This is a genomic window from Bacillus sp. N3378-2at (assembly GCF_033412715.1).
GTDB lineage: Bacteria > Bacillota > Bacilli > Bacillales > Bacillaceae > Bacillus > Bacillus subtilis.
In genome coordinates, this window is sequence record NZ_CP117986.1 from 1429774 (window position 1) to 1487245 (window position 57472).

57 protein-coding genes and 7 pseudogenes (2 of these 64 running past the window's edge) are annotated in these 57472 nt (G+C 43.5%); 25 read left to right on the plus strand and 39 right to left on the minus strand.

The genetic code is table 11. The features are described 5' to 3' along the window. Positions 1-590, minus strand: the 5' portion of a protein-coding gene (locus tag PUN35_RS07840) for a hypothetical protein (protein WP_003232710.1). It extends 247 nt beyond the left edge of the window; 590 of the gene's 837 nt are visible here — the first part of the coding sequence; it begins with the start codon at positions 588-590; the stop codon falls past the left edge of the window. After that, the gene (locus PUN35_RS07845) at positions 577-756 is read right to left on the minus strand and encodes a hypothetical protein (protein ID WP_003232712.1); all 180 of its coding nucleotides are present in this window, start codon (positions 754-756) and stop codon (positions 577-579) included. Before PUN35_RS07845 ends, PUN35_RS07840 begins: the two co-directional genes overlap by 14 nt. Positions 757-934: 178 nt before the next feature. Here PUN35_RS07845 and xre point away from each other — a divergent pair, with 178 nt between their 5' ends. Both xre and PUN35_RS07855 read left to right on the plus strand, forming a co-directional pair. Further along, positions 935-1276, plus strand: a complete 342-nt coding sequence (xre, locus tag PUN35_RS07850; RefSeq protein ID WP_003232719.1) for an HTH-type transcriptional regulator Xre — start codon at positions 935-937, stop codon at positions 1274-1276. A gap of 162 nt (positions 1277-1438) precedes the next feature. Beyond that, entirely contained in the window at positions 1439-2035 is a 597-nt protein-coding gene (locus tag PUN35_RS07855) for an ImmA/IrrE family metallo-endopeptidase (RefSeq protein ID WP_003232721.1), read from the plus strand. Between the two features lie 43 nt (positions 2036-2078). Here the strand turns inward: PUN35_RS07855 and PUN35_RS07860 are convergent, their stop codons facing one another. Together PUN35_RS07860 and PUN35_RS07865 are read right to left on the minus strand one after the other, a co-directional pair. Further along, the gene (locus PUN35_RS07860) at positions 2079-2915 is read right to left on the minus strand and encodes a manganese catalase (protein ID WP_003245071.1); all 837 of its coding nucleotides are present in this window, start codon (positions 2913-2915) and stop codon (positions 2079-2081) included. Between the two features lie 76 nt (positions 2916-2991). After that, on the minus strand, positions 2992-3594 hold the full coding sequence (locus PUN35_RS07865) for a poly-gamma-glutamate hydrolase family protein (RefSeq protein WP_014479547.1): 603 nt from the start codon (positions 3592-3594) through the stop codon (positions 2992-2994). 104 nt (positions 3595-3698) lie between these two features. Between PUN35_RS07865 and PUN35_RS07870 the strand changes: the two genes are divergently transcribed. Further along, entirely contained in the window at positions 3699-4076 is a 378-nt protein-coding gene (locus PUN35_RS07870; RefSeq protein WP_014479546.1) for a PH domain-containing protein, read from the plus strand. Positions 4077-4115: 39 nt separating this feature from the next. Here PUN35_RS07870 and PUN35_RS07875 read toward each other — a convergent pair whose 3' ends face one another. Beyond that, complete coding sequence (locus PUN35_RS07875) at positions 4116-5069, minus strand: N-acetylmuramoyl-L-alanine amidase (protein ID WP_014479545.1); 954 nt, start codon at positions 5067-5069, stop codon at positions 4116-4118. Between the two features lie 120 nt (positions 5070-5189). Between PUN35_RS07875 and PUN35_RS07880 the strand changes: the two are divergent. Further along, positions 5190-5436 (plus strand): annotated as a pseudogene (locus PUN35_RS07880) (YciI family protein). A gap of 30 nt (positions 5437-5466) precedes the next feature. Here the strand turns inward: PUN35_RS07880 and phrA are convergent. The 3 genes and pseudogenes from phrA to PUN35_RS07895 form a co-directional block, all read right to left on the minus strand. Then, positions 5467-5601 (minus strand): phosphatase RapA inhibitor PhrA, encoded by a 135-nt coding sequence (phrA, locus tag PUN35_RS07885; protein WP_003245487.1) that lies wholly within the window; start codon positions 5599-5601, stop codon positions 5467-5469. Continuing rightward, complete coding sequence (gene rapA / locus PUN35_RS07890; protein ID WP_015252291.1) at positions 5591-6727, minus strand: response regulator aspartate phosphatase RapA; 1137 nt, start codon at positions 6725-6727, stop codon at positions 5591-5593. Before rapA ends, phrA begins: the two co-directional genes overlap by 11 nt. Before the next feature lie 144 nt (positions 6728-6871). Then, positions 6872-7045, minus strand: a pseudogene (locus PUN35_RS07895) (ATPase); the annotation flags it as partial. A 94-nt stretch (positions 7046-7139) separates the two neighbouring features. Between PUN35_RS07895 and PUN35_RS07900 the strand changes: the two are divergent. After that, a protein-coding gene (locus tag PUN35_RS07900) for an IS3 family transposase (RefSeq protein WP_087614160.1) occupies positions 7140-8290 on the plus strand; the annotation gives its coding sequence in 2 pieces (ribosomal slippage) (positions 7140-7413 and positions 7413-8290; 1152 coding nt in all). 41 nt (positions 8291-8331) lie between these two features. Here PUN35_RS07900 and yjoB read toward each other — a convergent pair. Continuing rightward, a pseudogene (gene yjoB / locus PUN35_RS07905) lies at positions 8332-9432 on the minus strand (ATPase YjoB); the annotation flags it as partial. Positions 9433-9580: 148 nt separating this feature from the next. Here yjoB and PUN35_RS07910 point away from each other — a divergent pair. Beyond that, positions 9581-10045, plus strand: coding sequence for a DinB family protein (locus tag PUN35_RS07910; RefSeq protein WP_014479541.1), 465 nt, complete (start codon positions 9581-9583; stop codon positions 10043-10045). Positions 10046-10263: 218 nt separating this feature from the next. After that, a complete protein-coding gene (locus tag PUN35_RS07915) occupies positions 10264-11028 on the plus strand; it encodes a sulfite exporter TauE/SafE family protein (RefSeq protein ID WP_014476525.1) in 765 nt (254 codons plus the stop codon). 38 nt (positions 11029-11066) lie between these two features. Here PUN35_RS07915 and PUN35_RS07920 read toward each other — a convergent pair whose 3' ends face one another. The 13 genes and pseudogenes from PUN35_RS07920 to PUN35_RS07980 all read right to left on the minus strand — a co-directional run bounded on the left by PUN35_RS07920 (position 11067) and on the right by PUN35_RS07980 (position 26149). Beyond that, entirely contained in the window at positions 11067-12560 is a 1494-nt protein-coding gene (locus PUN35_RS07920) for a UxaA family hydrolase (protein ID WP_014479540.1), read from the minus strand. After that, positions 12557-13999, minus strand: coding sequence for a tagaturonate reductase (locus tag PUN35_RS07925; RefSeq protein ID WP_014479539.1), 1443 nt, complete (start codon positions 13997-13999; stop codon positions 12557-12559). Before PUN35_RS07925 ends, PUN35_RS07920 begins: the two co-directional genes overlap by 4 nt. Before the next feature lie 74 nt (positions 14000-14073). Then, positions 14074-15075, minus strand: coding sequence for a LacI family DNA-binding transcriptional regulator (locus PUN35_RS07930; protein WP_003232748.1), 1002 nt, complete (start codon positions 15073-15075; stop codon positions 14074-14076). An 87-nt stretch (positions 15076-15162) separates the two neighbouring features. Then, a complete protein-coding gene (locus tag PUN35_RS07935; protein WP_003245531.1) occupies positions 15163-16431 on the minus strand; it encodes an MFS transporter in 1269 nt (422 codons plus the stop codon). 47 nt (positions 16432-16478) lie between these two features. Then, the gene (locus PUN35_RS07940) at positions 16479-17315 is read right to left on the minus strand and encodes an SDR family oxidoreductase (protein ID WP_003232752.1); all 837 of its coding nucleotides are present in this window, start codon (positions 17313-17315) and stop codon (positions 16479-16481) included. After that, the gene (gene uxuA / locus PUN35_RS07945; RefSeq protein ID WP_014479538.1) at positions 17312-18391 is read right to left on the minus strand and encodes a mannonate dehydratase; all 1080 of its coding nucleotides are present in this window, start codon (positions 18389-18391) and stop codon (positions 17312-17314) included. The genes PUN35_RS07940 and uxuA overlap by 4 nt, the downstream gene beginning before the upstream one ends. A gap of 24 nt (positions 18392-18415) precedes the next feature. Next, entirely contained in the window at positions 18416-19435 is a 1020-nt protein-coding gene (locus PUN35_RS07950; protein ID WP_014479537.1) for a zinc-binding alcohol dehydrogenase family protein, read from the minus strand. Between the two features lie 5 nt (positions 19436-19440). After that, positions 19441-20454 carry an ureidoglycolate dehydrogenase gene (allD, locus tag PUN35_RS07955; RefSeq protein ID WP_014479536.1) on the minus strand — a complete coding sequence of 338 codons (1014 nt, stop codon included), beginning with the start codon at positions 20452-20454 and terminating at the stop codon, positions 19441-19443. A 104-nt stretch (positions 20455-20558) separates the two neighbouring features. After that, on the minus strand, positions 20559-21938 hold the full coding sequence (locus PUN35_RS07960; protein WP_014479535.1) for an MFS transporter: 1380 nt from the start codon (positions 21936-21938) through the stop codon (positions 20559-20561). Positions 21939-22005: 67 nt separating this feature from the next. Continuing rightward, positions 22006-23427 (minus strand): glucuronate isomerase, encoded by a 1422-nt coding sequence (gene uxaC, locus PUN35_RS07965; RefSeq protein WP_033881516.1) that lies wholly within the window; start codon positions 23425-23427, stop codon positions 22006-22008. A 197-nt stretch (positions 23428-23624) separates the two neighbouring features. Continuing rightward, on the minus strand, positions 23625-24803 hold the full coding sequence (locus PUN35_RS07970; protein ID WP_003232765.1) for an NAD(P)/FAD-dependent oxidoreductase: 1179 nt from the start codon (positions 24801-24803) through the stop codon (positions 23625-23627). A gap of 39 nt (positions 24804-24842) precedes the next feature. Then, entirely contained in the window at positions 24843-25265 is a 423-nt protein-coding gene (locus PUN35_RS07975) for a helical membrane plugin domain-containing protein (protein WP_003220510.1), read from the minus strand. A gap of 388 nt (positions 25266-25653) precedes the next feature. After that, positions 25654-26149: pseudogene (locus PUN35_RS07980) on the minus strand (cupin domain-containing protein). Between the two features lie 131 nt (positions 26150-26280). Here PUN35_RS07980 and PUN35_RS07985 point away from each other — a divergent pair. The 3 genes from PUN35_RS07985 to PUN35_RS07995 all read left to right on the plus strand — a co-directional run bounded on the left by PUN35_RS07985 (position 26281) and on the right by PUN35_RS07995 (position 28879). Beyond that, positions 26281-27255, plus strand: a complete 975-nt coding sequence (locus PUN35_RS07985) for a DMT family transporter (RefSeq protein WP_014479530.1) — start codon at positions 26281-26283, stop codon at positions 27253-27255. A gap of 119 nt (positions 27256-27374) precedes the next feature. Further along, the gene (locus PUN35_RS07990) at positions 27375-28127 is read left to right on the plus strand and encodes an ABC transporter ATP-binding protein (RefSeq protein WP_003232774.1); all 753 of its coding nucleotides are present in this window, start codon (positions 27375-27377) and stop codon (positions 28125-28127) included. Then, complete coding sequence (locus tag PUN35_RS07995; RefSeq protein WP_003232776.1) at positions 28127-28879, plus strand: ABC transporter permease; 753 nt, start codon at positions 28127-28129, stop codon at positions 28877-28879. The genes PUN35_RS07990 and PUN35_RS07995 overlap by 1 nt, the downstream gene beginning before the upstream one ends. A 45-nt stretch (positions 28880-28924) precedes the next feature. Here the strand turns inward: PUN35_RS07995 and PUN35_RS08000 are convergent, their stop codons facing one another. Continuing rightward, a complete protein-coding gene (locus PUN35_RS08000; RefSeq protein ID WP_014479529.1) occupies positions 28925-29737 on the minus strand; it encodes a uroporphyrinogen-III synthase in 813 nt (270 codons plus the stop codon). Between the two features lie 173 nt (positions 29738-29910). Between PUN35_RS08000 and PUN35_RS08005 the strand changes: the two genes are divergently transcribed. Then, the gene (locus PUN35_RS08005) at positions 29911-30099 is read left to right on the plus strand and encodes a DUF8096 family protein (protein ID WP_003232781.1); all 189 of its coding nucleotides are present in this window, start codon (positions 29911-29913) and stop codon (positions 30097-30099) included. 40 nt (positions 30100-30139) lie between these two features. On the opposite strand, the gene PUN35_RS08010 is transcribed toward PUN35_RS08005, so the two are convergent. After that, positions 30140-31318, minus strand: coding sequence for a glycosyltransferase (locus PUN35_RS08010; RefSeq protein WP_014479528.1), 1179 nt, complete (start codon positions 31316-31318; stop codon positions 30140-30142). 22 nt (positions 31319-31340) lie between these two features. Then, positions 31341-32531: a monooxygenase YjiB gene (gene yjiB, locus PUN35_RS08015; RefSeq protein WP_014479527.1), complete on the minus strand. Its 1191-nt coding sequence runs from the start codon at positions 32529-32531 to the stop codon at positions 31341-31343. Positions 32532-32921: 390 nt separating this feature from the next. Between yjiB and PUN35_RS08020 the strand changes: the two genes are divergently transcribed. Next, positions 32922-33200, plus strand: a complete 279-nt coding sequence (locus PUN35_RS08020; protein ID WP_003232791.1) for a hypothetical protein — start codon at positions 32922-32924, stop codon at positions 33198-33200. Between the two features lie 30 nt (positions 33201-33230). Here the strand turns inward: PUN35_RS08020 and PUN35_RS08025 are convergent, their stop codons facing one another. The 4 genes and pseudogenes from PUN35_RS08025 to fdhF all read right to left on the minus strand — a co-directional run bounded on the left by PUN35_RS08025 (position 33231) and on the right by fdhF (position 38283). After that, positions 33231-33857 (minus strand): NUDIX hydrolase, encoded by a 627-nt coding sequence (locus PUN35_RS08025; RefSeq protein ID WP_072592527.1) that lies wholly within the window; start codon positions 33855-33857, stop codon positions 33231-33233. Between the two features lie 74 nt (positions 33858-33931). After that, positions 33932-34576 (minus strand): DUF4352 domain-containing protein, encoded by a 645-nt coding sequence (locus tag PUN35_RS08030; RefSeq protein ID WP_014479525.1) that lies wholly within the window; start codon positions 34574-34576, stop codon positions 33932-33934. Between the two features lie 196 nt (positions 34577-34772). Next, positions 34773-35333 (minus strand): helical membrane plugin domain-containing protein, encoded by a 561-nt coding sequence (locus PUN35_RS08035; RefSeq protein ID WP_014479524.1) that lies wholly within the window; start codon positions 35331-35333, stop codon positions 34773-34775. Further along, positions 35326-38283 (minus strand): annotated as a pseudogene (gene fdhF / locus PUN35_RS08040) (formate dehydrogenase subunit alpha). Before fdhF ends, PUN35_RS08035 begins: the two are co-directional and overlap by 8 nt. A 145-nt stretch (positions 38284-38428) precedes the next feature. Between fdhF and PUN35_RS08045 the strand changes: the two are divergent. Both PUN35_RS08045 and PUN35_RS08050 read left to right on the plus strand, forming a co-directional pair. Next, a complete protein-coding gene (locus tag PUN35_RS08045) occupies positions 38429-39004 on the plus strand; it encodes a YjgB family protein (protein ID WP_014479521.1) in 576 nt (191 codons plus the stop codon). Positions 39005-39104: 100 nt separating this feature from the next. Then, complete coding sequence (locus PUN35_RS08050) at positions 39105-39503, plus strand: ribosomal maturation YjgA family protein (RefSeq protein WP_033881521.1); 399 nt, start codon at positions 39105-39107, stop codon at positions 39501-39503. 9 nt (positions 39504-39512) lie between these two features. On the opposite strand, the gene PUN35_RS08055 is transcribed toward PUN35_RS08050, so the two are convergent. After that, a complete protein-coding gene (locus tag PUN35_RS08055; RefSeq protein WP_014479519.1) occupies positions 39513-40412 on the minus strand; it encodes a DUF2268 domain-containing putative Zn-dependent protease in 900 nt (299 codons plus the stop codon). Positions 40413-40538: 126 nt separating this feature from the next. Between PUN35_RS08055 and PUN35_RS08060 the strand changes: the two genes are divergently transcribed. After that, on the plus strand, positions 40539-40706 hold the full coding sequence (locus PUN35_RS08060) for a YjfB family protein (RefSeq protein ID WP_014476499.1): 168 nt from the start codon (positions 40539-40541) through the stop codon (positions 40704-40706). 123 nt (positions 40707-40829) lie between these two features. After that, complete coding sequence (locus PUN35_RS08065; RefSeq protein WP_014479517.1) at positions 40830-41303, plus strand: YjfA family protein; 474 nt, start codon at positions 40830-40832, stop codon at positions 41301-41303. 39 nt (positions 41304-41342) lie between these two features. Here the strand turns inward: PUN35_RS08065 and pdaC are convergent, their stop codons facing one another. Continuing rightward, on the minus strand, positions 41343-42746 hold the full coding sequence (pdaC, locus tag PUN35_RS08070; protein WP_014479516.1) for a peptidoglycan-N-acetylmuramic acid deacetylase PdaC: 1404 nt from the start codon (positions 42744-42746) through the stop codon (positions 41343-41345). A 253-nt stretch (positions 42747-42999) separates the two neighbouring features. On the opposite strand from pdaC, the gene cotT reads away from it, so the two are divergent. The 4 genes from cotT (at position 43000) to PUN35_RS08090 (ending at position 45550) form a co-directional block, all read left to right on the plus strand. Beyond that, positions 43000-43233 (plus strand): spore coat protein CotT, encoded by a 234-nt coding sequence (gene cotT, locus PUN35_RS08075; RefSeq protein ID WP_014479515.1) that lies wholly within the window; start codon positions 43000-43002, stop codon positions 43231-43233. A 132-nt stretch (positions 43234-43365) separates the two neighbouring features. Then, the gene (cyoE, locus tag PUN35_RS08080) at positions 43366-44346 is read left to right on the plus strand and encodes a heme o synthase (protein WP_031600393.1); all 981 of its coding nucleotides are present in this window, start codon (positions 43366-43368) and stop codon (positions 44344-44346) included. Positions 44347-44894: 548 nt separating this feature from the next. Then, on the plus strand, positions 44895-45224 hold the full coding sequence (locus tag PUN35_RS08085; protein WP_014479512.1) for a YjdJ family protein: 330 nt from the start codon (positions 44895-44897) through the stop codon (positions 45222-45224). Between the two features lie 131 nt (positions 45225-45355). Beyond that, positions 45356-45550 carry a DUF4177 domain-containing protein gene (locus PUN35_RS08090; RefSeq protein ID WP_003232825.1) on the plus strand — a complete coding sequence of 65 codons (195 nt, stop codon included), beginning with the start codon at positions 45356-45358 and terminating at the stop codon, positions 45548-45550. A 39-nt stretch (positions 45551-45589) separates the two neighbouring features. Here the strand turns inward: PUN35_RS08090 and ybaK are convergent, their stop codons facing one another. Then, positions 45590-46069 (minus strand): Cys-tRNA(Pro) deacylase, encoded by a 480-nt coding sequence (gene ybaK / locus PUN35_RS08095; RefSeq protein ID WP_014479511.1) that lies wholly within the window; start codon positions 46067-46069, stop codon positions 45590-45592. Between the two features lie 228 nt (positions 46070-46297). Here ybaK and PUN35_RS08100 point away from each other — a divergent pair, with 228 nt between their 5' ends. Continuing rightward, complete coding sequence (locus PUN35_RS08100; RefSeq protein ID WP_009967031.1) at positions 46298-46693, plus strand: hypothetical protein; 396 nt, start codon at positions 46298-46300, stop codon at positions 46691-46693. Between the two features lie 218 nt (positions 46694-46911). Next, on the plus strand, positions 46912-47418 hold the full coding sequence (locus tag PUN35_RS08105; RefSeq protein WP_014479509.1) for a GNAT family N-acetyltransferase: 507 nt from the start codon (positions 46912-46914) through the stop codon (positions 47416-47418). Between the two features lie 93 nt (positions 47419-47511). Here PUN35_RS08105 and PUN35_RS08110 read toward each other — a convergent pair. The 7 genes and pseudogenes from PUN35_RS08110 to PUN35_RS08140 form a co-directional block, all read right to left on the minus strand. Next, positions 47512-48760: pseudogene (locus PUN35_RS08110) on the minus strand (IS256-like element ISBsu2 family transposase). Between the two features lie 72 nt (positions 48761-48832). Further along, on the minus strand, positions 48833-49324 hold the full coding sequence (locus PUN35_RS08115) for a YjdF family protein (RefSeq protein WP_072592525.1): 492 nt from the start codon (positions 49322-49324) through the stop codon (positions 48833-48835). 169 nt (positions 49325-49493) lie between these two features. Continuing rightward, complete coding sequence (gene manA / locus PUN35_RS08120; protein ID WP_014479507.1) at positions 49494-50441, minus strand: mannose-6-phosphate isomerase, class I; 948 nt, start codon at positions 50439-50441, stop codon at positions 49494-49496. 14 nt (positions 50442-50455) lie between these two features. Further along, positions 50456-52408 (minus strand): PTS mannose transporter subunit IIABC, encoded by a 1953-nt coding sequence (gene manP / locus PUN35_RS08125; protein WP_014479506.1) that lies wholly within the window; start codon positions 52406-52408, stop codon positions 50456-50458. Positions 52409-52556: 148 nt separating this feature from the next. Continuing rightward, positions 52557-54503 carry a mannose transport/utilization transcriptional regulator ManR gene (gene manR / locus PUN35_RS08130; RefSeq protein ID WP_014479505.1) on the minus strand — a complete coding sequence of 649 codons (1947 nt, stop codon included), beginning with the start codon at positions 54501-54503 and terminating at the stop codon, positions 52557-52559. Between the two features lie 307 nt (positions 54504-54810). Then, positions 54811-55128: a hypothetical protein gene (locus tag PUN35_RS08135; RefSeq protein ID WP_033881593.1), complete on the minus strand. Its 318-nt coding sequence runs from the start codon at positions 55126-55128 to the stop codon at positions 54811-54813. A gap of 114 nt (positions 55129-55242) precedes the next feature. After that, a complete protein-coding gene (locus tag PUN35_RS08140; RefSeq protein WP_031600388.1) occupies positions 55243-55560 on the minus strand; it encodes a putative quinol monooxygenase in 318 nt (105 codons plus the stop codon). A 432-nt stretch (positions 55561-55992) separates the two neighbouring features. Here PUN35_RS08140 and PUN35_RS08145 point away from each other — a divergent pair. The 3 genes and pseudogenes from PUN35_RS08145 to PUN35_RS08155 form a co-directional block, all read left to right on the plus strand. Next, positions 55993-56288: pseudogene (locus PUN35_RS08145) on the plus strand (contact-dependent growth inhibition system immunity protein). A 398-nt stretch (positions 56289-56686) separates the two neighbouring features. After that, positions 56687-56887 carry a hypothetical protein gene (locus tag PUN35_RS08150; RefSeq protein WP_033881592.1) on the plus strand — a complete coding sequence of 67 codons (201 nt, stop codon included), beginning with the start codon at positions 56687-56689 and terminating at the stop codon, positions 56885-56887. A 128-nt stretch (positions 56888-57015) separates the two neighbouring features. Then, positions 57016-57472: the 5' portion of a hypothetical protein gene (locus tag PUN35_RS08155; RefSeq protein ID WP_014476481.1), read on the plus strand. It continues 59 nt past the right edge of the window; 457 of the gene's 516 nt are visible here — the first part of the coding sequence; the start codon lies at positions 57016-57018; its stop codon lies off the right edge, out of view.

Below are 57472 nucleotides of genomic sequence, written 5' to 3' on the forward strand. Positions count from 1 at the left end.
TCTTCAAGCCATTTGATTGTTTGCATGACAGGAACGCCGATGGCAACAATGCGGGCGATGGCTTGATAATCTCTTGAGGAAGGATACACGGTGCGTCCTTCTTGAGCCGACCGTAATTGTGTAAACCGCTTCGCAATGTGATCCACTGCATCATCAGCAGCAGTATATTTGTTTGTTTTATCTATATCTGTACGGTCGTTTGTGTCCGGTGTCTGCGGCGAAAATGGCCGTTCTTTTAGACTCCCGTGTACAGTATTGTCCGATCTGAAGCTGAATTTTTTGGAATGCTTGACCGAAATCATCAGTCCGTATGGCGCACGGACGGCCTTTATGTAATCATGGTTTTCGAGAAGCTCCAGCCATCTTCTGACGGTTTTTTCACTTACGCCGAAGACTGCCGCCATTTCTCTCGCTTTTAACGGCTTATGGCCGAGTACGATGCCCCAGCTTACCCCGTCTTTTTCGATTTCTTTTGTTGTTGAGCTGATAAACCAGAGAAACAACCATAGCGCCGGGCCCATTTTGTCATAATGTTCTGAATTCAATAACCCTGAATACGTCGGAAAAGGATAGCTTTTATCGTTTTTCATTGTACGCCGCTTCTCCCTTTAACATCATGTATGCTTGAAACTGCTCTTGCGTTTCAAAGTGGAACACCGGAAGGCCGCATGCCGTAAACGAAATGGTGCCGCCGGATTGTCCGAGATGGCGCTGATCTATGGGATTTTCACTAAAAACAATTTGGATTGGATACATGTGATCACTCTCCTGGTTTGTTTTCGATACATTTCGTATCAACTGTTACCAAGTATAAACGATACGAACTGTATCATCAAGTTATTTTTGATACTTTTTTTATCATAACTTTATTTTGATACATATTGTATCTATAATCATAAGTAACGTAGGGAGTTTAAAAAAGAGAGGTCATAGTATGATAGGCGGCAGATTGAAGAGTCTCAGAGGGAAAAGGACACAGGAAGAAATCGCATCACACATCGGTGTGTCACGGGCACGATATTCCCACTATGAAAATGGGCGAAGCGAACCTGATTACGACACACTCCAAAAGCTGGCTGATTACTTTCAAGTAACGACTGATTACTTATTAACGGGAAAAGACAAAAAATCCGATGACGATATGTTCTCAGATCCGGACCTGCAGCTTGCATACCGCGATATGCAGGATTTTTCCCCAGAAAGCAAACAGCAGGCCATCGAATTTATCAACTATTTAAAAGAAAAAGAGAAAAACCGCAAACCGAAAAATAAATAAATCGTTCTCTGTTCTCTAAAACATATAAAAAGTAGACCGATATAAAGAAAAAAGTGTTTATTTTTTAAAGAAAAGGGAAAGATTTCTACACTACTTTCCAGTCCTATACGGGCTTTTCTTTCTCGTTAAAAACAGAACAAACGTTCGAAAGGGAGTATTCAATTGGGCGATTACTTATCACATCTGGAGGAATACGTTAAAAATTTATACGGCCGGCTGGGCATCACATCCCCTCATCACATTGACATGCTGAAAATCGCAAAGGATCTGGATATTTGGGTGCATTTTGAGGATATGGGGAGCATGATGGTGAAATACGACGGCATGTACAGTATCGTATTGAACCAAAAAAAGTCACGGGAAGAGCAATGGGAGGATTTTGGCCATGAGCTGTGCCACGTGTTAAAGCATGCAGGCAATCATTTTCAGATGAACAAGCTCTTCAGAGAGCTTCAAGAATTCCAGGCAAATCAATTTATGTACCACTTCTGTGTGCCAACCTTTATGCTGTTGCAGATGGAACTGCCGCAATGGAGAAGCCAGGCACTCGCCACAATTGCGGCGGTATTCCGGGTAACAAAGGAATTTGCTGATAAAAGGCTTGACATGTTTGAACGGCGTAAAGCAGGTATTCAATTTCAGAAGCGGCTCGCTTATTTATTATCTCACAAGCGGCCAAATGCGTACGAGGAAGGCGATCAGCAGCACTTGCAGGTCGCTGAGGAAAAAGCGTTATATCATATTGGCAAAAACATCTGATCAAATACGGGCTAAGGATATATTCCTCAGCCCAGAAGAGAACCTAACATTTCGACATTGGGGGAACTGTATTATGCAGCCACATGGGCGCCGGTTTAAGATGAGGCGCAGATGCGAACGCAATCGGAGCCGGGATATACCTGAATTCACCCCGGCCGTCAAAGGCTTCCCCATGTGCCCATCTTCCTTGCGAGCTTTCATCCCCCCTGGAAAAGTTAAACAAATCATAGGAGACTTCTTGCTTTTCGAGCTCACGCGGGAACGTCGTCGGGACGACAATATCCCGTTCTCTTTCCTCCAGTTCTTTAATGGCCGCGTACCACATATTTTGATGATAGGTATCCCTTGCAATCAAAAATGACAGCATATCTCTTACCCCTGGATCATCGGTCATGGCATAAAGCCGTGTCACCTGAAGGCGTCCTTGGGCCTCCGCATTTAAGTTAGCGCGAAAATCGGCCAGCAGGTTTCCGCTTGAGATAATGTATTTTGCATTCCACGGATAGCCCTCACTATCTGATGCCATCGCCCCCAATCCGGACACAATCGCGTGCTGAGGATTCATCCCGGACATGACTGCTGCGATAGCTGGATTGCTTTTATAAGCATCCTCCTGTACATCCGCGGGTGCATTGTCCAGAAGCCTGGAAATCATCGTTGCCAGCATTTCTACGTGCCCGATCTCTTCGGTCCCCACATCATATAACAAATCTTTATACTTAGCATCCGCCCTGCAGTTAAACCCTTGAAACAAATACTGCATCATGACGCTAATTTCACCGAATTGGCCGCCGAGCACCTCTTGAAGTTTTTTCGCATAAACCGGATCGGGATGAGCTGGCTTTGCTTGATATTGAAGCTCTTTTATATGATAAAACATGAATCATTCCTCCCTACACTTTCGCACAATCCCAGCGTATGAAGGAATAGGCTGACAGTGCAGGTCCCGTTTCGTTTTATGTATAAAAGCCAAGCTTGACGGCTTCCACATATCGATCAAACAAGTCGTTTTGTATGTAGCTTTTATCACGGCACCCAAAATTGCAGAACAGCGCGTTTCTTTGTGCCGTGCTCACCTCCAATTGCAGCCCCATTTCTCTTTTCGTCCGATTGACAATATTGCTTGGGTGTACACCTGCCAGGCGGTCTTTCTCATTAGTTAGCTCGGCGCTAAAACCCGCTTCATTCAGACGCTCACAAATGAGCTTGGCTTTTTTTCGATCAGCCCCGCCGACCAAAGTATGCGGGATGTTTGGATCATAATACCCGTGAAACGCTAATGCGTAATGGTGGGCATTCACTTTTTCTAAAGCCAGCGGCTCATCAAAACGAATGCTGGTGAGATGCAAGGAACGATTGTTTCGCTGTTTTACACCCTCAAACAAATAGATGGAGCATCGATCCGAAAATGCCCGCACCAATTCACTGACGCCAGGCTCAATTCTGCCGCCGTGGGGACCGAGGACGATAAGCTCACTTCCGTTTTTCTCCTCATAAATAATCCGGTACTCCGACTCAGAAGCAGAAAGGGCTGCAAAGCTGTCATACATATCTTTCATTTTGAACGCCCCCTTTACCAGTCAGCACCAGTTTACTCTACTCATCTATGAATGAAAACCTTTTTTATAGTATGATTTGATAGAATACGCAGAGGAGGTATATGATGGGGTTTATTGATGGATTACTCGGCAATGCGTCAACACTGTCAACGGCTGCTGTAAAAGAAGAGCTTGCTCATATTTTACTTGAGGGTGAGAAGGTTGAAGCCGCGTTTAAGCTGGTTCGCGATTTGATTGTCTTCACTGACAAGCGGCTTATTCTTGTGGACAAGCAGGGAATCACAGGCAAGAAAACGGAGTTTCAATCGATTCCGTACAAAAGCATTTCCAGATTCAGCGTGGAAACGGCCGGCCGCTTTGACCTCGATTCAGAGCTGAAAATTTGGATCTCCGGCGCAGAGCTTCCTGCCGTCTCAAAGCAGTTTAAAAAAGATGAGAGCATTTATGATATTCAAAAGGTGCTTGCCGCAGTTTGTATGTAAGATAAAAAGACGGAAGCTTCACAGCTTCCGTCTTTTCATTTACAGCTTTTCCTCCAGCTTCGCTTTCGTTTTCGGACCGTAAATCCCATCAGCCGTTAAACCGCTGACAGACTGAAAACGTTTCACTGCATTTGCTGTTTTCGGGCCATAAACGCCGTCAACGCCGTGATTTTTCGCTCCTTTATCAGGATAAAAATAAAGAGCGGCTAAAGCGGTCTGCACCTGCTTTACTTTTGTCCCTTTCGTCAGCGGGCTTGTCACTTTGATCACGCCGGATGGGAGCGGATATGAGGATGCGGCATGGCTTTTAGAAGCAGATGCCGTCTGAGGCAGTTTGATCACTTGTCCGACTTTAATGTAATTCGGGTCAGTAATATGATTGATGCTTTGCAGCGTTTTCACACTGACTCCGTGTGATGCGGCAATCCCTGACAATGTGTCGCCTTTTTTCACATGATATACAGACGCTGAAGAAGAGACTGCAGCTTTTTTAGCTGATAAGCCCCCGTTTAATTCCTTTTCAATTGCCGCCTTCACTTGATCCCAGCGCCCCTCTGATAAAATGCGGTGCGGGCAATACTTTCCGTTCCAGTCCTGGTGCTTTCTCACACGATCGATGCCCCAGCCGCGCTCCTTCAAAAGCTGTGCAACAAATGAAATCGCCAAGGCTTCAGCTGCCTCATACTTCGGGCCTCCCGATTTGCTGTAGCAAATCTCAACGCCGATTGATTTGCGGTTTCCCGGACCGTTTGTGCCGTCACCAGTGTGCCAAGCGTTTCGGTTAAGCGGCAGACCTTGAATTACCTCTTGATCATCGACCGCAAAATGAAAGCTTGTCGAGCTTGTGTTCCCGATCATATAGCTGATTTCATTGGCCGCGGACGCATCGTTTGCCGTGTTGTGAATGGTAATGTATTCAGCGGACATTGCATTAGGACACTTCAACGCGTATTTCGCCTCAGAAACCAAATTTTTCTTTACTGGAATGCTCACCTATCATCTCTCCTTTTCTTTTTTCATAAATAGGTGGCATTCGTAGGACGAAAAACTCATATCATCTATCACCGTAATATGGATAAATGTGTTAAACTGAAGTTCACGGAGGGTCTGAATATGTATACATATTTAATGCTGACAATGAGAACGGAGAAATTTAATCAGGAGCATGTGGCTGGGCACTATGAATTTCTGGATCGTTTACAAGCAGAAAAACGATTAAAAATGTTTGGGCCATTCAGCGACGCCACAGGCGGAGCGTATGTCATCGAAGCAGATTCACTGAAAGAGCGGCCATGCGGATCCGCTGGTGGCAAGTGGATCTTCTGAGCTGACGATAAAAGAATGGAAGCTGAAGAAATAAAAAAGACCCCTAAGGGTCTTTTTTTATGCATCATGTTTGATTGCGTGCCGCAATATGAAATGTTTTCCCTTCTGTGTTTGCTGTTTCACCTGCATGAACCATCACCTGAGTAAAGCTGAACCCGACCGCAACGAGCAACAAACCTGACATCCATTTAGATTTCATATAAACAATCTCCTCTCTGGATTTGTTTTTGTGCGTGCACCATTTTCTCATAAAATGAAAGTGCTTTTTCGGGCTGTCCGTTTTCTATATAGAATTGGGCAGCATCATGCGCCAGCTCTTCAATATAAGGATACAGCATATGTTCTTCAAGAAATTGAAAGGTGTGTGAGACCGATTCTGTGTCAATGTTTTTTCCGTATAACGCATGTAAAAATTGAAAAAGCTCCACGAATAATTCATCACTGTATTGACGGGCGATTTCCAATCCTTCACGATACTTTTTTTGCGCTTCGGCGTCATTTTTTTGTTTATACAGAACTTGTGTTAAAGAGTAGATAGAATGCGGAAGATTATCGAACTTTTCCGACTTGCAAATAGAAACAGATTTCTCAAAGTATTCGGCTGCCTTTTGCAGTTCACCCATTTTCTCATAGCAGTTTCCGAGATTATATAGGGCGGAACTGATCAGGCGGGGATTGCCTTCCTTCTTTGCAAGATCTAAAGCCAGTTCTAAGTGGGGCAATGCTCTTTCTGGATACTGCATATCATCATAATTACCTGCAATAACGAATTCACATTGGATTCTGCGGACGGTGTACGTTTCATACATTTGGTATGTTTCTAATGCCTGAACGGCGTAGCTCATCGAAACATAGGTTTGTTTTAAATTGTAAAAAATCTCAGCCATTTTAAAAGCAAACTCGGCTTTCTCAATATCATCCGAGACGAGGGCAAGATTCTTTTCTGCCCGTTTATAATACATCATGGCACTGACAAACATCTTCTGCTTAAATTCATACATTCCTCGAAAAAAATTAAAGTAATATTCGAGAAGCCCTGTCAGCTTGTACTGATTCCCTTCGATGTCTTCTAATAATTCTGAAAACTCTAGCTGCGACGTGTCCTCTCCAAAAGGCTTAATGTAATCCAGCATGACACGATGCCTGAACTCCATTAAAGAATAATACAGCAGCAAATCTTGGTCTTCTTCCATATCCTCAATTTCTCTTTCTACTTCGAGCTTGACCCGTTCGGCTTCAGCGACGTGGAACTGCCGGATATGAGTATACCATTCATTAATTTTAAGCCCGACATAAGAGGACGGAATCGTCTGCTTCATCCTCAATTAATCCCCCCTTTTGAATTACCCGAGATATGTCATATTTTATCATATTTACAAGAAAAAGAAGAACGCAAAATAACCGCAATTGTCGAATTTCGGCTAACCGCAACAAAAAAGCACGGGTTTTTCAAACACCCGTGCTTTCTTTTAGTGAAAACCGACTTTGTTTCTTTCCATCCAGCTTCCCCGCTGGCTTTTTCTTTGCTCTCCTGTCATGTCTTTCACCATGGTTTCAATATGGTGATTCCCTTCTTGGTGCCATTGAAGGGCTGAAGATACATATAATTCTCCCAGCTGTGCAAAGGAAAAGCCTTCTGTAAGGGGACTGACCCCATAAGATGAGACAAATAAAAACACCTTCAAGTTTGAATACGGATGATTGTTATCCGAAATTAGACTTGGAGGTGTTTTTTCTATGGGGACAAGAGTGAGTTATCCGGTTGAAGTGAAACAGAAGGCTGTAGAAATGAGATTGGCAGGCGTACCTATGAAAGAGATCATGCAGGAGTTGAATATCAAAAATAATACGCAGATTAAGACATGGGTCAGATGGTATAAGGCTGGTGATACACATCGATTTGAACAGCCTGTTGGTAAGCAATACACTTATGGAAAAGGTCCGGAGTATTCTTCCGAATTAGAGAAACTGCAGGCAGAGAATCGATATCTGAGACAACAGAATGAAGTGTTAAAAAAGTACAACGAATTGGAAAGGAAGTTGATAGCCAAACGTCAGTCGAACTTGTAGAAGAATTGCACAGCACAATGACCGTGCAGGATATCTGTATTCATTTAGGTATCTCTCGCTCGTCTTATTATCGTTGGAAGAAGAATCTGAAGAAAGATCATCCCAAGCGCCATTTAGAAAAACAAATCGGCACGTTGTGCCGAGAGCACCAGTATCGATATGGATATCGAAAAATCACAGCTATATTAAAAAAGAGAATGTGTATTAACCATAAAACGGTTCAGCGTATTATGCAGAAAAATCAGTGGCAGTGCCGGGTTAAGGTGAAAAAGCGCAAGAAGAATGGGCAGCCATATGCCGTGGTCGACAATATATTAGATAGGAACTTTCAGTCTGATCATCCTCTTGAAAAACTAGTAACAGACATCACGTATTTGCCTTATGGACAGAAACAATTGTACCTTTCCAGTATATTGGATGTATATAATGGAGAAGTGATTGCTTTTACGATTGGAGATAAGCAGGACACAGACTTTGTCTTACACACACTTGATCAACTGCCAACACTGCCTGAGAACTGCGTGTTACATAGTGACCAAGGATCTGTGTATACATCTTACGAGTATCAGAAAGCTGTTAAAACAAAAGGCATTACCATGAGCATGTCCCGCAAAGGGACACCCGCTGATAATGCCTCCATCGAATCGTTTCATTCCTCACTAAAGTCTGAAACGTTCTATCTTAACAGCATTGATCGAACCACGACCGCCATCGTAGAACGCACTGTCATAGAATACATTCATTATTATAACAATATTCGTATTCAAACGAAACTAAACAACCAATCACCGATAAATTATCGGCAATTGGCTGTTTAAAAGGTGTTTTGATCCCTGTCTCAAAAACGGGGGTCAGTCCCAAGTTTTGCGGCGTTTTTTATTTCTCCTTCACTCAAAAAGATGCCAAAGCCTCTCATTTTCATATATTCCAGCCGCAGCTCTTCATCCGGAAGCCCGATTTCATAGGCACGGTCAAATCGCCCTGCACGATTCATCAAACCTGGATCGATCTCTTCGGGATAGTTTGTCGTACCGATGAGAAATAGCCCCTCTTTTGATGTCGCGCCGTCCAGCGTATTGAGAAAAAAGGACCGCACATCTTCCGGCATCGAATCTATATCCTCGATGACCAGAACTGCAGGAGCGAGGCGTCTCGCTGCCTGAAAGACTTCTTCTATTGTCTCGCTCGACGTAAATTCAGTAATTTGCCAATAAGCAACAGGTGCATCGATACTGCCTGCGATCGACTTCACTAACGTCGTCTTTCCGTTTCCAGGAGGTCCATATAACAGAATGCCGCGCTTGTAAGGGATGTCATATGTTTGATAAAACGATTTATCACTATGAAAAAACTGATCAATTGATCTGTATATCTCCTTTTTCAATAGCGGATTCATGATGACTTGACTCCGCTGAACCTCTCTGACAATGGCTTCCTGCTCTCTTGAAGTCCCTCCATCTCCATCCGTAAACACGGTCACTTTCCGCTTGCTTTTTTCCCAAAGACGCGGTCTGACTCCCTCCAGAAATGCACGCATCTTTTCATCGTTAACCGCAAACAGACAATCAAAACTCATAATGCTCCCATCTTGAAAATATGGAATTCTGGCAAAAGCAACTCCCTTTTCAGGATACGCGTATACACTGTTTCTTATAGACTTATGGACGGTATAATCCGGTTCTTTCTCATCTTCATCGTAAGCAAAGGTTTTCTTTTCAAGCTTTTCAAATATATATGCCACATGCTCAGGCTCCAATGAACCGCTGCGGACATCTTCTACAAGAAGCTCCCAGTATTCCGTATTTGGATCATCACTGGCATAGAGCTCATAGAATACACCGTATTGATCATAAAGCGTTTCTTCAATCCGTGTGATAAGGTAACCGAAAGTGCCGTAGCCCGCCGCAGCTCTTTCATTCTCTTTTTCTTCGTACTGATAAATGAAAGGTATGTTAGTCATGTTTATACTCCATTTCATGTTTTGTGAACGTTATATATACGATTGACATAGCATTTTGTTTCATCCCACAGCATATTACTTGTGAATTCATAACCGTTGATATAGGATTTCATTGCACCATTTATTTTTACATATGGAGGAGATCATAATGAGCCAATCCAATCAAATTGTCAGCCATTTTTTATCCCATCGAAACGTGACCAATGAGCTTGCCGAAAAAATCAGCAAAGACCATTACAGCTACAAACCGGCAGAAACATCAATGTCAGCAGAAGAGCTGGTCAAACACATTCTTACGTCTTTCCACTTGTTCGCAAATGTCATTAAAGAAGGCAATGCCTCACCTTTTCAAAACAAGCAGGAAGAAACAGAAACAGATCTCAATGTTCTGGCAAAAACATATACAGAAAAAACGGCCGCTATCCTTGAACAGCTGACTGAAGAGCAGCTGGACAGAGAAATTGATCTGACATCCGCTTTCGGCAGAAAAGTCACAGGCCGCGCGCTGCTTCAGCTTGCAATGGAGCATGAAATTCACCATAAAGGCAACCTGTTCGTGTATGTGCGGGAAATGGGCCACACTGAGCTTCCTTTCTATCAGCAGCGCATGTAGCGTAAACAAGAAAAAAGATACCTGTTAAGAGGTATCTTTTTTTTGCGCCTTTAGTACTTCTCGTCCAGACACTCATTATAGGGCAAATGAATAGAGATATTGAGCATACCAAAATTTCAAGCAGCTAACGTACAAAAATTCAAAAAATTTAATTGATTAACGCGTCCTAATCATATATAATCTGATAAAAATAGTCGGGTTTTCAGGAGGCCTTTATCATGAGTGTAAGCATCATATTGATGGGTTTGTTTGTCGGAGCCTTAGTCGGATTGACGGGAGTGGGTGGAGCGGCCTTATTAACTCCCCTTTTAATTGTGCTTGGAATTAATCCTTCCATCGCGGTCGGTACAGATCTTGTATATAACTCGATCACAAAGCTGTTTGGCGTTGCCTCCCATTGGCGGCAGAAAACGATTAACTTTAAATTGGTAAAATACTTAGCCATCGGCAGTATTCCGAGTGCTTCGCTAGCCATTGGCATCTTGCATTTGTTCCCCGCCTTTCACCAGCATCAGGAAGAAATTATTAAGCACGCTCTAGGATATGTGTTAACGCTGGTTGCCATTTCAATCATCGTTCGTTTGTTTTTGGATAGAAAACTTCGTCCCAACCGCTGGCAGCTGATGCCGCTTGAAAATAAGCGGGCGCTGACGATTCTTATTGGTGTTGTGTTTGGGTTTATCGTCGGCTTAACATCAATCGGTTCTGGCTCATTATTTGCAATCGCCATGATTTACTTATTTAACATGAAAGCGTCACAGATTGTCGGAACCGATATCGCGCATGCATTTCTTCTTGTTACGGCAGCAGGCATTTTGAACGCTAGCTTCGGAAGCGTGGATTACATGCTGGCAGCTAATCTGCTCATTGGTTCAATTCCCGGCGTGCTGATCGGAAGCCATCTTTCGCCTCGATTCTCCCCGCGTCCGCTGCAATTTATTATGGCGTCCATTATTTTAGTCAGCGGTTTAAAATTGATTTAATGAAGAAGGCTATCCGCTTGAAGGATAGCCTTTTCTTATTATAGCGTCACACCCGATTTAAAAATGGCGAGTTCTCTGAAATCATTTTTTTCATGGTTCACAAGCTGGCCGCTTGCCACCTCAACCATATAGTGGATAAACTCACGCAGCACATATTCCTCATGAACATCATCCTCTGCTAAAAGGCCTGCGTTAAAATCAATCCAATGCGGCTTCGCTTCATACAGCTCGGTGTTTGTCGCTACTTTCACCGTCGGGACAAAGCTGCCAAACGGCGTGCCTCTCCCCGTTGTAAAGAGGACAATTTGGCAGCCGGCCGCCGCCAATGCGGAGGAGGCGATCAAATCATTGCCTGGCGCGCTCAAAAGCGTCAGCCCTCTTGTCTTGAGCACTTCCCCGTATTTCAAGACATCCGTGACAGGAGAAATCCCCGCTTTTTGCGTACAGCCCAGCGATTTATCCTCAAGTGTAGAAATGCCGCCCGCTTTGTTGCCCGGTGAGGGATTTTCGTACACCGGCTGATCATGTTTAATAAAGTATTGTTTGAAATCATTGATTAAATCGACTATCTTATGAAACACTTCTTCATTGGCAGCCCGCTGCATCAGGATGGTTTCTGCGCCGAACATTTCCGGTACTTCCGTCAGCACCGTGCTCCCTCCCTGTGCAATGAGATAATCTGAAAAACGTCCAAGCAGCGGGTTTGCGGTTATGCCGGAAAAACCGTCCGAACCTCCGCATTTCAGCCCGATCTTCAGTTCAGACAGCGGAATGTCTTCTCTCTTATCTCCTTTGGCCGCTTCATGAATTTCCTTCAGCAAAGCAACACCTGCCTCCATTTCGTCGGTCACCGACTGGGATTCCAGAAACTTCACCCGCTCCAGGTTCACATCTTGCAGTGCTTCCTTCATTCTTGCCAGCTCATTGTTTTCACAGCCAAGCCCTAACACCAAGACGCCGCCGGCATTTGGATGGCGAATGGCATTCAGCAGGATTTGCTTCGTATTTTCGTGATCATCGCCAAGCTGCGAGCATCCGTATTGATGCTTTAACACCAGTACGTTATCAAATGGAGCGATATCCCCTGTTTCTCTGACAAAACGCTGCAGCATTTTTTCTGCTATTCCATTGACACAGCCGACAGTTGGGACAATCCACAATTCATTCCGTACACCCGCATCTCCGTTTTCTCTTCTAAAACCTTTAAACGTCCGGTTCTCATTAGAATACGGATTTTCATCAAATCTCGGTGTATAGCTGTATGATTGGATATCAGACAGGTTTGTTTTCGTATTATGGACATGAATATGCTCTCCGATCGAGATATCTTGTGATGCATGACCGATTGGAAACCCGTACTTGATGATGCTGTCGTTTTCTTTGATAGACTGCAATGCAATCTTATGGCCTCTTTTTATATCATTCTTTACTTCAATCGACACGCCGTCCGCATGCAGCCTCTCTCCCTTTTGGATATCCCGCAGAGCAAGAAGGATATTATCTTGCTTATGAATCTTTATAAACGACTTCAACGTACCTCTCCCTCTTGTATGCAGTATTGTTCAAGAGCCCGCTGCATGCCCAGCTCATGAATAAGATTCAAGTAAACAGCGACTCTATCAGTCAGCTTCGGTATCTCATTGAGATCTGCCCCCCACAGCCGCTGTTCGCCTAACACTCTTGATGCAATCCGAAGCATGTCGTCATCCTCCTGACACCAAACCTCTTTGAAAAATTGAAGCACTGCCGGATCATCCTGCAATGTCTCATTATTATGATAAAAATACAGAAGAGCGCTGAAAGAAAACACCAAGCGTTCAGGAAGCTGTCCCTTTTGTTCAGCATATTCCTTAAGAGTCGGCAGGTTTCTCGTTTTGAATTTGGAAACGGAGCTCAATGCAATGCTTTCCAGGTAATGCTTAATATACGGGTTTTTAAAACGGTTCAGCACATCGTCAGCATACTGAGAAAGACCTTCCATTTTTAAAACAGGAAGAATTTCGTCGTCAATCAGCTCTCTTATAAATCGCCCAACTTCCGGATGCTCGACAGCATCCCTAACAGTTTTTAAGCCGTATAATAAAGCCACTGGCGTCATTGCTGTATGAGCGCCATTTAAAATCCTTACTTTTTTAGTCCGGTATGGGGTGAGGTCGCTGACGATCTTTGTATGGAGCCCTGCAGCCGCAAAGGGAAGTTCTTTTCCAATCCAATCAGGCCCCTCGATAACCCATAAATAATATTGCTCTCCCACAACTATCAAATCATCCTGATAGCCAAGATCCGCCGTGATCTCATCAATGCTGTCGACGGGAAAACCCGGAACAATCCGGTCTACTAAACTATTACAAAATGTATTGGCCTCATGAATCCACTGTGTAAATCCTTCCTCCAGCTTCCACAGACCTGCATAATGAAGAACCGTTTCCTTCAGCTTTTCGCCGTTGTTCTCAATCAGTTCACATGGGATTAGGACACACCCTTTTGTCTGATCTCCTTTAAAAGCCTGAAAGCGGAAGTAGAGAAATGCAGTTAATTTCCCAGGGAATGTTTTTTGCGGCCTATCCTCTAAACGATCTTTTTCATCACATACAATCCCAGCCTCAGTGGTGTTGGAGATAATAAACCGAAGCCTTTCGCTTGATGCCAATTCTTTGTATGCTTCATAATCAGAAAACAGGTCAATTCCCCGGCTGATTGAGTTGATAATCATATGCTCGTTTACGGCTTCTCCGTCTTTCATTCCTTGTAAAAAAAGCGTATATAATCCATCTTGCTGATTTAATCGTTTGATTTTTTCTGAGCCTCTTGGCTGGACAACTGCCACGCTCCCATTAAAATCAGTGTGTTGATTCAATTGATCAATCTGCCAATCAACAAATCCCCGAAGAAAGTTTCCTTCTCCGAATTGGAGAATTTTTTCTGGATACCGAGTATAGTGATCGTACACATTTTTATTCAGTTTCTGCATCTTATTGCCTCCCTCTTTTTATGCACACGTTAACATTTTTCTTTATAAAAGAATGCCCGCTGAAAAACGGGGCATCACGTCGTCAATCGTCTGACTGAATCACGCACCATGAATTTTGTGTTTTCCAAGATTTTTTCTGCTTTTGTTTCGGGCTCGCTGATCAGAGACAAGAGTTTTTGCGCACCGAGCACGCTGATTTTCTCCACTGGGCGCTTTACTGTTGTAAGTCTTGGCGTGATGTACTGTGAAAACCCAATATCATCAAACCCGATCACCGAAATATCATCAGGAACGCGCAGGCCCTTTGCGAATATCGCATTCATCGCTCCGATTGCCATGTCATCATTCGAACAAAAAACAGCGGTTGGAGGATTCGGCAGTGCCAGCAGCCTCTCCATCGCTTGAAAGCCGCTTTCCATATCGTACTGTCCTTTGACACTGTATTCATGCTTGATCGGAATATGATGTTGAATCAGTGCAGATAAGTAGCCTTCCTTTCGCTGCTGGGAGGATTTAAAGCCTTCGATCCCCTCGATGATGGCGATGTCTTGATGGCCGGACTGAATGAAGTATTCTACAGCTTCTTGAGAGCCTTCCTTGTCATTGGACAAAATATTCGTGATGGTGCGATCATCAATATCACGATTCAGCACGACAAGCGGAATGTTTTTTTCGCGAATATGGTAAATAAAAGAATTATCAATGTCACTTTGGCTCATTAAAATGATGCCGTCATATCTCATCGGTGTAACGGAGTCATAGTTTTTCAGATCATCAATGCCGCGCACATACAGATTGTAATCCTCACTTATGGCTTGATTGACGCCTTTGATTGTGTCTGCAAAGAAGCTGTGTGAGGTTCCGTTTGTAATGCTTGTAAAGAATAGCCCGATCGTATGCGACTTTTGCATCGCCAGACTTTTCGCATTTACATTTGGTGTATAGTTGAGCTGCTCTGCTAGCTCTAATATCTTTTTCTTCGTATGTTCTTTGATGTAAGGGCTGTTGTTGAGTGCTCTGGAAACGGTTGTGTGGGATACGTTTGCGAGTTTTGCGATATCTTTTATGGTTACCATCTAATTCCCTTCCTTATCATACCGGCTGCGATTATTTACTGTATATTGTATCATCAAATATACCGCCTCTCCCACTATATTTCCAGATTAATAAGACACAGGATTCTCAGCTTCTGTTCCCGCTGGCTTGCCAATGATTGGACGGACAAAACGAATCACAGCAAGTGAAGCGAAGACAGCCAGCCCTCCGGCAAGCAAAAATGCTCCAGAAAACGTGCCTGTTTGGTCAACAATAAATCCGGTTAAAGCCGGGCCGATAATTCCTGCCGTGTTGGCGAGGAAATGCATGAAGCCGCCAACAGAACCGACATTGTTTTGATCAACCACATCTTGAATGACAGCCCAATAGATAGCACCTGTTAAATATAGAAAAAATACTGACAAAGCGACCAGTGTGACAGCGCCCGCAGTCGTTGCCACAAGCCCGGCAAAACCAATCAGGACAGCTGAGGAAAACAAACATGTGACAAGCACAACCTTGCGCGAGAACAGCACACCTTTTCGAGCCGTTTTTTTGTACACATAGTCAGAAACAAATCCCCCCGCAGCCAGCCCGATAAAGCCTAAAATCCACGGGATGACCGTGATGACACTCATCGATTCAACACTTAATCCCCGTTCGTCGACAAGATAGCTCGGAAACCATGTCAAAAAGAAGAAGAGGATGTAGTTGTAAGCGAAAAAAGCGAACGCCGTGAACAGGACCGTTTTTTGCTTCAGATAAAAGGTGAGCGGAATTTTTTCTCCGGGAGACGTTTCTGCTTTTATTGCCGGTGCTTCCTTGATCGTCTCTTGCGGCTTTTCTTTGACAAACTTGAACCAGAGCACTGCCCATATCAATCCAATAATCATAATGAGAACGAAGGATACCTTCCAGCTGAACGCCACTGCGATCATGCCGACTATCGGGCCGGAAATGGCTCCCCCGAGCGGCGTGCCGCTGTTGGTTACACCGATAACGGACGCCCGCTGGGTCGGCGGGAACCAGTTGTTCACCATCTTGTTGATGGTCGCCGAAAGCGGGCCTTCTCCCATTCCGAAGAGAATGCGTATAATCAGCAGACTGACAAAGCCAAAAGCGAGGGCGACTGCTCCGCTAAACAGCGACCAAACAACCATCGCGACAAATAAGGTCAGCTTTGCCCCATAGCGGTCGGATGCCACGCCCCCAAGAAAGTTAAAAATGGCATAACCTATCGAAAAACTGCTGAAAATCAAGCCCATTTGCGTGGCAGACAATGTGAGATCATCCTGAATAAAAGGAGCTGCAATGGAAAGCGCCGAGCGATCCAGGTAATTAATCACCCCTGCCAGGAACAAAAAAAGGATAACGGGAAGCTTATCTTTTGAAAACATCTCAACCTCACCCCTATGTTGGTTCAGTTTCTGTTGCATCGCTTTCGTTACACACCTGAATAAGCCATAAATCCTCCATCGACAGGAACGGTGATCCCAGTGACAAAACCCGAATAGGATTCATCCGCCAGCCAAAGAAGCGTACCGAGCAAATCCTCGGGTTTTCCGAAGCGCTTCATCGGTGTTCCCGCAATAATTTTGTGAGATCGGCTGGTGAACGTTCCGTCTTGGTTGATCAGCAGATCATGATTTTGTTTTGTCAGAAAGAAGCCTGGGGCAATCGCATTGACCCGCAGCCCGGTTTCGGCAAAATGAACAGCCATCCACATCGTAAAATTATTGATGGATGCTTTCGCGGCACTGTATGCCGGAACCTTCGTCATAGGTGAATAAGCACTCATGGAAGAAAGGTTGATGATCGCCGGTGAATCGGCTTTCAGCAGCTCTTTTCCAAACACTTGCGAGGCCAGAAACGCACCGGTGAAATTGGTGGAGAATACAGTTAGAAAGCCCCTCTCATCCATATCAAAAAAGGATTGGCCTTCTCCCGCTTCTTCATATGTCTCCACATCGGTTATCGCGTCAGGATGATTGCCGCCAGCCCCGTTAATTAACAGATCAACAGCGCCAAATTGGCCAAGGATGTCTTCCTTTGCCCGTTCCAGTGACATCCTGTCCAGCACATCCGCAGCAACAGCGCACGCTGTGCCGCCAGCCGCCGTTATCTCCTTCACGACCGCTTGGCCTTTTTCAGCCGTCCGATTCAATATCGCCACCTTCATGCCATGACGGGCTAGCTCCCGTGCCATCGCAGAGCAAAGCACGCCGCTGCCGCCAGTGATGACAGCCGTTTTACCAGTCAGGTTCTCATGCAGTGGGATCATACGCCCACCTCTTTTTTTGCCATTGCTTCATAGGCGTCCCACAGCCCGTTCAAATACATGATGCCAAGTGCCCGATCGTATAAGCCATATCCCGGGCGGCATTGCTCGCCCCAAAGATGGCGCCCATGATCCGGTCTGACATATCCTTCGTAATCCTGCTTATGCAGTTCTTCCATCACGCCTTGAATGTTGATCGAACCATCCTTTGTTAAATGAGATGTTTCAATAAAATCGCCATTCTCATAAATTTTCACATTGCGAATATGTGAAAATGGAGCGATGCCGGCATACGTTTTAGCGATCTCCACCATGTCGTTAGCGGGATTGGCTCCCATTGAACCTGTGCAAAGGGTGATACAATTAGACGGTGAATCTGATATCGCCCGCAGTTTCTTATAGCTTGCCTCTCCTGTGATAATGCGCGGCAGTCCGAAAATCGGCCACGGCGGGTCATCCGGATGAATGGCCATTTGAACACCATAGGCCTCAGCAACAGGAAGAATTTCCTGCAAAAAGAATGATAAATTGTCCCATAGCTTTCCTTCATCGACCGTTCTGTAGGCAGCAAAAAGCTCTTTGATCCGAGCTAATTTTTCGGGATCCCACCCCGGCAGTGTCATGTCAGATGCATCCTCCACCGTCCGAATCAGCTCTTGAGGATCAAGGCTTTCCACCTTGGCCTTTTCAAAAAACAGAGCGGTCGATCCATCTTCTAGCGGCCGGAACATGTCCGTGCGTGTCCAGTCAAAAACCGGCATAAAATTATAGCAGATCACTTTCACGCCAAATCCGGCAAGGTTGCGGATCGTTTGCTTGTAGTTTTCAATATACCGGCCGCGTTCTTCGTTCCCAAGTTTAATTGCTTCGTGAACATTCACGCTTTCTACAACTTCAGCATGAAAACCATAGGATTGAATATATTCGGTCTCGGCTCTGATTTCTTCTTTTTCCCACACGTCGCCGACAGGCTTTTGATGGAGAGCCCAAACGATGCCTTTGACTCCGGGAATTTGCTTCACGTGTTCAAGTGTGACTGTATCGTTGCCTCGTCCATACCATCGGAATGTCATATTCATGCTCGCACCTCCGGATTCAGTCATTTAATCAAACGTGATGACGGCTTTTCGCACCTGATCTGGATGCTCCTTAATAAACTGAAATGCATGATGAACGTCATCAACTGAAAATGTATGGGTCACCAGCCCGTTATGCATTAACCGGCCTCCATTCAAAAGCTCTACCACTTTTGGAAACTGATTGGTCTGCAATCGGGATCCGGTTATCGTGACTTCTTTTTTTGTAATCGGCAGCTGAGAAATCTGAGCCGCTCTTTCATCAAATCCAAGCACAACCACATGTCCCGCCGGTGACACAGCCTCAATTGAAAGTGCAAAAGTCTCCGGCAGGCAAACAGCATCAATGACCACGTTTGCTCCTTCATTCCCAGTCCATTCAAGGACCCGCTCGGCAACATGTTCTGCTTGGACATTTACAACAGCATCGGCGCCGTTTTCTTTCGCAAATGCCAGCCGATCGTTGTTCAAGTCAGTCATCATGACAGCAGCGCCCGCCAGTTTTGCCATTTTCAACACACAGATCCCGATGGGTCCCGCTCCCTGGATCAGGACGGTATCACCTTTTTCCACCTGGCCTCTCCACACTGCCTGGGCGCCTATCGTATAAGGCTCGGCCATGACTGCTTCCTCCCAAGGCAAGTCCTTTGAGACCGCGTGAAGCTGCCTTTCCGGAAGCACAATATATTCCCGCATGCCTCCGTCCTCATGTACGCCAAATACAGAAAGCTTGGCGCAAACATTCGGCCGCCCTTTGCGGCAGGCATAGCACGATCCGCAATAAGAAATCGGCTCAATCACCACATGATCACCGGGTTTTAGGCTCTGTACATTCGCACCAACTGCCTCCACTTGTCCCGTTACCTCGTGTCCGATAACTCTCGGGAGGGTAGCAAGCGGATTCGTTCCATGATAAATGTGCATGTCTGAACCGCAAATGCCGACTCGCTTGACTTTCACGAGCACTTCATCATCCTTTGAAAGAACTGGCTTCTTCACCTCCGCTGTCACCAGATCATACGCTTTTCGCACTTGAATCGCTTTCATTTTACTCACCTGCTTTTTAAGAATTCATACACGCTCCGGGCGATGGAAATTCCGTTTTTCTTATTTCTTTCTTCATGCAGCTGCTCGATCTCGCCGGGCACATACACTCTTTCGAATCCAACAGCCGGCGGTGATTGCTGCAGTTCATCAATCATGGCATCCATCTGCTCTAAAAACGTATCCCAGTCAGTAAAAAAGGCTGGATTGATCGCACAAACGTAATGTCCCAGCTTTCTTTTTTGATCAAGGCCGCTGTACATTTTGGCAATATGAGGGCCAAAAGCCGCGCCCGCCAGCAATCCGGAAAACACATCCACCACAATCGATAGTCCATAGCCTTTCGGGCCGCCGAATGTTGAAAGTGAGACGATCTTGTCAGGATCAGTTACTGCTTCTCCGTTTTCATCGACTCCCCATCCTTCAGGAATTTCTTTGCCCTCTTCACGGGCCTGCAGAATCTTCCCAAAAGCCACTTTGGATGTCGCCATATCTAGGATAAACGGTTTTTTATGCTTAGCCGGAACACCGTAAGCAATCGGATTTGTCCCTAAAAAAGGAGTCCTCCCCCCAAACGGGACAACGATACTGTCTGTATGCGTCATTGCCATTCCGATTAGCTTTTCGTCAGCGGCTTTTTGCACAAAATAGCTTAGCGCTCCGCAATGGCTGCTGTTTACGGCCGTAACCATGCCGACTCCTTTTTTCTTCGCCATGTCAATTGCATGGTCCATCGCCATGTCGCAATTCACATTACCGAAACCATCGTCTCCGTCAAGCACCCCGGTCACAGGTCCCGTTTCTTTAAAAACAGGCTGTGCCCCAGGATTGATCCCTCCCGCTAAAAGCCTGTTCACATAGTGTTCTGTGCGCAGCACGCCATGCGAATGTACATTGCGCAAATCAGCGTGCACGAGAACATCTGCTACTTTTTCAGCATCTCGTTCATTCAAACCGGCACCGGCCAGCTTTTGCCGAACGAGTTCCTTTGCTTCTTCAGCTGCAATTGTTATCGTTTTCAAGCAAGTGCCTCCTTCCTTTTCAGTTTTTTGGGCACTCTCCTAGCGAAACCCCTACAAACACATTTTATTTACAAATTATTTTAAATATTCTCTATATTATATTGTCAGCTCTTTTGATGAAGATCCTGAACGATCTGAGCATGCTGCTGGTCTGTGAGTTTATAAAGAAAGCCGATAATGAACATCGCTAATGCCAAAGCAATGGCCGGATACAGAAGAAGCAGCGCTTTGATGCCAATCAGCGCCTGTGCTGTCTGGACTGCATTCGGCACATAGCCGATAATCCCCAAACCGATCCCCGAGAGAAAGCCAGACAAAGATTGAGCAAGCTTTCTTGAGAAATTGAAAAGTGAATATGTCGTTGCTTCCTTCCGTTCACCGGATTTCCATTCGCCATAGTCGATAATATCGGAGACAAGAGCCCACGTGATGCCATTTGGGATACTGATTCCGATAAAGGCGATACTGGCGAGAATTGTAAACACATAAACGTTAGATGGAAGCATAAAGTTGATCAGATCCGCGGCCACACTGATGCCGAAGCCGATCATTGCCGTTCGTTTCTTTCCAAACATCTTGACGAGCTTTGGTAGGAATACGACGCCCAAAAAGGAAGAACCAATAATGATGAAGTTCATATAAGCCATTAATTCAACATTGCCCAAGTTATATTGTGCGAAATAGACGAGCATGGCGGATTTAATGTTGTATGCGGAAATTGAAAAAATCGTCATCAGGACAAGGGTTAACAGCGGTTTATTTGTAATAAATGTTTTGACGACAGATGAGAGTGTTAATTTTTCTTTGGGTGCTTCCGATATGACAATGCGCTCTTTGCAGTTGCGGTAGCAAATATAAAACCAAAACACACCGAGCGCGGCGAACAAGCCCATGACCACCGGGTAGCCGACCTTCGGATTATCAAACTTGACGAGCAGCGGCATCACGGCCACACTTGTGATAAACAAGGCGCCAAGTGATCCGATTTGGCGGAACGTCGAAATGGAGGTCCGGTCCTCAGAATTTTGAGTCATCGCTGCCCCTAATGAGCCGTACGGAATATTCACAAACGAATAGCCGATGCCCCAAATCATATAGGATGCATATGCATATATCAGTTTTCCGGTCGTTGATACATTGGGAGACAGAAAAATAAGAACAGTAAGCACCGCAAGCACGATGCTGCCGATTAATAGATAAGGCCTGAATTTCCCCCGTTTGCCGATGTTTTTGCGATAATCGATTGATGAGCCGACAATTGGATCTGTTATCGCTGCAAACAGCTTACTGACTAAAAAAATGCCGCCGGCCATCGCAGCGGGGATTCCCGCTACATCAGTGAAATACTTCAATAAATAAATCTGGCCGAGATCAAACATAAAACCGTTGCCAAAATCACCAAAGCCATAGGACATTTTCTCTTTCAATGAAAGCCTTTTTTCCGTTTCGACCGACACAACCTTATTTGCCAGTTCAGTTCGCATGTTCCACCTCTGTGTCTTAAGAATTTTCGGATAGTGATCCGCTCAGCGATACTGAGCGGACACTTTGTTACACGTTTGCTTTCTCTTCTTGAAATTGAAAGTAGTGTTTCGCATTGTCATAGCAAATCCCCTGAACGATGCTTCCCAGAAGCTCCATATCGCGCGGCACTTCGCCGTTTTCCACCCATTCTCCAATCAAATTGCAGACGATCCGCCTGAAATATTCGTGGCGCGTATACGAAAGAAAGCTTCTGGAATCGGTGAGCATGCCGATAAAACGGCTGAAAAGGCCAACATTTGATAACGCTTTCATTTGGTCGAGCATTCCGTCTTTAGTATCGTTAAACCACCAGGCTGTGCCGAATTGTATTTTTCCCGGGGTAATACCGTCCTGAAAACTGTTGATCATGCTGGCGATGACATAGTTATCGTTTGGATTCAGTGAATATAAAATCGTTTTCGGCAGCTGGTTCTTCATCTCAACTGAGTTCAGAAGCTTGTATAAAGGCTTAGCAATTTCTTCATCGTTCATAGAATCATAGCCTGTATCAGGTCCGAGCCTTTTCATCATTTTTGTATTCGTGTTTCTTAAAGCGTTGATATGAAACTGCATCGCCCAATCGAGCTCCGCATACAAACCGCAAAGAAACTGAAGCGTATATGTCTTAAATTTCTTCTCAGCTTCCTCAGAAACCTCTGTTCCTTGTAATCTGTCAGAAAAAATCCGTCCAGCTTCTTCTTTTGTTGTTTCGGCAAATACCATTGAATCTATCGCGTGATCAGAAACTCTGCCGCCGGCTGAGTGGAAGAATCGCACTCGTTTTTCCAACGCCTTTAAAAACTCATCATAGGTTGTAATCGATATGGCGGCGGCATCTTCAAGCGCCTGCACCCACTCAGGAAAGCCTTCACGATTGATCTCAAGTCCTTTATCCGGCCGAAATCCAGGCAGCACGCTGACAGGAAAGTCTTTGTCTTCTCTTAATAATAGATGGTATTCAAGAGAATCAACAGGGTCATCTGTTGTACACACGACCTTTACATTTGATTTCACGATTAAATCCCTTGCCCCGAAGCCTTCCCCTTTGAGCAGTTCATTTGTCCGTTTCCATATAGCCGGCCCGGACTTCTCGTTTAAAATCTCATAAATGCCAAAAAAACGCTGCAATTCTAAGTGAGTCCAGTTGTAGAGCGGATTGCCAATCGCCATCGGCACGGTTTTCGCCCAAGCCATAAATTTCTCCTCATCAGGCGCATCTCCGGTGATGTATGTCTCCTCAATTCCATTGGCTCTCATGATGCGCCATTTATAATGGTCACCATACAACCAGGCTTCCGTGATGTTTTGAAATGTACTATTTTCATAGATTTCTTTCGGACTTAAGTGGCAGTGGTAATCAATAATTGGCATGTCTTTCGCATAATTGTGATAGAGACTGACAGCGGTTTCATTTTTCAATAAAAAGTTTTCGCCCATGAAGGGTTCCATGTCCTCACCGTCTTTCATTCTATTTCAAAATGTTAACGTTAACATTTTGATTTGTATCTATTTTACCTTTATATTCCTCTGGGATCAATCTCTTTTTTGAAAATGAAATGTTAACGCTGTCATAAACATAAAAAAAGACATTGCCAGAAAGCACTCGGTAAGGAACGCTTTTGGCAATGTCAGATTCATTAAAAGGATTAGTAAGCCAGGCTGAAAAGTCCTTTAATGTGTGTTAAATAGCGTACGTTACTTGCTTCTTTCATCAAGGAAGCAGGAAGACCTTTAAGCGGTGTAGAATTAGCACCAATGATGGCAACCGCGTCTTTGCGTCCAAGGCTTGCAAGTGTACCAGAGTTTACTGGCTTGAATGTTTCAAGCGTTTTGCCTTCCAGGTAAGCAAATAGGTTGTAACCGATCAGCTCACCCATTTGCCATGCGATTTGTGCAGTTGGCGGGTATGGACGGCCGTCTGGACCGAAGTAAACTGCGCTGTCTCCAGCAACGAATACATCTTCATGAGATGTAGATTGCAGGAAGTCATTTACAGTCGCGCGTCCGCGGTTCACTTCTAGGCCTGATTCACCGACTAATGGGTTACCTTGTACGCCGCCAGTCCAAACAAATGTGTTGGCAACAACTTTAGATCCGTCTTTCAGATCAATTACGTTTCCTTCTACATTTGTAACAGGAAGACCTGTTAAGAACTCAACGCCGCGTTTTTCAAGGCTTGCAGTCGCACGTTCGATAAGATCATCCGGAAGAACAGGAAGGATTTTCGGACCTGCTTCAACAAGTTTCAATTTGATTTCTTTATGGTCTACGCCGTATTTTTTCGCAAGGTTCGGCATGATGTCAGCAAGCTCACCAACAAGCTCAACGCCTGTTAAGCCGCCGCCGCCGATAAGGATTGTTGCATCTGCTTCATTTTTCGTTTTAGAGTACTCGCGCACACGATCTTCAACATGCTGGAAGACTTTGTTCGCATCAGCAGCAGATTTCAATACCATGCTGTTTTCTTCAAGACCTGGGATGCCGAAGTAAGCCGTTACCGAACCAAGACCTACAACAAGCGCATCGTAAGTTAATGTAGAACCGTCAGCAAGCGCAACTTCTTTTTTATCAACAGAGAAAGAACTTACTTCCGCAATTTTAAGATCAATGTCTTTGCCTTTGAAAAGTTTTTCTAATGGCATTGCAACCGCTTTTTCAGACACGTTGCCTGCAGCAAGGCGGTGTAATTCCGTAATGATTTGGTGAGTAGGGTATTTGTTTACCACTGTCACGCGTGCTTGTTCTTTTGTGTAATGTTTGCGAACTGTTAGAGCAGAAAGAACTCCGCCATAACCAGCGCCTAGAATGACAATATGTTTTGACATCGTATATCCTCCGTCCTTTATATCAATTTGAATCTGAGATTATTTTTGGTTTTCGCGTTCGTTCATGACTTCAAGGTAGCTGTTAGCAAAACGGAACAGCTTTTGAGCTTGAGGATCTTTCAGCATGCGAAGAAGGCCGAAAAGTCCAATTGTTTCGTTGCTTGCTTCCGCGCGGTCTTTTGCTTCGATCGCAGTCGCAGCTACTTCTTTCGCTGTTTCTTTTACAGGCTCGAGAATTTCAGTGATCGCACCGACTGTGTCGCTCTTTAACACTTCGTCAGTCGCTACAGACTGAGCGAAATCATAAGACTTCGTTAAAATATTCACTAACTCAGTCAGCTTCGGAAGCTGGTCAACTAAAACAGTCAATGATTCTTGAACTTCTGGCTTTAATAGCTGATCAATAAGATCTTGCTGGCTTTGGCTGACAGACGCATTTGTTTGATCGATTGTTTCTGGCATATCCAATTCTCCTTTACTATAAGCAGTTTGCTGATTTTTTTGGAAAGGGTAGTGCCTCTCCCTGTCTCACGCTTTTAAGGCATAAGAATAAGGATTGTGAATTCGTGCACAATCATTTACAAAAATAAATGTTTACTACCCAGTTTTTCATCTTGCCATATTCAGTATTATTTTTATCTAAAAATAAACAATTGAATAAGTCAAAATCCTTTACTCTCTCTGAAAATAGCAAACACAAAAAACTCCAATTCGATTACCTTCTATATGATAACACTTTTTGAACAAAATTTGAACGTGAATTGCTTCGATTATGAAATTAATTTATATGGAGCTCATGTCATAACGTTTCTGCGGCACTAGTTATTGACAATCCAGCAATTTCTCCCCTTCACTTTACCCATATTTCCAATAGAGGCTCTCTTTTTCCTGTGATCGGATCATTCGCCGGCAACGCCGCCTGCTTAATCTGTTTGACCGCTTCCTCCCGTTCATTCGGCTCTCCCGTCTTCATATCATACTGAACGCCTCCCGGATAAGCGCCAATGACGGTAAAATCGGAGCTTGCGCTTAGCTTTTTATGGCCGACTCCGGCTGGAATCACGACTGCGTCGCCGGATTTGAAAGGAATGGCAGCCCCTTTTTCTCCCCCAAACTGAATCACAGCCTCTCCCCGAACTGCAATCAGCACTTCATGCGTATTGCTGTGATAATGATGGTATGGAAAAACACTCCCTGACCAGCTGTTTGACCAGCCATGCCGGATGACGATCCTCTGCCAGTCCGGTGTCCTTAAGCGCGTTTTGATACACCACGAGCGGAAAATCAGGATGATTCGGAATCCTGCCGTCATCCGGAAAGAAGTATGTTTGTGTCTCTCTTTCCATCAATTTCACCTCCCTTTTTTGTCTTCCACATATAGTGGTTTATAAAACATGATGTTTTTCTCATGATTCCATTGATCTGCATGATACCGAATAGTATAGTATAAAAAAATAATGCCAGAATGAGGGATATCATGAAAGCTATCGTTATCGGAATATTGGCTTCACTTTTTTTCGCCGTTACCTTTATATTAAACAGAGCGATGGAGTTATCAGGAGGCAGCTGGCTTTGGAGCTCTTCGCTGCGCTTTATTTTTATGGTGCCGTTTTTATGTTTGATTGTCATCATGAGAGGGACATTCACGCCTCTCTTACTAGAGATGAGGAAAAAGCCGTTTTATTGGATCAAATGGAGCTTCGTCGGCTTCGTGCTTTTTTACGCGCCGATTACATTTGCGGCTGCATACGGTCCGGGGTGGCTCATAGCCGGAACCTGGCAAATTACAATTGTAGCCGGGGTGCTCTTATCTCCTTTGTTTTATGTCAAACAAGATATGCCGGGCGGTCCGCAGTTCGTTCGCCAAAAGATTCCCCTGGTTTCACTTGGCACTTCCATGATCATCCTGATTGGAGCGGCTCTGATTCAGCTTCAGCATGCAGAATCGCTTTCTGGGAGGATGCTGCTTTTCAGTGTGCTGCCGGTTGTCATTGCGGCTTTTGCCTATCCGTTAGGAAACAGGAGAATGCTCGAAGAATACGGAGGCCGGCTTGATACATTTCAGCGCGTGCTTGGAATGACATTGGCAAGCCTTCCATTCTGGCTTATATTAGCAGCTTACGGCTGGTGGTCAGACGGCCTTCCAACAGCAAGCCAAACCGTTCAATCCTTTATCGTAGCCGTCAGCTCAGGCATCATTGCGACGGTTTTATTTTTCTGGGCCACTGATATGGTAAGAGACAATCCGCAAAAACTCGCAGCCGTTGAAGCCACTCAATCCGGTGAAGTGATTTTCGCGTTGCTTGGTGAAATTGTTCTGCTGTCAGGCGTTTTCCCATCTCTTTTATCATTTGCCGGTTTGTTCATTATAATAGCGGGGATGATGTTACATACCTTCGCTTCACAGCCGAGAAAACCGAAAAAGAAAGCACAGTCAAATCTGACTGCTTAGCATCTGCAGGAGAATGGGTGAAAGCCTGTTCTCCTTTATTTGTGCTACCAAAAGGAATCTGTTTCACGTTATAGTTAAATATAATGTCAGCCTACTTATATTGAAAGGTGATTATTGTAATGGAAGCAAACGATCAAACACAAAACATACCAGCCATCTCCTTCAGATCAGTCAGAAAAAGCTATAAACAAGATGGACAAACCTATGATGTGCTGCAGGATGTCACCGGAGACATTCAACAGGGCGCAATCGTAGCCGTTTTAGGTCCTTCCGGCTCAGGCAAAAGCACCCTCCTTTCTATGTGTAATTTAATGAGAACGCCTGACAGCGGCGAAGTCAACATATACGGAAAGGAAGTCAGAGAATGGAATGTCAATGAGCTGAGGCGAACGGCAGCCCTCGCGTTTCAATCGGCTCCCGTGCTCGACGGGACAGTGCGTGACAATTTAAGTCTTGTACAAAGGCTGCATCAATCCCAGCTGTACTCTCCTGAAAAGCTGGCTTCGCTTGCAGGGCTGCCGCCAGAGTTGTTAGACAGAAGCGCCAGAGACTTATCGGGCGGGCAGCGGCAAAGACTGTCACTGGCCAGAACGCTCTCAAATCCTTCCTCCATTCTATTGTTGGACGAAATCACATCGGCCTTGGACCCGGTTTCTGCTCTTGAGATTGAAGAACTGATCAAACGTCAGCATCAAGAGAAAAAATGGACAGTCATGTGGGTCACTCATAATATGGAGCAGGCAAAACGAATAGCCGATACCATTTGGTTTATGGCAGATGGCCGGCTGCTTGAAATCGCTGAAACCGACACATTTTTCTCCGCTCCGCAGCATGAAGCAGCGAAAGAATTTTTGAAGGGAGGCACTCGGTAATGGATTACCTTTCTCTCTCTTTAACGATGATCTTTGTTTTGATCGCCTTGTTTTTATCAAAATCCTTTAAAGCCGGTGTAGAAAAAGACATGATCATCGCCACCATCCGGGCCGCGGTGCAGCTGCTTATCATCGGTTATGTTTTGTCGCTGATTTTTCGCGGAGACCACCCTGTTTTTATCCTGCTGATGGTGCTGTTAATGCTCGCGGTGGCGGCGCAAAATGTCATCAAGCGAAAGAAAAATACTATCGGTTCGTTTTGGAGGGTGTTTGCCGCGTTAGCAATCGTAGAAATTGTGACGCAGGGAATTCTGCTGTCTCTTCATATCATTCCGCTTACGGCACGATATGTCATTCCGATCAGCGGGATGGTCATCGGAAATTCGATGGTGCTCTCAAGTTTGTTTCTAAACCGGCTTAACTCAGAAGTCGGCGTTCGCAAAGAAGAAATTCAATTAATATTGTCACTTGGCGGCACACCGAAGCAATCCATACAGCGCATTCTTACCTCAGCGATGAAAATGAGTATGATCCCGACGCTCGAAAGCCAGAAAACACTGGGTCTTGTCCAGCTTCCCGGCATGATGACTGGCCAGATTCTAGCCGGCGCGGACCCGATTCAGGCAGTACGCTTTCAACTCTTAATCGTGTTTACAACGATGGCCTCAGCCGCGCTGACTTGTGTAATCTTAAGCGTGCTGACATACCCATCATTATTCACCGTTCATCAGCAGCTGAAGCAGAATGAATGACAGACAAAAGCCGCTTTCCGAGGGAAAAGCGGCTTTTTGTACTTGTTATTCCTTTTCTTCATAATACTTGGCCAGCTCAACAATCATCGCACCCATCCGCTCAATCTCTGGCGCAAGCAGTCTCGTAATGCCCTCTTCCCGCAGTGCTTCAGCAGTCACTTTTCCGACAGCAGCTGCGATGGCGCGTTCTTCGAATACCTTCTTCACTTCATTGATATAACCTCGCCCCTTGGCAAAATCAAACAGGGAACGAACCTGAATGGCCGTTGTAAAACAAACGGCATCGACCTCATCGTTCATCAGCTCTCGGCATAACTGCTCCACCGTTTCCTCCTCCGGCGGGATGTGCTGATAAGGCAGAATCGGCAGGACAGACGCGCCTTTTTCTTCAAGAAATGCCATGAGAGCCGGCGCTTTTTCGCCATGAAGCTGCACCATGACTGTTTTTCCTGAAAAGTCGTGAGGCTCCAAGGAACGGATTAAGCCTCTTGTTGTCCCGTCTTCATCCGAAGCTTCCGGTGTGATTCCAAGCTTTTTCAGCGCAGACAGCGTTTTGTATCCCCGGCATGCCGCTTTCGCTTGGCGAATGGCCTGCAGAAACTCATCTTTCAGTCCAATTTTCTCTGCCATATCGACAAGAGTCTCCAACCCGATGCCTGTCGTGAAAATGACCCAGTCAGCTTTTTCTTCCGCAAACGTCCGCAAATCCGGCTCCACCTGCTTCTCTGCTAAGTAAACTGTACCTTGGAGAGGCCGGATGACAGGTATTCCGCCCTGTTTTTCAATGATTGTACTAATTTCTTCCGTTTTTCGTGAGCCACCGATTGCCACGCGTTTTCCAAGTAACCCTTTTCCCATACCCGTTTCCTCTCCTCTTTGCATAGGCTTTTTATGTATATAAGCTTAATAAAGCTATTTTGGCGCAAACCAAGGGAGAAATCAAGATAAACCCAACCTCCTAAAATCCATTGAATACGCCGGAAGCTTGCTGTAAGATAAACAGCAGACACGTCTTGTAACGGAGGATCGACATGGAAACAAAAAAAGAAGAATATGAAACAAAAGGCTACGATACATCGATTGTTTACGAATTCAATGAATATCCGGACGCCCGCAGCGGGCGCTGCGACAACTGTGATTACACACTGTTCAAAAGCTCTGTAAAAGGCGGAAAATTTCTTAGAGAATGCCGGAGATGCGGGATGAAAAAAAATATTTAAACAGAAAACCGAAATCAAATTGATTTCGGTTTTTATGTTTTTACTGCGGGACAGCGGATTTTTTCATAAACGCTTCAATCTCAGCTGCCGCACGCTCCGCTCCGCCAGCTTCTTTTACATCCTTTTGCATATTCTTGACGCGGCTGAGCAGCTCTTGATCACTGGATACAGCCTGAACCGCTTCCTGCAGGCTGGAAACAGTCACTTCCTCTTTCGGCAAATAAACGCCAAGGCCTAATTCATCAACCCGATTTGCAGTGAGCTCTTGCTCATACATTTGCGGAATGACGACAAGCGGCACACCTGCGTTCATCGCTTCCATCGTACTGTTCATCCCGCCATGAGAGATGAACAAATCAGCTTTCTCTAACACCTCAAGCTGAGGCACACTTTGGCGAATGGTAAAGTTAGCAGGAATATCCTCCAAGCTTTCTGGATCAATCGTTTTCCCAACCGACATGATTACTTGCCATGAAGAATCCCGAAATGCCTTGATGCACATCTTGTAAAATTCCGGCCATGTGTTAAACGCCGTACCCAAAGAAATCAGCATAAGCGGGCGATCATCCTTGTCAATCAACAGGCTTTCTTTCTCCTTCCGTTCTCCGAGAGAGGGGCCGACAAAACAGAAACGGTCATCGAACGTCTCATGCTGAATCTGAAAAGACTTCGGCATAAAGACAATATTTAATGCTTCCGGCACAGCTAACTGTTCAAATGAAACAGCCGGCAACTTCTCTTGCTCCAAGTAGGCTTTAAATTCAGCCTCTGCTTCTCTTATTTTTTTCAGCATGTCTTCATTTCCTAACTGAAAGGATTCATTTTGGGCATATGACGAACAGAGCTTAATGACCGGAACATTAAGCTTTTCAGCAAACAATTTACCAGCCAGCGCAACAAAGTCATAGATGATCAGATCAGGCTGATCATCCTTATATAACTCCTCAAGCTGCGGCAGAATGCTGAGTGATTCTTTCAAAAGGCTGAGGGGCGCGTCATTCTTTTCCATCATCTCCCTGATTTGCTTAGGATCAATATTCAAGGATGTATGATAGAGCAATGCTTCTCCACCGGCTTGCTGAACAGCGGGCGCAAACTCCTCAGTCGTCGCGTACGTGACACGGTGCCCTTTCTCACAAAGCTTCTCTACTAAAGCAAGCGTAGGATTGACATGTCCGTACGCCGGGATATTGATCATCGAAATATGGTACTTTTTCATGAATCTCCAGTCTCCTTATCTATTATATTTTCACACGGAAGCTCTTTAATCCGTATATCACACTGTTTTCAATCGGAGTGATACTGACGCACTCCATATGAGGAAAAGCAGAAATCAAAGACGTTAACGCGATATTTGCTTCAAGACGGGCAAGCGGGGCCCCAAGGCAAAAATGGATGCCGTGGCCAAACGCAATATGCGGATTGGGATGGCGGCGGATATCAAACATGTGCGGCCTGTCAAACTTCGCTTCATCACGATTTGCCGATGCCACAAACGCCAAAACCATATCACCTTCTTTAATCAGGTGCCCCCCGATCTCCGTATCCCGCTTGGCAATGCGCCTCAAAACCGGGGCCGGCGCTCTGAAACGCAAGGCTTCCTCCACTGCCTGAGGCATCAGTTCAGGATGGCTGCGCAGTTCCTCGTAAACGCCTGGCGTTTCTAATATGCTGTACATCGCATTTGAAATCAGGTTTGTAGTGGTTTCATTTCCGGCCACCAGCAGCAGCGTGCAAAACGGAATCAGCTCTTCACCGGACAGCTTCTCGCCTGTTTCTTCCGCTTCCACTAAAATAGAAATAATATCCTGTTCCGGTTTGTTTCGCTTTTCTTCTATGATGCCGGCAAAAAACGCGGCCAGTTCTTCCTCACACTTATCTCGTTCTTCCAAAAAGGCTTTTTCAGCTTCTTCACTTTTATCCTTCGGTGTACTGACCAGAAGATCAGACCATGCTTTAAACTGTTCCATATGCGCTGAAGGCACTCCCAGCAGCTCAGATATCACAATAACCGGAAGCGGGTATGAAAAATCGTGAACAAGGTCAAACTCACTGCGCCCCTGACATTTTTGAATCAGTTCATCTGTGATTTCTTGAATTCTCGGTTCCCATTGCTTCATCACGCGCGGAGTAAAGGCTTTGTTCACGACTGAACGGATTTTTGTATGCTTCGGCGGGTCCATGTTAATGATGGAATTTCCAATAGAGCTTGTCTGCTGCGGCATGCAACTGGAAAACAACTCTTTATCCCCAACAACTTTTTTGACATCATCATAAAGAAAAACGCTCCACACTTGGTTTTCTTCATCAAAGGAAACAGGCGCATCCTTTCTCATCGATTCATACCATGGAAACGGATGATACGCATCCTGTTTGTTTTTCCCATTGAGCAGCGCTCGCTGCAAGGCTTGCCGGCGGTTTAACACATTCATGTACGGTCACTCCCCTTGAAAGAATTCAGCAATTAATGTTCCACTTCACCTCCCGCTTTCGAAAAAGAGAGGGACTACCACAAATAATTAAATTGATAACAGCAGGCAGGCGATCACGATGTTCGATGCAGGCATCATATATTCCCCCTCGAATTTCGTTCATCTTACCATAATCTTTCAATTTTTTTCTATTCTGCACTGCTGTTTTGGCTCACAACGTGACCTTAGGCATAAGCACGCAAATCCAATATGGATTCAATTGCACCGCTCCGCTCAAAAAACGTCTCTGTTTTCAACCAAATGCACTAACTCCAAAAATGACTTTCCCATTATGTAAAATAATTTGGTTCTATGATTAAATAGAAGGTAAAAGGTGAAGGAGAGAACAACGTGGCAGCACAGACTGATTACAAAAAACAAGTTGTCGGAATCCTACTTTCACTTGCATTCGTACTCTTTGTGTTCTCTTTTTCTGAGAGACATGAAAAACCGCTTGTTGAGGGAAAAAAACAGGAAAACTGGCATACTGTCGTCGACAAAGCCTCCGTCAAAATTTATGGCAGCCGATTAGTTGAAGAAAACAAATTAAAGCAAAAACTCGGCCATAAACAAGCCGATTCTATTTTGACCCTTCTGAAACTCGCCAACGAAAAACACATTACATTATAAAAAAGAAAGAGCCCACAGGCTCTTTCTTTTTTAGTCAAATATCGTTTTCTTGTCCGGATGGCGCAAAAAGTCAAACAGCATGCTAAGCTGTGAGGGTGTGTTTCGTTTGGGAGAAAGCGGCGGGAGGCTGTCTTCCGGAAAAAAAGCGGCATGATTCGTCTCGATCCCTGTTTCCCCCTGCCCGCCCGTCATGCTGCATGCGATGAAGATTTTATAATAGTGATAAGGCTGAGGGGGATGAGAGTGTTTATGGCTGTCTAGCACGGCCAGCAATCGAGACGGCTCTGTATCGTACCCCGACTCTTCTTTGATTTCCTTGACGACGTTTTCAGCTGGCGATAAACCAATCTCGCAAAATCCACCCGGCAGCGACCACAGCTCATCATGCTTCTCCCGGACAAGCAAAATCTGATTCTCTCGGAATACTGCGCCGCGAACATCCGCTTTCGGTGTCGGATAGCCGCTCTCCCCATTCCATAAATCAGTGATAACTTCAATGTCCGTCTGTGAGTAATCCACCATCATTTCTGCACTGAGCTTCATTAGCTCTTCGTACCTCTCCCTGTCGTACACATCCTTGGAAAAAGCAAGCCCAGCCTGTGCAATCGCTTGAATCCGCTGTGCCCGTTCCAGCCATTTGGTTTGCACTTTTATCACTCTCCCCTTCACATTATTTGTCACTATAAAAAAAGCACGCTTCTTCCCTGATGAAAACGTGCTTTTTTTTAATGCTATTTTTCTAATTTTATCAAATAATCTATATTGTATTTTGCGCTTTCTTCAATTCTATCACTTCCAGTATCTATTAAAAAAGGGTTATACACTAATGTGTAATTTTTCTGTTCCCCTTTGGGTATTACATAACTAACTACTCCTGTCACCTTTTTTCCTGACGCCAGATTCCCCCCCAAAAACATTTTTCCTTTATCCTCCAATGAAATGACTGAGCGAACTGATTTATTTTTCTTGTCTTTCAGATCTAATCCTAATCGGTTGTATTCCATTGAACCTTTTCCAACGTATTCTAGGGTCACTTCTATAATTAACCGCTCTTCATTATCTTTTACTGTTTTTGTTTTATCATAGTCTTTTCCACCCAAATCTCCATATTGGCCCTTCTGTTCACGATCCACTTTATTCACCGTGAAATTAATATCATTTACTTTAATTGTTTCTCCTATTTTATGTATTTGATCATCTTTTTTGGTCTTCGGCTCACCGCCTTTTTTCAATTCCTTATCAAGTTCCTTTTCAAGCTCTTCTTGCGATTTTTTCTCTTTCGGTTTTTCCTTCTCTGACGCATCGCTCGATTGGCTGCACGCAGAAAGCGCTAACCCGATCGTCAAGACAAATAATAGTAATAAGACTTTTTTCATGATTGTTCCCCCATCTAAAGTAATCGATTTCTATTATAATCAGATTTTTCCTTTTCTTAACAGGTAAGAAAGTAACGATTATTTCTATCTCATTCATCACAATCTTACTTCTTCCTAGTATTTGAATATTTTTTACTAGTCCATTAGACCTTTTCATCAAAAAACCCGAGCTGGCTGAAGCCGCTCGGGCGGGAGGTCAATCTCGCTTATTCATTCCCCTTTTCTCTCGGGGTTCCTGATGATATTTTTGGTGTTCCGGAGGCTGCGTCGTGCGTTCCAGCTCCTTTGTATCTTGTCCCATTCCTTTTAAAAAGGAAAAGAGCAGTGTAATTGATTTGTTGATTTCCGGGTCTTTTAGCGAGCGGATAATATCAAAATAACCTGTCTTTTCTTCACTGTTTTTCTGCTCTACAGCGCTTGCCACACCCGCATTCACTTTCAAAATGAGAGGCTCCAGCTGCTTCACGTCCAGCATGCCGAGTGTTCCAAACAGAAGAAGCAGATTTTTCAGCGTATTGGCTGTTTCCTCTGTATCTGCCTTTTTCACCAGGATATCAAGAACTTTATCCCCTTGACCAAAAAGGCCGCGGAGCAACGGCAGGACACCGCGCTCGTTCATATGGCCCAGCATATGCAAGGTTTCGAGAATCGCTTCTTTGTGATCAACTAGAGCATCTTCAATTTCCCGCAAATCACGCTTTCGCTGATCCTCTTCTGTTACCTCGATTTTTTGGATTCGTTTAATCGCTTTAGCCATTATGGCCCATCCCCCTTTTCACAGCGTCACCAGGGAAAATATAATCCTTCCGCGCCCATTTCTTATGAACCTGCACACCGATTTGCGGCTGCGGATTGCCGTTGCGGTGGTTGATCTTAGGCAGCGGGCTGATTCCGTCGTGCTTCAAAATTTCCATCTTGGCCGATGTTTCTTTGTAAGCAGGCGTATCGGTATCCTTATCGGCATGGCTGCCTGTTAACAGGTTGATCGCCGCTTCCCCTGAATCGTTCATTGGCAGATATACTTCCTTCCCTTTGACTCGATCAGTAATCAGGCACTTCACTTTGACATTTCCGAAAGGCGATGTGAGTCTGACGAGGGTTCCGTCCTGAATCCCTCGTTCTGCCGCAAGCTCAGGAGAAATTTCTAAGAACACTTCCGGTGTTTTCTCCGAAATCCCTTTTGATTTGTAAGTCAGGTTCCCTTCGTGGAAGTGCTCCAAGAGCCGCCCATTGTTGACATGGATATCATATTCCTCACCGAATTCCTTAGGCTCTGTCCACTGGACAGGGTAGAGAATGGCCTTGCCGTCCGGGAAAGGGAAGCGCTCTGTAAAGAGTAAAGGCGAATCCTTTCCATCAGCGTTTACAGGCCATTGCAGGGAATGATAGCCCTCAAGACGTTTATAGGTGACACCGGCATAAATCGGCGACAGCTTGGCTGCTTCCTCCATAATGTCTGCAGGATGCTCATAGTGCCAACCGGCGCCAAGCTTATTGGCAACCTCCATAATAATCTGCCAATCCAGCTTTGATTCACCCAGCGGTTCAAATACCTGATACAAACGCTGAATCCGGCGTTCTGTGTTTGTAAAGGTTCCTTCTTTTTCAAGGCTTGGGCTCGCAGGAAGAACCACATCAGCAAACTCCGCTGTACGTGAAAGGAAAATGTCCTGCACCACAAAGAAATCAAGCTTTTCATATGCGGCGTGTACATGATTGATGTTGGAATCCACCAAGCCCATTTCTTCACCTTTTACATACATCGCTTTCAGCTGTCCGGAATGTATTTTTTCAATCATTTCGTGGTTGGTCATACCCGGCTTCTTCGGCAGCGGCACGCCCCACGCCTGCTCGTATTTTTGGCGGACTTGTTCGTCCGTCACTTTTTCATAGCCCGGCATTCTGTCAGGCATACTTCCGAAGTCACTTGCTCCCTGCACGTTATTATGACCGCGCAATGGGTAAGAACCTGCTCCCGGTTTTCCGTAGTTTCCTGTCACAAGCAGCAGGTTAGAGATCGCCGTGCTCGTGTCGCTTCCTCCAATGTGCTGTGTCACGCCCATCGCCCACAATGCGCACACACTGTCAGCTTGCCCGATCATCTCTGCCATTTGGATAAGGGTTTCTTGATCAATCCCGGTTTTCTCCTCAGCATATTCAAGTGTGTACGGCGCGATGCTTTTTACATATTCATGCCGTCCGTTCACTCTTTCTCTCAAAAATCGTTCATCGGCCTAGCCGTTTTCTATTAAATATTTGGCGATCGCATTCAGCCAGACGATATCCGATCCGGCACGCGGCTGGACAAATAAATCGGAGCGTTCTGCCATTTCGTGTTTTCTGATATCCGCGACGATCACTTTCTGCCCTCTTAGCTTATGAGCCCGTTTAATGCGAGTGGATAAGACTGGATGCGACTCAGACGTGTTCGAACCGATAATCAAAACAAGGTCCGCTTGCGCGATATCTGTAATTGATCCTGAATCACCGCCATAGCCGACTGTCCGGAACAGGCCGGCAGTCGCAGGAGATTGGCAATAGCGGGAGCAGTTGTCCACATTATTTGTGCCAATGACCCCTCTGGCCAGCTTTTGCATAAGATAGGATTCTTCATTTGTACATTTAGAAGATGTAATAAAAGCGAGAGAATCCGGGCCAAACGCCTCTTTTAATTCAGTGAACTTGCTGGCGATCAGCAATAACGCCTCCTCCCACTCTGCTTCACGGAAATGGTCGCCTTCCCGGATCAGCGGCTTTGTCAGGCGTTCTTCGCTGTTGACGAAATCCCAGCCGAACTTGCCTTTTACACAAGTAGAAATGCCGTTGGCAGGCGCTTCCTCCTGCGGCTCTACTTTCAGAATGTCTCTGCCCTTTGTCCAGACATCAAAGCTGCAGCCGACGCCGCAATACGTGCAGACGGTTTTCGTTTTTTTGATTCGTTCATCACGCATGGCCGATTCCATATCAGAAATGGCGAGAATCGAGCCGTAGCCTGTCTCTACGCCTTTCGTGATCTCGATCATCGGTCGCAGCGTTTCGTTATTGATGCCTGTTAAATATCCGGCTTCCCCTTCCATTCCTTTTTCCATCATCGCGTTGCACGGACAGACCGTTGAACAATGACCGCATGACACACATGACGACTCATTGATCGGCACGTCGTTATCCCAAATGACGCGCGGGCGTTTCCGCTCCCAGTCAATGGTCAGCGTTTCAGTTACCTGAACGTCCTGGCATGCTTCAACACAGCGTCCGCACAATATACATTGATCTGGATCATACCGATAAAACGGATGGGATTCATCCTTATGGTATGGCTTGTGATCAAACGGAATGCTTTGGTGATTGATTTTCATTTCCTTCACCGTATTATGTATTTCGCATCCCCCATTGTTGTAATCGCAAACTGTACAATAAAGCTCATGATTATATAAAATCTTGTCCATCCCGATGACCTGCGCTTTTTTCACGTCAGGTGAGAGCGTATCAATGACATCCCCATCCTTTAATTCAGCGGAGCACGACCTCTTCAGCTCACCATTGATGCTGACGATGCACGTATCACATGTCTCAATCGGCCCTAAGCTTGGATGATAGCAAACTTGCGGCACTTCAATCGAGCTGTTATTCAAAAGCTGCAGCACCGTCTGTTCCTCGGACGCTTCCATTTCAACGCCGTTTATTGTGATTTTTTTCTTGCCAGGCATCTCCATTCCCCTTTCTTGCTTTATATACCGAATTACCTATTTCAGTTCCCTTACAACAACTCAATAAAACATACAAAGCGCACTCACATGTTTCGTTGCAAAAACACGGGGAAACGGAATGGTAGATCAATTAGGAGGGATTAACATGAAAAAGACAATGTCTGCTATTACCGCGGCGGCAGCAGTAACAAGCTGTTTTACCGGCTTTGGGGCTGCGTCCTTTTCAGCACCGGCAAAGGCCGCAGCTCAAACAAACACGCTCTCAGAAAACACGAATCAATCAGCCGCCGAGCTTGTCAAAAACCTCTATAACACCGCCTATAAAGGGGAAATGCCTCAGCAGGCGCAAGGCCTTACCATTAACAAAAGCACAAAAGGGGATGTCCACGCTGCGTTTGGGGAACCGGAAAGACCAGTCGGGGGAGACAATCGCTTTGATTTATATCACTGGAATATGGGACAGCCGGGCTACGGATTTTCCTATCATAAAGACATGACAATTTCAGAAATCCGCTACTTTGGAACCGGTGTGGAACGGCAGCTGAATTTAGGCGGAGTTACGCCGGAAGTACTGCAGAAGCAATTAGGACCAGCAAATCGGGTGTTAACCGTCCCGTTTACCGATGAAATCGATTATGTATATGATACAGGCCACTATGAACTCCATTTTGTAATAGGCACGGATCAGACAGCCGACCATGTAAACCTAAAAGCAAAATAAACACCCTATGCGGCTATTCAGCCGCTTTTTTAGTGGACAAATAAAAGATATATTCCTTACAATACAGGGAGATGAAAAAGAGACGGGGTATCAATTCGCAATGATTCGAAATCGTTGGATATATGCAGTTTTCACCGTACTGATCATTGGGCTGGGGCTTGGATCCAGAGCATTCTCCAGTGTTCTTCCTGATACCCTCAATACTTATCTGGGAGACTCGTTGTGGGCCGCTATGATCTTTACGGGATGCGGATTTCTATTTCGGAAGCTGAAGACAATGATAACGGGCATTATCAGTCTTTCTTTCTGTTTTGTCATTGAATTCAGCCAGCTCTATCATGCCGAATGGATCGACCAGATTAGGGATACTTCTCTTGGCGGGCTTGTACTGGGGTACGGTTTTTTATGGAGCGATATCGAAGCATATACAATCGGAATTGCCGCCTGTGCCGCCATAGAACTGCTGGTTTTGGGAATCAAAAAGCGCCGCTGTATGTGACGCTTTTTTTCATTTGGAAAACAATCCGCACTGAGAAAGAATGGTCTTCGCATCCAAACGCGTGGCCTCGCTTATCGTCATGTGATGTTGATTCATAAATGACTGAACGGCATGATAGCCAACTGCATAACCTGCAAAAGCCGATAAACCAGCAGGCTTAAAGCCTTGATCGTTAGCAATTGGATCACCAAACATATAACGGCTGACTTCCGAAAATCCTTTCACATCCAGCACCTCATTAATCACATCAATGGAATATTGCAAGTCCTCATGATCAAAACGAGTTACCCAAGGGCCCAATCGTTCCGTACCAAACAGCTCTCTGGCGAATGATTCCGCCAATCCTTCAATCACAAGATAATCCCCGACACTTACAGAGCCATGATGAAAATCTATATACGAAAACCGCACATTATGATGAAACTCATGAGCAATAATGGAAGGAATCCTTGGCAGGTTATAACGGTTCGGATCAATCCATACATGAATAAAGCCCGGTATCCCGCCAAACCCGCAGTAGCCTTTTTGCAGCTGAAGTTTATTTGGATCAGCGATATAAAGGCCGAATTTGATCTCCTCTGCATTCACCCGCAGCTGTTCGCGCTCAGCAAAAAATATGCATTGCCGAAGTGCAGACTCAGCTGTCTCTGAAACATGTGATTCTTTCAGTATTTGCAGTGCTTTCTGCCCGCTTTCAGCATCACGGACATCCAAATAGCCCAGCATTTTCGCAGCCATGATCACATCATAGCCGTTTGGCTCCTTCGCTTTCAGCGGAACTTGGATGGCGGTCCACATCTTTTCAAACGGCCTCATCATCGTATACCGAAATTCATCTTCTCTTTTCTGTTCTTTCATTGAAAACAGCTTTTCGTATTGCTCAAAGGTCTTTTCCATGACAAGATTCATCCTGATTCCCTCCTTGTCAAAAACATACGATATGCCGCAGCGTAAGGGTCAACAGCGAAAATTAAGCCATTTTTCACTGTAAAATGATACAAAGCCACCGATAGGTAAGGCATAGGAGGTGGAACCATGGATATCCCTGCTTTATCGGTTGCGATGCATCAAGCATCCCTTGCCCAGAATGTAAATATTGCTTTAACGAAAAAAATGCTGGACACCGCCCAGCAAAATGCCGATCAAACCTTAAAGATGATTCAACATCCGACTCTCGGGCAAACCATTGATGTAAAAGCATAACCTCATACCAGAGGCGGCCAAGAACTCCATCCTCCCGGCCGCCTTTATTGTTCACAAAAAAGCATGCATGTTTTGATTGTTCCTCCATATGATTTTTGTTTGCCATATTAAGGAGGTCATAAATTGAAAAGACTGTTTATGAAGGCTTCATTGGTGTTATTCGCAGTAGTATTTGTTTTTGCCGTCAAAGGTGCACCCGCCAAGGCGGAAACCCATGCCTACGATGGAAAAAGCCCTTATTACAATGATTGTGCGTCCACCGGCTCTACAAAAAAATCCTCAAACTTAGTGAATGCCAGCAATCAAGTCATCGGAGTAGTCGAGCTTAAATTCAGCAGTACATGTAAAACGGCTTGGGCAAAAATCACGATGAATAATACATTGACGTCTGGCTTTGAAGCAAATGCGGAGATTACCCGAAACACGGACGGAAAGAGATATAATTGTGATTCTGCAGGCGGCAATGGAAAAGCGGTGGCCGGCCAAAAGTCTTGCTATACACCGATGGTATATGATTTAGATCCAAGGACTTCTTACGCTTTCGGCAAGTATTCAGGACCAAACTTAAATGTTTGGGCCACCACAGGCTCTTATTAAATAGAAAAAAGGCTGTCCGTACGGACAGCCTTTTTTAATTTATTTCGCTTCTCTTTGTTTTTTAACCTCTTCAAGCTGAGAAACTGTCACCAATTGATAGCCTTGATCGGTGAGCTTTTTTATAATTTCATCGGCCGCATCAGCAGAGGTGCGGTAAATATCGTGAATCAAAATGGTTCTTCCATCTCCCGCCTGATTCATGACACGGTCAACAATTGTTTTTTTGTTACGGTCTTTCCAATCTTCCGGGTCAACATCCCATAACGCAACATCCATTTTCATTTGACTCCGCAGTTCATCATTAATGCCGCCGTATGGGGGTCTTACAAGCGTCGGACGATATCCGCTTATTTTTTCAATGATGTCTTGCGTATCATTGATCTGCTTTAAAGCTTCTTTCACTGAAAGCCTTGTGAGAAGCGGATGGCTCCATGAATGGTTCCCCACCTCATTTCCTTCTTTCAGCATTCTTATTAGCGTTTCCGGATAATATTGAACCCTGCTCCCCAAAACAAAAAACGTGGCATGACCCTTATATTTCTTCAAGGAGTCTAGAATCTGATTTGTTGTCGCAGGATTCGGGCCATCGTCGAAAGTAAGCGCAATGACTTTTTGATTTGGATCAACCGTTTCCTCTTTGGGTAAAGAAATCACTTCATGCTTCGGCTTTTGTTCTTTGATTTTATTTTTATTTTTTGCTTTATCAATATATTGTTCTTTCAGAATGTCTTTCAAAAGACTTTTCTTAATGGCAATCGATTGCTCTCCAAGATAGCCTGCTGCAACCTGATATGTGTCAAAGTAAAGTTCGATATAATCCTCCTTGATGGCAAAGCGGCTGAAATTTTCTACTTTCGGAGCCGTCCCTTCCTTTAACAGCGCATCGTCCGCGGCAATGTCCTTATTCTTTTTCAGCTCGTGATAAGCGATTAACGAAAGCTTATGTATGTAGTCAGCGTCCTCTTTGAAAATATCATCAATGGAAAGAAACGCTTGTTTACTAAAATCATAGTTAAACGTTTTTTTCACGGTTTGCCCGTGTGCCCCGCCGATGTATTTATATTCATTAAATACAATCGCCACTGTCTGTTTGGCATAATGGACAATTTTATAATCAACATTTAATTCGTTGCGTTTTGTCGTATGCTCTTGGTCAACGTCTTTTGTTTCCTTTTGAAATTGACGAACCTCTTTTTCTGCGAATCTTTTTAATGCCGAATCCATTTTTTCATTTTTGAAAACGGGATAGTTAACCGCGTAATTAAAAGTTTTCCCGTCATGCACAAGCGTTGCGATCTCAACATTCCCATATTGAGAATCAGTTCTTACTTTATTCATGACCGTTTCTTTTTTCAATGAATGATTATGGAAAAAGCCGATAAGGCCCACCACACATACAACTGCTATTAATACATGAAACCATTTGATTCTTTTTGCCAACAACAAAAACTCCTTCTTTCGTAGCCATTTCGATTTACTCTTCATCAGTTGAAACTGTATCTATTTAGAAATGTTTTTGTAACATTGTAGTAACATTTATTTCACATTTGTAATACTATGAGATTTAGAAGTTCATGTCAATCCTTTTTAAGGAATTTCATCATAAAAAAAACCGAGTTTCATGAATGTACATACACCCAACTTAAGCATCAAGAATATGGTAAAAGGAATAAAAAAAGCTAGGGAGGTTTTCCTCTTGGATTATCCTTTGAATGAACAGCCATTTGAACAAATTACCCCTTATGATGAAAGACAGCCTTATTATTATCCGCGTCCGAGACGGCCATTTTATCCGCCTTATTATTATCCGTTCTACCCGTTTTATCCGCGCCCGCCTTATTACTACCCGCGCCCGCGCCCGCCTTACTACCCTTGGTACGGTTACGGCGGCGGTTATGGCGGAGGATATGGCGGAGGTTACGGTTACTAGTCGCCGCATATCAAAATGGGGGCAGTCCAGCTCCCCATTTTTTTATTTTAAAAATGACAATATCATGACAAATATAGGAAATAATTGTGATTCCGTATCCCTCTTGTTACGATAACAAAAGCATGCAGTTTTATGGGGAGGCGTCTATTTTTGGAGAATACAAGAGATTCTGCAGCCATATCTGAAACAAAATACATAAAAGCTTCGCACCGGGTAACCATTTACGATTTTATCAAACTTGCAAAGCCCGGCATTATCATATCAAACTCGATAGCAGCCTTCGGCGGGTTTTGGATCGCGTTTGCAAGCGCAGAAAAAACGTTAACCGGCTTGGCTTTTTTGATGACAATGGTAACAGCAATGTTGGGAACCGCGTTTGTGATGGCTTCCGGCACTGTCTATAACAACTATTTTGATCGGCATATGGACGCAAAAATGGCACGCACTCGCAGCAGGGCCTCGGTCACAGGGAAAATGCCGCCAGCCATGATCTTAACATATGGCTCTGTTTTAGGGATCGCAGGCCTTGCCATGCTTTATTCCCTCAATCCATTAACGGCCTATCTCGGACTGGCCGCCTTTATTTTTTATGCGATCATCTATACGGTATGGGTGAAACGAACGTCTGTGTGGAGCACATTTGTCGGGAGCTTCCCAGGAGCTGCGCCGCCATTGATGGGGTATTGTGCCGTAACCGGTGACTTCAGTATGACAGCAGTGCTGTTGTACACGATTATGTTTCTGTGGCAGCCGCCGCATTTTTGGGCGATTGGGATAAGACGCAAAGAGGAATATCGCGCTGCTGGCGTTCCGCTCTTGCCAGTAGTCAAAGGCAATCATGTAACAAAAATAAAAATGATGCAATATATTGCCGTCCTGGTGCCGGTCACGCTATTATTTCCTTTCTCTCTAGGCACCGGCCATATAAGCCCATTTTATTTCTTAGCCGCCTTGGTTCTCGGAGGCATATGGATCAAAAAAAGCATCAAAGGATTCAAAACAGACGATGACGTGAAGTGGGCAAAGGATATGTTTGTCTACTCGCTTATTTATTTTTGCTTGCTGTTCTTCATCATGATGATCGATTCATTTATGATGTTTCTGATCAGATGATGCAAAAAGAGCCACACATTAATGTGACTCTTTTTTGTTTGGAAAAACAGCATCTAATAGAAATGTCATGGCAAAAAACACAGCCATGCAAATCAAAAATCGTATAATCTCACTCAAAATCCAGCTATCAGCTATGCGCATACCATCGCTTTCTCGATAGAATGACTTAAAGGCAATGAGATAAGTCATCAAGATATAAAATATGTCGCATCGTTGCATGTTTTGATTGAAAGAAATCATTGTTTTTTTGCCAGCCAATTGTAAAGCTCAGGCAAACAGATGAAAAGCGTTTCTGTGAAAAAGCAGATCTAATCGAATGCTTCTATACTCTCTCCACAAATAAAAAATGCTAAGAAATACATTTGTTTCTCTAATCTATAAACCCGCACTCTTTTTCCATCATCAGGTATTATAAGCCAAAAACAAACAAAAAAATAGACTTGCGTTTGAGTTGTATGAAAGTGAAAGTGAAATTGCAAGAATAACCCATACGGTGGTAATATATTGTTTGATTTTCCCATATTCATAGATTTGGAGGTCATACAAAAGTGAAGGGAATATTTTTAGTTGTTCAGCTTGGATTTTCTATTATGGTATTTCTGTTTTTAGCTGCTGTTAATTGGTATCAAGGAAGCGAGCTTGTTTCAGATCGATTTGATTGGAACTATACTGCTAAACTCTCAAAACTGCTAAATGGAATTGATGCCGTCAGCAGCCCCAAACAAATTTCACAGCTTGATTTTTTCATCTACTCCGCTAAATACTACCCTGTTATGAGTGCGTTAATGATCATCTCCTTCTTATATGTTCTGGCCGCTCTTTTTTTACTTATATACTCAGTCAAATGCAATAAGCAAGAGATTCATTTGGACTGCTGACCCGGTGAAATTCGTTTTTATAGCCCCTTAACTCTTCAAGATGTTTCTGTGTTTAGTGAGGCAGACCTTAACCTAGGTTTTCGGAACTTCTCGCTCCATTTTACGTATACCTTAATAGGAGGGATCAAACGATGAAAGAATATGAATTCGTAAGAGTTGAGCTGAGTACGATGAGAAGAAGGCCTAAAGAAGACTACCAGCAAATCATCCATGATTATGCGAAAAGAGGCTGGAGATTCGTTCAGATTTTCGCTCCCAGTATAGATGGGTATGGGGCAGCTGCTTATTTTGAAATCATATTTGAAAGGGATGCGGAAAAAGCTTAGTCGATATGACTAAGCTTTTTCGTTCCCCTATATCTGCATCTATACAATTTCTGCAAATGCGGCATCACATGATCTGGCTAAATCTTGTGGCGCCAACTTTAGCTGCATACCGATTTTCCCTGCACTGACAATAATAAAATCAAGCGCTTCTGCAGATGCATCAATATAGGTCGGGAACAATTTTTTCATGCCAATTGGCGAGCAGCCGCCGCGAAGATAGCCAGTTACCGCTAATAGCTCCTTCATTGCAATCATTTCTATTTTCTTTTCCCCTGTCACCTTTGCTGCCTTTTTTACATCTAACTCTTCTGCAACGGGTACAACAAAGACATAATAATGATTTGTTCCTGTTGCTGCAACCAACGTTTTATATACATATTTCAAAGGATAACCGATTTTTTCCGCAACAGAGATGCCATCTACCGGCTGGCCGTCTGTTTTATACCCTAATACCTCATAAGAGATGTTCTGCTGTTCTATCAGACGAACCGCATTTGTTTTTGCCATTTTTTTCGCCATTGTTTTCACCCACTATCAAAATGATGTATATCTAACTTCTTGCAGTAATAAGTAAATTCTATCATCCTAACCTGCATTTTCAAGGTTACTAGCATTGAATCAACGAAAGGACAAATTGATTTCCTTGGACGCCTATAGCCCATTATTAGTCTACATGGAACAAAACAGGAATGAACAAATAACTCCCACATACAATTTGTATGAATGGAAAATAAAGGAGTGGTTGCTTTGTATCATTACTTTTATGGCCCTGCGTTAATTCCTTACTTTTCACATACTCATAACCCTCAAAGAAGTCCAGATTTTTCAGAAAGACAGCGAAGAAGAGAAATCACATTGACTGTAGATGGCTTTGTCCCCCCATCTTCCACCGAAGATCTTGGAGACGGCTTTTATTCTTACGCATGGACGAACCAACAGGTCATCAATCCAGGTGAATACTTAGTTTGTCATCTTGAAGGAAGAGATATCAACGTGATAAATGGTGGGTTCACTCCGCGCGATACTGCTCCATTGTATGCGGTAGCAAGCTTTCCAAGACGAAGAAACCAATGGGTCATTATCATTCATAATCCTGTTCAAACCCAAAGAGCCATATCGCTTTATTTGATTGCGAAAAGGTAGCACAACATGTTATCAGAAACCCTGCATTCAGGAACAGAAAAACGGGTAGGGACACATTAACATCAGCATTTTCCTACCCGTTTTTGGTCTGGGCAAACTCTCCCCTGTCACTCTTTCAATCCCCCTCAATTTTTTCATCTTTCTCTACTGCCAAGGTACCAGAGAAAATTGTTATATGTTATCATTATTCCCTGTAAAAAGAAAAGAGGATTAGATATATGGTTCTCCTTGAAACGAATCGATTACGTTTAAAAACGATTGATATTCCCCTTCTTGACGCCGCGTCTAAACTAGATCATCAGGCTATCAAAGACTTAGGTTATGAAACAAATGGTGAATGGCCAAATTCTGATTTTTTTGAAGCGATACCTTATTTCCGCGAGATTTTAGTCAAAAACAATGGAACAAAAGGATTTGATTCATGGATTATTGTAAAGAAGGACAATTATGAAATTGTTGGGGGAACTGGATTTTTAGGTGACCCAGACGAAAATGGCATGATTGAAATCGGTTTTGCAACAAATAAAAGTCATCGCCGCAAAGGTTATTGTGTGGAAGCCGCCCAAAAACTAATAAACTGGGCATTAAGCCAAGAAACAGTAAACCGGATCACCGCTAGATGCGAACATGATAATCTAGGCTCACAAAAAACCTTGGAGAAGTTAGGGTTTATATTGAATCATAAATCAGCGGATTATAAACATTGGATATATGTTACAAAGTAGAGTCCTTAATTACAAAAGCAGGCACTGCGCCTGCTTTTGTTTGGATTATTTACCTCTGTGCTTCTTTTGGGCTTGTCAAGAAAAGTGTGTAAGTTATTCTAGATATTTCTTCACACGTTCCTTTAGGTGGTCATGAACTAATAGTTGATTCATGACCATAGCCCATTGCTGGATGCGTCCACCATCCCATTTCTTTTCTAATTCTTTTGTTCGTAAAAACAATATTTTTTAATAGGGCATTCTCATGGGGGAATGCTCCTTTTTTCGTGACTTTTCGAAAGCTAGAGTGGATACTTTCAACGGCATTTGTAGTGTACATGATTTTACGAATATTACCACCATAATCGAAAAGTTGTTCCACATGAGAAAAGTTTCGTTTCCATACGTCTACAGCTCCAGGGTACGTAGACCACTGCTTTTCAAAAGATTCAAATGCACTGTGACAAGCCTTAAGGCTTGGAGCTCCATACACTTTCTTTAAGGCAGCAGTAAAAGGCTTGTAGTCTTTACTTGGTATATACTTAATCGAATTTCGAATTAAATGAACAATACATCTCTGTACGGTCACATCAGGAAAAATCGCACGTGCTCCTTCTTCCAGACCACTAACGCCATCCATTGAGAGAAAGAAGATATCTTCTACACCACGAGATTTGATTTCATCAAAAATTTGCATCCATTTATGTTTACTTTCCGTTTCATTCAACCACAAACCTAGAATGTCCTTTTTACCTTCTATGGTATATCCTAGTATTGTGTAAACGGCATACTTCTTCGTTTCATAGTCATTACGAATGGTTGTGTAAAGACAATCGACAAACACAAAAGGGTAACAGTTACTTAAGGGACGATTTTGCCACTCTTCTAAATTAGGAAGTACAGTATCCGTAATGTCGGATACCATTTCATGAGATACAGAAAAGCCATAGATGTCTTCTATCGTGGAAGAAATGTCTCGTTGTGACATTCCTCTGGCATACATCGAAATGACCTTATCCTCTATAGAGGATACATCTCTTTTACGCTTTGGAATCAACTGCGGTTCAAATGAACCATCACGATCACGGGGGACTGCAATTTCAACTTCTCCTGCCGTTGTTTTCACGATCTTTTTGCCATATCCATTTCTTCTATTTCTTGTTTCTTTTTCTCCCTTGTCATTGGATTCATAGCCCAAATGGTGATTCATTTCACCTTTTAGCATTGACTCAAACATGGGACCAAATATGTCTTTTAATGCTTCTTGCATATCTTCTACTGATTTAGGCTGATACTGTTCGATAATCTTGTTAGCTAATTCTACGGAGTTCGGATCTCTTTTCAATTTCCCCACTGAAACCACTCCTTTAGCTTTATACTTATTATTCTATCAAATAAAAAACTGTGTGAGTAAGGAACCGTACGCATTCCTTACTTACACAGTTAATATTACACTCCCCTTCTTTTTCGCTTTTTGCTTTTTGAGCATATACCTTTGCTCTTTTACATGTTCTCGTTGTTCTTTCATTATTTGTTTTTTCTTTTGCTTTCTTGCTTCAAGCTCTAGCTTTATCGCCTCTTGAGCTTTAGAAGCTACTCCGGCGTTTTTCAACTCTTTTGAAACCTGGCGCTGCAATCTTTTTGGATTGATCTTTTTTTGACGTCTGCCTTGTAAACGAACTCCTTCCTGCTCAGCTTGGGCCAACATATTCAGGAGTTGGTTATGAACAAACTCTAATACTTCAGAATCCCTCGGCTCTTTGCCAAAAAGATGACGAAAGGCTCTTAGCTTTCCATTGTTCACAACTTCAACAACGCCTGCCCAAAACTGACCATCGTAGTAAATCGTTAATTTCATAACGATTCCCTCCTCATAAAAGATATTAAAGAATGATGGACATCCCGAGGAGGGGAAGGTTACTGACATTCTCAATCATGCATCCGGACTACCAACCGAATCGTGTTTTTTCATTCTTTACCATATACAGAAAAGAGTGTAACATTTCTTCTCCAACTATTAAACTCTTATTTTATTTAGATCATTGCTGGAGAATAGGCGTCTTCACTCGCAAATTTATTTCTCAAGACCTGCCATGTTACAGATGGGAGACGATACATTCTGCATATCCTTCGAGTTTAAATTCTCCAAGACCGTAAGGCAGCAACATATGATCTCCTTTTTTGAAAGGATAGACATACTCACCAGAGATCATACGGCCCTCCCCTTCAATCACACTGATAAGAAGGAATGGTTTTTGCTGCTTTAAGCTTGCTGATCCTGATAAGTTCCATTTCCCCACCGAAAAGTAAGCGCATTCAACCAATGTCGTTGTAAGCAAATCCTCAATTTGTTCATGGTGAACTGTATGCCGTTCTGGAATAGACGGGACCTCTATCACTTCGATGCTCTTTTTCAGATGAAGCTCGCGCAGCTTGCCTTCTGCATCTTTTCGGTCATAATCATATAATCTGTAGGTTGTGTCTGAATTCTGCTGCGTCTCCAAAGCAAGAATTCCTTTTCCAATCGCATGAACAGTACCGCTTGGCACATAGAAAAAATCCCCCGGCTTTACCTTTACACGGCGCAAGAGCTCATCCCATTCTCCACGCTCTATCATGGTAGTTAGTTCTTCCTTTGTTGTTGCATTGTGGCCATAAATAATCTCGGCATCTTTTTGGCAATCAATAATGTACCAGCATTCTGTTTTTCCAAGCTCACCGTTTTCATGTATGTTGGCATACTCATCATTCGGATGCACCTGAACAGATAAGTCCTGGTCAGCATCTAATATTTTTGTAAGCAGAGGAAAACGGTCCCCTTCAAGCTGTCCGAATAAATGTCTATGATGTTCCCATAATTCGCTGAGCGTGAACCCCTTATACATTCCGTTTTGAACAACGCTTTGACCATTTTGATGCGCGGCAAAAGCCCAGCACTCCCCTGTTCGTTGTGACGGAATGGTATAGCCAAAATCAGCTAAAGCGGTCCCGCCCCAAATTCTTTCTTTGAAAACAGGCTTGAAAAATAACGGTTCAGTCGTCATGAAAATCCCCCGCTTTATTCGATTTCTTCTAGCAGCTTGTATGCTTCTTCTGTTGTTTGCACGGAGAGCAGCCGCTCCCTATAATTGTCATCCATTAGCTTTCGAGATAGCATCTGCAGTATTTTGAGATGCTGGTTTCCCCTGCTCTCTTTCGGTACAGCAATCATAAAGATTAATTTAGCTTCTGATCCATCCAGGCTATTCCAATCAACGCCTGATCGTTTGATCCCAAAGGCAACACTCGGCTCCCTGACCGCCTCAGACTTTCCGTGCGGAATCGCGATATTCATGCCAATCGCCGTTGTTCCCTGTTGTTCACGATTCAAAATGGCTTGTTTAAACCCGCTCTCTGAAAGCAGCGCACCTCTTCGGGACAATTTCTGAATCAATTCATCTATGATGTCATCCCTCGTTTCCCCCGATAAATTTGGTTCAATTAATTCCGGGCTGATTATGTCTGTCAGTTTTTTAAATTCCGACATCTCAGCTTTTTGGCTTTGAATTGGCTGTTTTATTTCATTTGCTGCAGCAGCTTCACTTGGCGCGGAGGTCGGTGCAGTTTCACTGAGCACAGGAGACGCCGTAATATCCTTTTTTAGTACATTGACGAACAGAGCAGTGACAAGAGATCCTGCAATCACAGCAATAAAAAACATCAAGACATGATCAACTGCGCCAAGCACTGCAACGATAGGTCCGCCGTGCGCCACTCTGTCTCCCACATTGCCAATCATGGCTATCACAGAACCTGTCATTGAGCCTGCCATAATACTTGGAATAACGCGCAGAGGGTCCTGCGCCGCAAATGGAATCGCTCCTTCAGTAATGCCGAAAAGACCCATCGTAAATGCCGCTTTCCCCATTTCTCTTTGAGATGCCTCGAATTTTCTTTTTCCTAAAAACGTCGCAATGCCAAGGCCAATCGGGGGGATACAAATGGCGGCAGCAATTGGTCCCATAATTTCATAATTCCCTTCTCCAATCATTGCCGATCCAAACAGAAACGCCACCTTATTTACGGGACCGCCCATATCAAATGAGATCATCGCTCCTAAAATCAATGCCAGAAGGATCGAGCTCGACCCTTTCATCCCCGCCAGCCAAACTGTTAAAGAGGCGAAAATTTGAGCTACAGGCGCGCCTATCAAAAATACAAACGCTAAACCTACAATCAGTGATGCAAACACCGGAATAATAATAATCGGCATAATCGGCTGGATGGCTTTTGGAACTTTTAATTTTTTGATCCAAAGTGCCGCGTATCCGGCCAAAAACCCGGCAATAATCCCCCCGAGGAATCCGGCGCCGCTTGCGCTGTCATAAAAACTTCCAGTCGCCGCAATATAACCGCCGATCATCCCTGGCACAAGCCCCGGTTTATCAGCGATGCTATAGGCGATATAGCCGGCTAAAATCGGAATCATAAATGAAAATGAAGCACTGCCGATCTGTTCAATCGTTTTCCAGAAGGAATCATCCGGAATAACTAAGCCTTTAGGTGTTTTCTCCCCTCCAAGCGTTAATGCAACCGCTATCAATAATCCGCCGACAACAATGAAAGGAACCATAAATGAAACGCCGTTCATTAAATGACGGTAAATTGGATTTTGTTTCTTCTCCTGATGATTACCGGGCTCCGATTTTGTAGCGGAACGATAGACCGGTATATCCCCGTTAAGAGCTTTTTGAATCAATTCTTCCGGTTTGCGGATGCCGTCCTGTACCCCCACAGACAGCAGTTTTTTGCCTATAAACCGGTCTTTGTTTACCGAGCGGTCTGCAGCAATAATGATTGCGTCCGCTTCGCGAATTTCCTCTTCGGTTAGCTTATTTTCGACACCAATTCCCCCCTGGGTCTCAACTTTGATGCTAACGCCCAGTCTGTCAGCAGCTTTTTGCAGATTTTCCGCTGCCATATACGTATGGGCGATTCCATTCGGACAAGATGTAATCGCTAACAGTTTCATAGGAAACCTCCTTTAAAGTGTGAATAATAAGATCTTGTCTCAACTGTATACTGAAATCAGCTCATTAAAATCGCTTTTTTTTACCATAGGTTCCGGTAATAAAGGCATTTTTCCCTATAACAAAAAAAAGCAAGGAATAATCCCTGCTTTAATAATCCAAATGAGATAAAAATGTCATGACATTGGCTTCTTTCGTCAGCTTCTGGACGAAGGCCGGCTGCTCGCTAAGATATGAAAGCTCGCTAAACAGCTGCTTTGTCATGGTTTGATCCTCGTGTTTGACAGCCAGCATAAAAACGAGCGAAACTTTTTCATTTCCCCATTCAAGCGGCTCCTTTAATGTGGCAATCGCGATTGCTGATTGTTTAATAAATTTAGCGTTTGCATGAGGAATGGCAATGCCTGATCCAATATTTGTCGCCGACATTTTTTCCCTCATCACCACATGAACCGCATAGTCCTTATCAACATAGCCTTTCTCAAACAAAGCTGTCGCCAGCTGTTCGATTAACTTGTAGCGGTGCTCTGCCTCCTGCTGCAAAAAAACCAAAAAAGGAGTCGTATTGTTCAGCATCTGAAACGTTTTTTGTTTTTGGCGGTGTGATTCGCCCAGCTGACGTATAAACGCACTTAATTTCTTCTCTTCGCCAGGCTCTAAAAGCGGAGATACAACAATATGGGGAACCGTTATATTCTCCAGCGCAATGGTGGATATGACAAGATCAATATCCTCATGCTTTTTGATATAATCCTTTAAATCGGCCTTTGCAATACAGGCCATTACAGCGATTTGATGACATTTCCGTTCAATTTTTGTCCGCAGCAATTGTGACATCCCAATCCCCATGTGGCAGACGATAATCGCCTTTTTATGTGTCTCGCTGCTGCACTGCATCCGTTCGATCGCTGCCTGAAAATGCAATGTCAAATATGCTGCCTCTTCCTCAGGAATTTGAAGATCAAAAGTATGATTGATGTCTTCCAAAACATCAATGATGAGGTGGAACAAATAAGGGTACATCTTTTTGATGTCATTGAGCATAGGATTTGCTACAGAAAGATCGTAGCTCAGCCGTTGTAGCACAGTATTGAGATGAATGTTCAAACCATTGATCAAATCCTGATCCTTATGAAAATCCATCATTTTCAGCTCTGAAACACGATTGATTAAATGCCCTACAACCTTAGGAAGCACAGCATTTTCAAGGTTCTCTTCTGTCTGCAATGGATAACGAACTTTACCGCCCAATATATGTAATGTTAAGTACACGGCTTCTTCTTCAGGGAAGCGGATTGCAAAAACCGGTTCGAGCCGTTGTAAACAAGCAAATGTCCATTGATATTCTTTCTTCTTTTTTACTGCCGCCATTTCTTTTGGGGACAATGAAATCGGCTGCTTCATTTTGATGCGGCGGACCATTAACAATGTATGCAGCAGCAAACTTTCAAACGTTTCGTCTGTGAAATAGAGGGAATGCTTTTTTTGTAGTGATTTGATTTCTTTCGTCACAAAGTCTACTTCATAATGTAAAAACTTACTTTTAATAAATTGGCTGGTAAACGCTGTATTGTGGATCAAATCAGATATTCTTGCCAATGCCTTTCTTTTATTTCTTTCGTTCCCTTCAACCTTTAATCCAAGCCGCTGCCTAGAAACCAGCGTGAGATCAAAACGCTTCAGCCACTCTTCTACTGCGTATAAATCCTTTTTTATGGAAGATCGATTGACAAAATGCCGAGCAGCAATGTCTTTTGCGGAAACAGGCTTCGGATTCATTAATAAGTCATAAGCAATGTGCAGCATTCTTTCTTCATCGCTCCGCTGCCTAGAAGAAAAATGTTCAGTATGTAATTGTTGGCTTAGCCAGGTCCTTTCTTGTTCTTCTATATATAAATAAACGCCCAACCCTGGTTTTCGAATAAGCTGTGCATGAGAATGCTCATTGAGATAATCCTCGATCACTTTCAAATCATTCCGGATTGTTTTTTCAGAACACTGTACCCTATCTGCGAAATCTTGCACAACTAAATAGTCATCAGGTTCAGATAACAACAGATACAAAATCTCTTTTTGTCTTGTATTTATGTATTCCATCTGTTTTTCTATCCTTCCTGTCAGTATCTACTTGAGCAAATTGATAGTATAAGTATACTACATAAGAAACCGTTTACATTATAAAATAAAATCATAGAGACAAAAGTTTCGTTTTTTACCGAAACATCCGGAAAAATACGATTTTTATGATTTTAAGTTAACTGCTAGAAACGACCTGATTCTGTGATAGTTTCTTTTTTCGTTTTATGTCAGCTTAGTATACGAAATAAAAAACGGACACCAACCAAAGCACAGCGTTCTCTGTCCAGTGATCAGTATCCGCAGACCTTCCATCTCGGGCATTTTTTTACGCCCCGGTTCCACAGTCTACTTTGTATTTACCATCTGATGATTTTTTTGAATAGCATAAGTGAGGCGTTTGTCCAGTTTTATCTTTCCAATCTAGCCAATTCACATAATAAAGATTCCCAGATTCATTGTCACCTTCTTTATGGAGTACTGCAAAGTAGCTTTGGTAGGGATATCCTCTTTTATAAATTTCGTGTCTGATTGCTCCTTTTTCAGAAGCACCTGTAAAAACAACAGGAGATAGAACCGGTAGTGCAATCAATATAACTATAAGTGCTGCCAAAATTGAAAGTATAAATGAGGTTTTCTTTTTCATTTTTTTCTCCAAGCTTTTAAATTCTCCGCATGATATTGTTGGCGGAGTTGGACAACAATCCGCCAACAACTTTCCGATTCTTAGTTTTTGAATGTCTCGTTTGAAGATGCCTTATTAATCATTCACATTGCTTTCCATTAACCATTCTACTTCCGTTAATTCTTGTTTTTGAACGTCTATTGTGTGTTTTTTCCTGAAATGGGTTTTCACAGCTTCTTCGTTTTCCCAAATCTCCCAAAGCATTATTTTACGTTCTGATGGCTCAAGCGGATAAGCATGGAATGTAATACAACCTTCTTCTTTGTTCGTTTCTTCCTCAAGTTTTTTGAATTCCTTCATTATCTCATTAAGGTCTTTATCACTGATGATTTTTAAACATGCCGTTATGTAATGCATCGAAATTCCCCCTCCTATCATTTTATGGCTTTTCATTATAACATTTTGTTGAAAAATAAAAACAACCCCCGACATTAAGGCAGCGATTTAAGGGGTAATAGTAGAGTAATGAATGCGATTGACGGTACTATATTTGGTGTTAAAGACTTAGTCGTGGGGGTATGGGAACCGACGAAGAACTGATTCAAAGACTAGCTAAAAGCAAAATGAGTAACAAGAAGAGTTCCAGTTCATCATCATTTAAAAATAAAGCACTACAGAAAGAGCTGTTAATAGTACTCTTAATTTACAGTTAGATAGAAAAATGGTTAAATTGTGATAAGAACAAGCCTTTATACTCCTATAAAGGAAATGAAGATTTAAGAAGAGAAATAGCCAAGGGAGAAGATACAATTACTGTTTTAACAATTGCTAAAATTTATTGAAAAGGTATCTTTATATTAACTGGCTAGCCAACGAGATGATATCATGATAGACACAAACTTATCTGAACCTGTATTTCATTTTCTAGGAGGTATATTTCATCAAGATATAGAAACTCCAGAGTCAGCACTGGACGAATACTTAGAAGAGATTCCAAAAGAAGAGCAAAAAACTGATATAGTAGCATTAAAAGATTTTACAGTGATTATTTGGATGAAGACAAGAATGATTTTATAGATGAAGCTGCTGACGGAGTGGACATTCTTAGTTACGGAGTATCTCCATTAGTATGGCTCGAACAAGTTATTCAAATAATAGAAAAGAATATTGAAACCTTATAATCCATTAAACCTAGCATAAAAATAGGGCTGATTTTGAATTCACTTCTTAATCAGCAAAAAAATTTTCGTCCTCAATTCGTCCCTATGTAGACACAAAGCTAACAAATATAACTAAATAAAAAACCCTTGTTACGCAAGGGTTTAAGCTATGATTTCGACTGGTCTCAAACCAGGGGCCTCTCCCCCTGTCACAAGGTAGCGATTATATTCTAACATTAAGCTGGCTTGCACATGCCCGCTTAACCCCGAGTAACGCTGTACCACTATACACTTATGGTCTGCTGGATAAGGGAAACATCATTTCATATACCATTAGACATATTACGGATTGCTCAATTTTTATATAACTGTTGGAAACGGTTTTTCCGTCTGCGATAATTAAATAAGAGGTGAAATCAATGAATGGTATAGAGTTTTTAAAGTCCGTGTCTCAACTGGGACAAATAATTTTATTATTCTCCGGCTATGCCCTTTACTGGAGATTAGGTAAAACAAAAAAAGAACGAAAACTTACAAAATACGAAACTTTTCTTAGATTCTTTGTAATGTTCGGGATATTTGCATGGGCACTTTCGTTTCTTGCTTTGCACTTGTGGTAACAATCTTCTGTCGATATTTGACTTATTATGTCTAATTTGTTTAATTCTAAATAAAACTCCCTTTTTCTTGAAAAAATGTATGTTACTATTGAATTGCTTTACCATTTCAAAAAAGGGGGAGTTCACACATGTTGAAAAGATTGTTTTTTCTGGCGTCGATTTTCTTTCTTGCTATTGCCACAATTGCACCAGCAGCTTCAGCAACACAATTGAATCCGGAGGACGGTTTAGATGGCTTAACTGAAGAACAAATTGAAAAATCTGTTGCAGAAGTTGAGTACATCTTTACTAAAATTTTAGTTTTTGACAAAGAGACGGGATATACAGTCAATGAGGACGAGCTTGAAAAAGCTCCTTATCCTCCAGCTCAAAAAGAGGGCATGATTGCTTTCGCTAATTATATGAATAAGGAATATAATTATACCGATGTCAAAATCAATAGTGTTCAAGGATGTTTAGAAGATGCACTTAACTTAAGTAAAGGTGCTTTAAATCAAGTTCAAAAAGCCATTCAAAACGGAGATTGGTTGACTGTTGTAGGATTTCTAGGAACTATAGGTTTAGCAGTTTCCCCACCAGCAGTAT

Coding starts and splice junctions, on each gene's coding strand:
- PUN35_RS07930 (WP_003232748.1), bottom strand. CDS start 15,075: ATGGTAACCATAAAAGATATCGCAAAACTCGCAAACGTATCCCACACA.
- PUN35_RS08055 (WP_014479519.1), bottom strand. CDS start 40,412: ATGAATCTTGTCATGGAAAAGACCTTTGAGCAATACGAAAAGCTGTTT.
- yjiB (WP_014479527.1), bottom strand. CDS start 32,531: ATGAATGTGTTAAACCGCCGGCAAGCCTTGCAGCGAGCGCTGCTCAAT.
- manR (WP_014479505.1), bottom strand. CDS start 54,503: ATGGAATACATAAATACAAGACAAAAAGAGATTTTGTATCTGTTGTTA.
- PUN35_RS07845 (WP_003232712.1), bottom strand. CDS start 756: ATGTATCCAATCCAAATTGTTTTTAGTGAAAATCCCATAGATCAGCGC.
- PUN35_RS08150 (WP_033881592.1), top strand. CDS start 56,687: ATGAATGGTATAGAGTTTTTAAAGTCCGTGTCTCAACTGGGACAAATA.
- PUN35_RS08060 (WP_014476499.1), top strand. CDS start 40,539: ATGGATATCCCTGCTTTATCGGTTGCGATGCATCAAGCATCCCTTGCC.
- PUN35_RS07910 (WP_014479541.1), top strand. CDS start 9,581: ATGAGCCAATCCAATCAAATTGTCAGCCATTTTTTATCCCATCGAAAC.
- PUN35_RS08140 (WP_031600388.1), bottom strand. CDS start 55,560: ATGAAAAGCCATAAAATGATAGGAGGGGGAATTTCGATGCATTACATA.
- phrA (WP_003245487.1), bottom strand. CDS start 5,601: ATGAAATCTAAATGGATGTCAGGTTTGTTGCTCGTTGCGGTCGGGTTC.
- PUN35_RS07975 (WP_003220510.1), bottom strand. CDS start 25,265: ATGCCAGAAACAATCGATCAAACAAATGCGTCTGTCAGCCAAAGCCAG.
- xre (WP_003232719.1), top strand. CDS start 935: ATGATAGGCGGCAGATTGAAGAGTCTCAGAGGGAAAAGGACACAGGAA.
- ybaK (WP_014479511.1), bottom strand. CDS start 46,069: ATGGCGAAAAAAATGGCAAAAACAAATGCGGTTCGTCTGATAGAACAG.
- PUN35_RS07925 (WP_014479539.1), bottom strand. CDS start 13,999: ATGCAGAAACTGAATAAAAATGTGTACGATCACTATACTCGGTATCCA.
- PUN35_RS08090 (WP_003232825.1), top strand. CDS start 45,356: ATGAAAGAATATGAATTCGTAAGAGTTGAGCTGAGTACGATGAGAAGA.
- PUN35_RS08050 (WP_033881521.1), top strand. CDS start 39,105: ATGATTCGAAATCGTTGGATATATGCAGTTTTCACCGTACTGATCATT.
- PUN35_RS07995 (WP_003232776.1), top strand. CDS start 28,127: ATGGATTACCTTTCTCTCTCTTTAACGATGATCTTTGTTTTGATCGCC.
- manA (WP_014479507.1), bottom strand. CDS start 50,441: ATGACGACTGAACCGTTATTTTTCAAGCCTGTTTTCAAAGAAAGAATT.
- PUN35_RS07935 (WP_003245531.1), bottom strand. CDS start 16,431: ATGTTTTCAAAAGATAAGCTTCCCGTTATCCTTTTTTTGTTCCTGGCA.
- PUN35_RS08115 (WP_072592525.1), bottom strand. CDS start 49,324: ATGTCAGTAACCTTCCCCTCCTCGGGATGTCCATCATTCTTTAATATC.
- PUN35_RS07915 (WP_014476525.1), top strand. CDS start 10,264: ATGAGTGTAAGCATCATATTGATGGGTTTGTTTGTCGGAGCCTTAGTC.
- PUN35_RS08045 (WP_014479521.1), top strand. CDS start 38,429: ATGAAAAAGACAATGTCTGCTATTACCGCGGCGGCAGCAGTAACAAGC.
- PUN35_RS08005 (WP_003232781.1), top strand. CDS start 29,911: ATGGAAACAAAAAAAGAAGAATATGAAACAAAAGGCTACGATACATCG.
- cyoE (WP_031600393.1), top strand. CDS start 43,366: ATGGGGAGGCGTCTATTTTTGGAGAATACAAGAGATTCTGCAGCCATA.
- PUN35_RS08105 (WP_014479509.1), top strand. CDS start 46,912: ATGGTTCTCCTTGAAACGAATCGATTACGTTTAAAAACGATTGATATT.
- PUN35_RS08010 (WP_014479528.1), bottom strand. CDS start 31,318: ATGAAAAAGTACCATATTTCGATGATCAATATCCCGGCGTACGGACAT.
- PUN35_RS07970 (WP_003232765.1), bottom strand. CDS start 24,803: ATGTCAAAACATATTGTCATTCTAGGCGCTGGTTATGGCGGAGTTCTT.
- manP (WP_014479506.1), bottom strand. CDS start 52,408: ATGAAACTGTTAGCGATTACATCTTGTCCGAATGGAATCGCCCATACG.
- PUN35_RS07990 (WP_003232774.1), top strand. CDS start 27,375: ATGGAAGCAAACGATCAAACACAAAACATACCAGCCATCTCCTTCAGA.
- PUN35_RS07860 (WP_003245071.1), bottom strand. CDS start 2,915: ATGTTTTATCATATAAAAGAGCTTCAATATCAAGCAAAGCCAGCTCAT.
- PUN35_RS08035 (WP_014479524.1), bottom strand. CDS start 35,333: ATGGCTAAAGCGATTAAACGAATCCAAAAAATCGAGGTAACAGAAGAG.
- PUN35_RS08030 (WP_014479525.1), bottom strand. CDS start 34,576: ATGAAAAAAGTCTTATTACTATTATTTGTCTTGACGATCGGGTTAGCG.
- uxuA (WP_014479538.1), bottom strand. CDS start 18,391: ATGAATATGACATTCCGATGGTATGGACGAGGCAACGATACAGTCACA.
- PUN35_RS07985 (WP_014479530.1), top strand. CDS start 26,281: ATGAAAGCTATCGTTATCGGAATATTGGCTTCACTTTTTTTCGCCGTT.
- uxaC (WP_033881516.1), bottom strand. CDS start 23,427: ATGGAACCCTTCATGGGCGAAAACTTTTTATTGAAAAATGAAACCGCT.
- PUN35_RS07960 (WP_014479535.1), bottom strand. CDS start 21,938: ATGCGAACTGAACTGGCAAATAAGGTTGTGTCGGTCGAAACGGAAAAA.
- PUN35_RS08000 (WP_014479529.1), bottom strand. CDS start 29,737: ATGGGAAAAGGGTTACTTGGAAAACGCGTGGCAATCGGTGGCTCACGA.
- PUN35_RS07940 (WP_003232752.1), bottom strand. CDS start 17,315: ATGATCCCACTGCATGAGAACCTGACTGGTAAAACGGCTGTCATCACT.
- PUN35_RS07870 (WP_014479546.1), top strand. CDS start 3,699: ATGGGGTTTATTGATGGATTACTCGGCAATGCGTCAACACTGTCAACG.
- PUN35_RS08135 (WP_033881593.1), bottom strand. CDS start 55,128: ATGAAAAAGAAAACCTCATTTATACTTTCAATTTTGGCAGCACTTATA.
- PUN35_RS07950 (WP_014479537.1), bottom strand. CDS start 19,435: ATGAAAGCGATTCAAGTGCGAAAAGCGTATGATCTGGTGACAGCGGAG.
- PUN35_RS07865 (WP_014479547.1), bottom strand. CDS start 3,594: ATGAAAGATATGTATGACAGCTTTGCAGCCCTTTCTGCTTCTGAGTCG.